The 57,671-nt window shown below is 62.0% G+C and carries 30 protein-coding genes (1 of these 30 running past the window's edge); 3 read left to right on the plus strand and 27 right to left on the minus strand.

The annotated features are described in order from the left end of the window. From H2510_RS13955 to mftE, 16 genes are all read right to left on the minus strand, one after another. A partial coding sequence (locus H2510_RS13955; protein WP_186628926.1) for a non-ribosomal peptide synthetase occupies nt 1-3,557 on the minus strand: 3,557 nt, incomplete at its 3' end. A gap of 124 nt (nt 3,558-3,681) precedes the next feature. Continuing rightward, nucleotides 3,682-24,534 carry a non-ribosomal peptide synthase/polyketide synthase gene (locus H2510_RS13960; protein WP_186628927.1) on the minus strand — a complete coding sequence of 6,951 codons (20,853 nt, stop codon included), beginning with the start codon at nt 24,532-24,534 and terminating at the stop codon, nt 3,682-3,684. A 380-nt stretch (nt 24,535-24,914) separates the two neighbouring features. Continuing rightward, complete coding sequence (locus H2510_RS13965) at nt 24,915-25,529, minus strand: TetR/AcrR family transcriptional regulator (RefSeq protein WP_186628928.1); 615 nt, start codon at nt 25,527-25,529, stop codon at nt 24,915-24,917. Continuing rightward, entirely contained in the window at nt 25,526-26,983 is a 1,458-nt protein-coding gene (locus H2510_RS13970) for an amidohydrolase family protein (protein ID WP_186628929.1), read from the minus strand. Before H2510_RS13970 ends, H2510_RS13965 begins: the two co-directional genes overlap by 4 nt. Nucleotides 26,984-27,056: 73 nt before the next feature. Continuing rightward, nucleotides 27,057-28,997: an acetoacetate--CoA ligase gene (locus tag H2510_RS13975; protein ID WP_186628930.1), complete on the minus strand. Its 1,941-nt coding sequence runs from the start codon at nt 28,995-28,997 to the stop codon at nt 27,057-27,059. Between the two features lie 41 nt (nt 28,998-29,038). After that, a complete protein-coding gene (locus H2510_RS13980; RefSeq protein WP_186628931.1) occupies nt 29,039-30,676 on the minus strand; it encodes an AMP-binding protein in 1,638 nt (545 codons plus the stop codon). Nucleotides 30,677-30,729: 53 nt separating this feature from the next. Then, nucleotides 30,730-31,497 (minus strand): ethanolamine ammonia-lyase subunit EutC, encoded by a 768-nt coding sequence (gene eutC / locus H2510_RS13985; protein ID WP_186628932.1) that lies wholly within the window; start codon nt 31,495-31,497, stop codon nt 30,730-30,732. After that, on the minus strand, nt 31,494-32,906 hold the full coding sequence (locus H2510_RS13990; protein ID WP_186628933.1) for an ethanolamine ammonia-lyase subunit EutB: 1,413 nt from the start codon (nt 32,904-32,906) through the stop codon (nt 31,494-31,496). Before H2510_RS13990 ends, eutC begins: the two co-directional genes overlap by 4 nt. Further along, nucleotides 32,903-34,342 (minus strand): ethanolamine permease, encoded by a 1,440-nt coding sequence (gene eat / locus H2510_RS13995; RefSeq protein ID WP_186628934.1) that lies wholly within the window; start codon nt 34,340-34,342, stop codon nt 32,903-32,905. Before eat ends, H2510_RS13990 begins: the two co-directional genes overlap by 4 nt. A 115-nt stretch (nt 34,343-34,457) precedes the next feature. Further along, the gene (locus tag H2510_RS14000; protein ID WP_186628935.1) at nt 34,458-35,429 is read right to left on the minus strand and encodes a cation diffusion facilitator family transporter; all 972 of its coding nucleotides are present in this window, start codon (nt 35,427-35,429) and stop codon (nt 34,458-34,460) included. Nucleotides 35,430-35,468: 39 nt separating this feature from the next. Continuing rightward, on the minus strand, nt 35,469-36,020 hold the full coding sequence (locus tag H2510_RS14005; RefSeq protein ID WP_261392948.1) for a DUF779 domain-containing protein: 552 nt from the start codon (nt 36,018-36,020) through the stop codon (nt 35,469-35,471). Next, a complete protein-coding gene (locus tag H2510_RS14010; protein ID WP_084348031.1) occupies nt 36,020-37,543 on the minus strand; it encodes an aldehyde dehydrogenase family protein in 1,524 nt (507 codons plus the stop codon). The genes H2510_RS14005 and H2510_RS14010 overlap by 1 nt, the downstream gene beginning before the upstream one ends. 118 nt (nt 37,544-37,661) lie before the next feature. Further along, the gene (locus H2510_RS14015; RefSeq protein WP_186628936.1) at nt 37,662-38,957 is read right to left on the minus strand and encodes a helix-turn-helix domain-containing protein; all 1,296 of its coding nucleotides are present in this window, start codon (nt 38,955-38,957) and stop codon (nt 37,662-37,664) included. Between the two features lie 131 nt (nt 38,958-39,088). Beyond that, entirely contained in the window at nt 39,089-40,558 is a 1,470-nt protein-coding gene (mftG, locus tag H2510_RS14020; RefSeq protein WP_315901374.1) for a mycofactocin system GMC family oxidoreductase MftG, read from the minus strand. Continuing rightward, nucleotides 40,555-41,952: a mycofactocin biosynthesis glycosyltransferase MftF gene (gene mftF, locus H2510_RS14025; protein ID WP_186629255.1), complete on the minus strand. Its 1,398-nt coding sequence runs from the start codon at nt 41,950-41,952 to the stop codon at nt 40,555-40,557. Before mftF ends, mftG begins: the two co-directional genes overlap by 4 nt. A 103-nt stretch (nt 41,953-42,055) precedes the next feature. Further along, entirely contained in the window at nt 42,056-42,760 is a 705-nt protein-coding gene (gene mftE, locus H2510_RS14030; protein ID WP_186628938.1) for a mycofactocin biosynthesis peptidyl-dipeptidase MftE, read from the minus strand. A 78-nt stretch (nt 42,761-42,838) separates the two neighbouring features. On the opposite strand from mftE, the gene H2510_RS14035 reads away from it, so the two are divergent. Next, the gene (locus tag H2510_RS14035; RefSeq protein ID WP_186628939.1) at nt 42,839-43,333 is read left to right on the plus strand and encodes a pyridoxamine 5'-phosphate oxidase family protein; all 495 of its coding nucleotides are present in this window, start codon (nt 42,839-42,841) and stop codon (nt 43,331-43,333) included. A gap of 30 nt (nt 43,334-43,363) precedes the next feature. On the opposite strand, the gene H2510_RS14040 is transcribed toward H2510_RS14035, so the two are convergent. The 6 genes from H2510_RS14040 to mftA all read right to left on the minus strand — a co-directional run bounded on the left by H2510_RS14040 (nt 43,364) and on the right by mftA (nt 50,134). Then, the gene (locus tag H2510_RS14040; RefSeq protein ID WP_186628940.1) at nt 43,364-45,313 is read right to left on the minus strand and encodes a mycofactocin system FadH/OYE family oxidoreductase 2; all 1,950 of its coding nucleotides are present in this window, start codon (nt 45,311-45,313) and stop codon (nt 43,364-43,366) included. Further along, nucleotides 45,310-47,172: a mycofactocin system FadH/OYE family oxidoreductase 1 gene (locus H2510_RS14045; RefSeq protein ID WP_186628941.1), complete on the minus strand. Its 1,863-nt coding sequence runs from the start codon at nt 47,170-47,172 to the stop codon at nt 45,310-45,312. Before H2510_RS14045 ends, H2510_RS14040 begins: the two co-directional genes overlap by 4 nt. A gap of 4 nt (nt 47,173-47,176) precedes the next feature. After that, nucleotides 47,177-48,355 (minus strand): pre-mycofactocin synthase MftD, encoded by a 1,179-nt coding sequence (mftD, locus tag H2510_RS14050; protein ID WP_186628942.1) that lies wholly within the window; start codon nt 48,353-48,355, stop codon nt 47,177-47,179. 12 nt (nt 48,356-48,367) lie between these two features. Continuing rightward, nucleotides 48,368-49,618, minus strand: a complete 1,251-nt coding sequence (gene mftC, locus H2510_RS14055; RefSeq protein WP_186628943.1) for a mycofactocin radical SAM maturase — start codon at nt 49,616-49,618, stop codon at nt 48,368-48,370. A 98-nt stretch (nt 49,619-49,716) separates the two neighbouring features. Next, nucleotides 49,717-50,019 carry a mycofactocin biosynthesis chaperone MftB gene (gene mftB, locus H2510_RS14060; RefSeq protein WP_084348020.1) on the minus strand — a complete coding sequence of 101 codons (303 nt, stop codon included), beginning with the start codon at nt 50,017-50,019 and terminating at the stop codon, nt 49,717-49,719. 1 nt (nt 50,020) lies between these two features. Further along, complete coding sequence (gene mftA / locus H2510_RS14065) at nt 50,021-50,134, minus strand: mycofactocin precursor MftA (protein WP_084348019.1); 114 nt, start codon at nt 50,132-50,134, stop codon at nt 50,021-50,023. A 111-nt stretch (nt 50,135-50,245) separates the two neighbouring features. On the opposite strand from mftA, the gene mftR reads away from it, so the two are divergent. Both mftR and mftM read left to right on the plus strand, forming a co-directional pair. Then, nucleotides 50,246-50,884, plus strand: coding sequence for a mycofactocin system transcriptional regulator (mftR, locus tag H2510_RS14070; RefSeq protein WP_186628944.1), 639 nt, complete (start codon nt 50,246-50,248; stop codon nt 50,882-50,884). Next, nucleotides 50,881-51,717, plus strand: coding sequence for a mycofactocin oligosaccharide methyltransferase MftM (gene mftM / locus H2510_RS14075; protein ID WP_186628945.1), 837 nt, complete (start codon nt 50,881-50,883; stop codon nt 51,715-51,717). The genes mftR and mftM overlap by 4 nt, the downstream gene beginning before the upstream one ends. Nucleotides 51,718-51,737: 20 nt before the next feature. Here mftM and H2510_RS14080 read toward each other — a convergent pair whose 3' ends face one another. The 5 genes from H2510_RS14080 to H2510_RS14100 all read right to left on the minus strand — a co-directional run. Then, the gene (locus H2510_RS14080) at nt 51,738-52,388 is read right to left on the minus strand and encodes a MadR family response regulator transcription factor (protein ID WP_186628946.1); all 651 of its coding nucleotides are present in this window, start codon (nt 52,386-52,388) and stop codon (nt 51,738-51,740) included. Continuing rightward, complete coding sequence (locus H2510_RS14085) at nt 52,385-53,731, minus strand: MadS family sensor histidine kinase (protein ID WP_315901375.1); 1,347 nt, start codon at nt 53,729-53,731, stop codon at nt 52,385-52,387. Before H2510_RS14085 ends, H2510_RS14080 begins: the two co-directional genes overlap by 4 nt. Beyond that, complete coding sequence (locus tag H2510_RS14090; RefSeq protein WP_186628947.1) at nt 53,728-54,945, minus strand: iron-containing alcohol dehydrogenase; 1,218 nt, start codon at nt 54,943-54,945, stop codon at nt 53,728-53,730. Before H2510_RS14090 ends, H2510_RS14085 begins: the two co-directional genes overlap by 4 nt. Before the next feature lie 148 nt (nt 54,946-55,093). Further along, on the minus strand, nt 55,094-56,611 hold the full coding sequence (locus H2510_RS14095) for a MadC family VWA domain-containing protein (RefSeq protein WP_186628948.1): 1,518 nt from the start codon (nt 56,609-56,611) through the stop codon (nt 55,094-55,096). Next, a protein-coding gene (locus H2510_RS14100) for a MadB family AAA-type ATPase (protein WP_186628949.1) crosses the window boundary here: on the minus strand, nt 56,608-57,671 show its 3' portion. It continues 7 nt past the right edge of the window; 1,064 of the gene's 1,071 nt are visible here — the last part of the coding sequence; its start codon lies off the right edge, out of view; the stop codon is at nt 56,608-56,610. Before H2510_RS14100 ends, H2510_RS14095 begins: the two co-directional genes overlap by 4 nt.

Below are 57,671 nucleotides of genomic sequence, written 5' to 3' on the forward strand. Positions count from 1 at the left end.
GAAACACCTTCCAACACACGAGAAGTCCCATTCCACCCCGACACCACAACATCACGCTCCACATCACCCAACACATCGATATCACCCACCACCACAGACGAATCCGCCACCACCGCCTCCAACACCCGAACAAACCGCTCCGCAAACAACACCATCGTCGACTCATCGAACAAATCCGTCGCATACGTCAACGTCGCCGACAACCCCGCAGCACCACCATCGGCATCGAACGACTCCGTCACCGTCACCTGCACATCGAACTTCGCAACCGCAACATCGAAATCAACCGCCGACACCGACAACCCAGGCAACTCCAGCGAAGACCGCTCCAAATTCTGGAACGACAACATCACCTGAAACAACGGATGACGCCCCTGCGACCGAGCCGGATTGAGCACCTCCACCAACCGCTCGAACGGCACATCCGCATGCCCGAACGCCCCCAAATCCCGCTCACGCACATCCCGAACCACATCAGCAAACGACCAATCCGAACCAAACACCGTCCGCAACACCAACGTATTGACAAACATCCCGATCACATCATCGAGAGCAGCCTCACCACGCCCCGCCACCGGCGTACCCACCGCCACATCATCAGACCCCGACAACCGCGACAACAACACCGCCAACGCCGAATGCACCACCATGAACAACGACGCATTCAACTCCCGCGCCACCACACTCAACCCACGATGCACACCCGCATCCACCGAAAACACAACATTCGCACCACGATTGGACGCCACAACAGGACGAACCCGATCAGCAGGCAAATCCAACTGATCCGGCAAACCCTCCAACGCCGACCGCCAAAACGACACCTGCTGCGACAACAACGAATCCGGCTCCGACTCCGACCCCAACACCGCACGCTGCCACAACGCATAATCGGCATACTGCACCGCAAGAGGAGCCCACCCCGGCTCCTCACCCGCAGCCCGCGCCACATACGCACCCATCACATCCCGCGTCAACGGCCCCATCGAAAAACCATCAGCCGCAATATGATGCACCACAAACACCACAACGAACTCCGAACCAACACCACCCGAACCCACAACCTCGAACAAACGAGCACGAAACGGCACCTCCGCCGTCACATCGAACCCAACAGAGACGAACTCGACCACACGGTCGAGCACGTCCGCCTCCGCCACCGGCTCTACCGCCAAGGTGGGAGCCACCGCATCGACCTCGAGCACCAACTGTGATCCGACGCCGTCGATTTCGGGATAGATGGTGCGCACGGATTCGTGACGCGAGAGGACATCGCGGACAGCGGACTCCAGCGCAGCGACGTCGAGCTCACCGGTCAGCCTGATCGCCACCGGAATATTGTTCACCGCAGATGCAGTATCGAACCGGTTCAAGAACCACATCCGCTGCTGCGCCAACGACAACGGAACAACATCCGGCCGCTCCTGAGGAACGAGCGGTGCTCGTCCCCCGCCGCCCTGCGCAACTGCGGCGTCGACGAGTATCGCGAGTCCCGCGACCGTCGGCGCGTCGAAGAAGTCGCGAACGTCGATACGGATGTCGAATCGAGCATTGATGCGCGAGATCACCCGGGTGGCGATCAACGAGTTACCGCCGATCGCAAAGAAATCGTCGTCGGCACCGATGGTCTCGGAACCGAGTACCTCGGCGAACACCGCTGCAAGCGCCACCTCTGTTTCGGTGGACGGCTCCCTGTATTCGCTTGCCAACGAGGAGAAGTCGGGAGCCGGGAGAGCTCGCCGGTCGAGTTTCCCGCTGGAGCCGAGGGGGAATTCGTCGACTGCGACGAACAACGCGGGGACCATGTATTCCGGCAGTCGGGACGCGACGGCCTGCGCCAGCGACTCCTGGTCGATGAGCTCGCCCTGCGCAGCAACCACGTACGCGAGAAGGACATCGCCCAGCGAGTCGTCGGTATGGACGAGGGCAACTGCTTGCGCGACCGAGGGATGCTCGAGAACGGCTGTTTCGATCTCGCCGAGTTCGATACGAAGACCACGGAGCTTCACCTGGAAGTCGGTGCGTCCTACGTATTCCAGCATGTCGATCCCACCGCGAGGCACCCACCTGACCAGGTCGCCGGTCCGGTACATCTGGCGTCCATCGTCGAACGGATCAGCCACGAACCGATCGGCTGTCAGGTCCGGTCGCGCTACGTAGCCACGTGCAAGTTGGACGCCCGCAAGATAGAGCTCACCTTCGACACCGGTCGAGACCGGTCGGAGTCCGTCGTCCAACACGTAGAGCGAGGTGTCGTGCACGGCCCGGCCGATAGGGACCGATCCCGATTCCACCTCGGCAGTCTCGTAGTACGTGACATCCACTGCGGCCTCTGTCGGCCCGTACAAGTTGTGCAGTTCTGCCGAGCTGACGGTGTGAAAGCGCGTCGTGGTCTGGGCCGGGAGCGCCTCACCGGACGCAAATACATATCGCAGCGTCTCGATCTCGCGGACCGAGGGTTCTGCCACGAACACCGCGAGCATCGACGGCACGAAGTGCGCCACAGTGACACCACGTTCGGTCATCACACGAGCAAGATACGCGGGGTCACGGTGTCCATCGTGTGTCGCGACGACGAGACGGGCACCGATCTGCAAGGGCCAGAAGAATTCCCACACCGACACATCGAATGTGAACGGCGTCTTTTGCAGCACCACATCGTCCGGTGTCAAGACGTAGTGATCTTGACGCCATTGCACATTGCTGACGATCGCGCGATGTGAAACTGCCACACCCTTGGGGCGTCCGGTGGATCCTGATGTGAAAATCACGTAAGCCAACGCGTCGTCCGACAACGTCCGAACCCGGTCACTGTCGGCGAGGGCGGTCGCGTCGAGTCCGTCCAGTTCCAACAGGTCGATCTCGATGACACCCACCTCTGCCGGCAGGTCGAGAGGTTCTGTGGACAGGCCGAGTACTGCTGCCGGCTGTGCGACGTCGAGCACGTAGGCCAGCCGCTCCGCTGGATGATCGGGATCGAGCGGAACGTACGCTGCTCCCGATTTCACGATCGCGTACATGCCGACGAGTAACTCCAGCGACCGTCTGATTCCCAGTCCGACGAGGCACTCCGGGCCGATTCCCAGTGACACGAGATGGCGAGCAAGTCGATTCGCGCGAGAATCGAATTCCGCGTAGGTCAAACTTGCGCCCTCGAACTCGACGGCGATTGCATCGGGAGTACGGGCGACCTGTTCCTCGAAGCGAGATACGAGCGTCGGCGGGCCTGCAGGCGTCAGATCCCCCAACACCTCGGACGCATCGGCGACGATCGACTCGACGATGCCGGCGAGGCCGCCGGATTCGAGTGCGCCAGGAAGAAGGTTGGACAGCACGACAGTGACGAGGGCCTCGGTTCCCAGTGCACCGCCCATGGCAGCCTCGAGCGCAGTCAGTTCAGCGTGCAACGTCGTGTAGGTCACGGTTGTCCCACCATGGGTCAACGCGATGCGATCGGGCGCAGCATCGACAACTGCAGAGATCACTCCTGGAAGCTCGTCCACGGTTACGCTGCCGGCAGCGTCCTGGCTTCGAGTGTTCGGCCGACCATTCGACATCTGAGTGTTCCTCCTACTAACCGCCGCGGGACGCGCCGAGATGCATCGCATACACGAGACACCCTACGAAACCCTGCGACACAAACCGGCTTCGACTCCAAGTTCACGATCAGGCCCAGGTAGGTCACTGCATGGAGACACCGGATCCTCCCGGATCAGCGATCAACGACTGGGCGTCACTGATCAGCGACGCAACCGTCGCTGCGAAGCCATCAGCACCCAGTGCAGGCAATATTCCTGGTAGGAGGCCTGTAAGCGCCACCGACAGAACCGCCTCGGGTTTCAGTGCTCCCCCGGTCGACTTCGAGACAGCCGACAGTTTCTCGTCGAGCTGACCGAAGGTGACGCTCGTTCCGGCGTGAGACACCGCAATGGACGACGCGGCAACTGCGGCCGCGGCCGAGACCAGTTCGGGCAGGTCGTCGATCGTCTTCGGCTTGGGTGCCGGCTCTGCACGCTCGGCCTCGGACCGCATGTCCACTGCCCGAATGACACTGCTGGGGTCTGACGTGAGGAGATCGAGCACCCGGGTGAAACGCTGCGCGAACAATTCGATCGTCTTCGACTCGAACAACGACGTGGCGTAGTTGAACACTGCGTCGATCCCGATCAGATCTCCCGACTCGTCGAAACGTTCGACTGCCGTCAGTTGCAGGTCGACCTTGGCCTGCTCCAGGCCGCTCTCCAAAGCCGACACTTCCAGGCCAGGCAAGGCGAAGGTGCCTGTGGCAAGGTTCTGGAAGGTCAACATGACCTGGAACAGAGGACTGTAGGCGGCCGAGCGCTTGTGACCCGCCACCTCGACAACCCGCTCGAATGGGACATCGGCGTTAGCGAACGCGGACAGATCGGTTTCTCGTACTTCTGTCAACAGATCGGCAAAGGTCGTGCTCGGCGAGACTTTCGTCCGGAGCACCAGCGTGTTGACGAACATGCCGACGAGGTCGTCGAGCGCTGCATCACCACGTCCCGCCACCGGGGTTCCCACGGTGATGTCCTGATCACCGCTCAGCTTCGACAGCAGCACTGCCAAAGCGCCGTGCACAACCATGAAGACCGTCGCATTGTGCTCGCGAGCAGTTTTCTGTACACGCGCTGCTATGTCGGACGGGACAGTGAACTCGGAGCGGCCACCACGCAAGGATGCTCGAGCAGGGCGCGGAAAGTCGGTCGGCAACGCGATTTGCTCGGGTGCGCCGACCAGAGCCTCGGCCCAATAGTCGATCTGCTTGGACAACACACTGTCCGGATCGTCCTCGGATCCGAGGACCTCCCGCTGCCACAACGCGTAATCGGCGTACTGCACAGGAAGTTCCGTCCACAGCGGGGCATCGCCTGCCGTCCGAGCGACGTAAGCAGTCATGACGTCCCTGATCAACGGGCGCATGGAGAAGCCGTCGGCGCTGATGTGATGGGCAACGAAGACCAGGACGAACTCCGTCTCGTTCGTCTCGCTGATCGAAAAGAGCTCGGCTCGAACGGGCACCTCAGCCGCGACATCGAACCCGGCGGTGACGACGTCTCCGACGACAGCCGGTACGTCGGCGGCCGAGATTTCACGAACCTCGAGACCTGGTAGGACTTCGGACATCGGAACTACGGATTGGACCGGCCCGTGATCGGTGTCCGGATACCGCGTACGCAGTATCTCGTGCCGACGGAACAGGTCGCCCACTGCAGCTCGCAGAGCCGTGACGTCCAACGCGCCGGAGAGCCTGATGGCTACTGGAATGTTGTAGGCATCGGACGCTCGATCCACTTGATTGAGCGTCCACATGCGCTGCTGGGCCAAGGACAGCGACACGGCCTCCGGACGAGGGCGTGCGACCAGAGGCACACGCGCTCCCTGCCCGACGTGCGACTCCACCCGCGCAGCCAAGGCACCTACAGTCGGCGCCTCGAATACCGAGCGCACCGAGATCGACGCATTCAGTGCCGCTCCGAGACGGGCCACCAGCTGGGTTGCGACCAGCGAATTGCCACCGAGAGCGAAAAAGTCGTCGTCGAGCCCCACTCGAGCAACCCCTAGAAGCTCGGAGTACACCCGCGCCACGATCTGTTCGACTGGATCGGTCGGAGCGCGGAACTCGTTCGATTCGAAAACCGGAGCCGGCAGGGCCGCGCGATCGAGTTTGCCGTTGGCGTTGAGCGGCAACGACCTCAGGACGACGAAGTGTGACGGCACCATGTACGACGGCAAGGACGTACCCAACGCTGTCCGTACCTCGTCGATGTCGATCGTTCGGGATTCGGAAGGAACCAGATACCCCACGAGTCGATCCCCGGTGAGGGCGTCGGAGTGCAAGATCACCGCCGAATCGGCGAGCGCATCCAGCGCACGCATTGCCGCCTCGATCTCGCCGAGTTCGATCCGGAAGCCTCTGATCTTGACCTGGAAATCGGAGCGGCCCGCGAAGACGAGTTCGCCGTGTGCATCCCAGAAGGCCAAGTCTCCCGAGCGATACAACCGTCCGCCACTGGGGTCGAAAGGATTGGCGACGAAGCGCTCAGCGGTCAGATCGGGACGGCCGAGATACCCCCTCGCCAGCTGCTCGCCCGCAAGATACAACTCACCGATGGTTCCTGTCGGTACAGGGTGTAGTCGAGTATCGAGCACGTACGCCTGTGTATTCCACTCTGGCCGACCGATCGGGACGCGCGCACTCTCATCGGGTCGTACGCGGTGCGAGGTCACCGATACCGCAGCCTCGGTGGGGCCGTACAGGTTGAACAAGGCACCGTCGTTGTGTTCGACGAAACGCCGAGCGGTGTCTCCCGGCAGTGCCTCACCGATCGCGAGCACGCGCTTCAGCGAAGACGGAAGGGCGCCATCTCCGTCGACCATCAGCGCGGTCAGCATCGACGGCACGAGATGGAGCGTGGTGATCGACTCTTTCCGAATGATGTCGTTGACTCGCGCGGGATCGCGGTGCTCGTCCGGTCCGGCGATGACGAGGGTAGCCCCTGACGTCGGGGCCGACCAGAACTCCCACACCGACAAGTCGAACGTTGCCGAGGTCTTCAACAGAATCGAATCCTGCGAACCGAGATCGAACTCCATTCGCTTCCACATCAGCTGATTGACGATCGCAGCGTGGGTCACGGCCACACCCTTGGGGCGTCCGGTCGATCCCGAGGTGAAGATGACATAGGCGGCGTTGCCTGCGCGCAAAGGTGCCTGCCGCTCCGAATCGGTGATCGGGGCATCCGAATACACGGACAGATCGAGGCCTTCAATATCCGCCATCGGTACGTCCAGGACCGGGTGGTCCGAGAGTGGCGAACCGTCACCGGACTTGGACAGCAACAGTATCGGCCCAGCGGTCTCGAGGATGTACTCGATCCGTTCGAGCGGCTGATCGGGATCGAGTGGCACATACGCACCACCTGTTTTCGCAACGGCGAACATCGCGACGACCAGATCGGCACTGCGCCGTATCGCCAACGCCGTCAACGTCTCCGGTCCGACCCCGCGTGCAATCAGGTACCGGGCCAATCTGTTGACCCTCGAATCGAATTCGAGGAAGGTCCAACGCTGATCACCCTCGACCACCGCAGTCGAGTCGGGACGGATCGCGACCTGCTCGTCGAACAACGAGACCAGCGTCGCTTCGCCGTCGATGGGGTGGTCGGTCGAATTCCACGATTCGAGGACGAGTTCGCGTTCGGCGATACCGAGCACGTCGATGTCCCCGATTCGCGCGTCAGGTCGATCGACCACAGCTTCGAGCAGCCGGACGAAACGTGTAGCGATCGTACTCACCGTCGCGTGGTCGAAGAGATCCTTCGCGTAGGTGAACTCTGCCGACATCCCAGCAGGCACTCCGCTCTCGGAATAGCGGTCCACCACGATCAGATGCAGATCGAACTGCGCCACGCCGGACTCGATATCCAATGCTGCGATATCGAGGCCCGGAAGCGCCACCTCGGTGATTCCTTGGTTCTGGAAGGAGAACCCGACCTGGAACAGCGGGTGCCGTGCAGTCGAACGGACAGGATTGAGGACTTCCACCAGTCGTTCGAACGGCACGTCCGCGTTGGCGAAGGCGCCGAGGTCCACTTCACGCGCGCGGTCGATGAGTTCGTTGAACGGCAGTGCGCCGTCCACCTTTGTGCGAAGCACCAGCGTGTTGACGAACATGCCGATCAGGTCGTCGAGCGCGCGATCACCGCGACCGGCGATCGGTGTACCGACAGCAATGTCACCTGTGCCGGAGAGCCTCGAGAGTAGTCCAGCGAAGGCCGCGTGCACCGCCATGAACAGGGTGCCGCCCCGCTTGCGGGCCACATCTCGCAGACGTTCGTGTAGCTCTGCATCGATGTCGAACTCGACACTTCCTCCGGCGAAAGACTGCGTTGCCGGCCGCGCGCGATCGGACGGAAGGGTCAGCTCGTCCGGGAGGTCCGCGAGTGCGTCGGTCCAGTAGCTGATCTGCTGAGCCGCAGTCGAGTTCGCGTCCTCTTCGGAGCCGAGCACATCGCTCTGCCAAAGGCTGAAATCGGCATACTGCACCGGCAACGGAGTCCAACCCGGCTCGGTACCGGTCGCCCGCGCCGCGTAAGCGGTCATCAGGTCGCGAGCCAGCGGACCGACCGATACCCCGTCGACGCTGATGTGATGCGCAACCATCGCCAGGACGTGCTCGGTGGCACTGATTCGGTAAAGCTCGATCCGCATCGGTACCGCTGTCGTCACATCGAACTGTGTGGACGCGAGTACAGCGATGTGCTCGGACACCGCGTCGGGAGCGATATCTGATATCGGCAGGTCTGGAATCGACCGAGACGGGTGCAAAATCTTCTGCACCGGACCGTTCTCGGACTCCGGGTACACGGTTCGAAGCGACTCATGACGAGAGATGAGATCGGCGACGGCCGCCCCGAGAGCTGCTACATCCAGTTCTCCGGACAAGCGCAGCGCAAACGGAACGAGGTACGCGGTCGATGTGGGGTCGAACCTGTTCAAGAACCACATACGACGCTGGGACAACGACAGTGGGATCTCGTTCGGGCGAGTGCGCGCAACGAGCGATACTCTCCCGGACTTTCCGGACCGTTCGACCTCGAGCGCGAGCCTCTCCACTGTTCGCGACTCGAACAACGCACGCACCGGGACAACCGAATCGACCGCTGCACCGATCCTCGACACCACTCGCGTCGCGATCAGCGAGTTACCGCCGAGTTCGAAGAAGTCGTCATCGACACCGACTCGGTCGACGCCGAGCAAGTCGGCGAAAATCTCCGCGACGATCTCCTCGATCGGCGTACTCGGCGCCCGGAACTCTCGAACCTCGAACACCGGCTCCGGCAAGGCGCGACGATCCAGCTTTCCGTTCACCGTCAACGGAATCTCGGACACCACGACGAAGGCCGACGGAATCATGTATTCAGGCAGCACAGCAGACACTTCGGTGCGGAGGTTCTGAACGTCGATGCTCGAACCCACAACCGGTACGACGTACGCAACCAACTGATGTGTGTCATGCCGATCGGTTCGAACCACGACGGCTACCTGGCCCACCGAATCCTGACTCGACAGCGCGGACTCGATTTCACCGAGCTCGATCCGGAAGCCACGAATCTTGACCTGATCATCAGCACGACCGACGAACTCGAGATCACCATCGATGGTCCACCGCGCCACATCACCGGTGCGGTACATCAATGAACCAGCAGCATGCGCCGTGGTTCCGGAGAACGGGTTGGCGAGGAAGCGCGTTGCCGTCAGGTCCGTTCGACCGAGGTACCCACGAGCCAGCGTTCCACCCGCAACATACATTTCACCGGCAACACCCACCGGAACCGGTGCGAGCCGCGAATCGAGAACGTAGACCCGTAGCCCTGGGATAGCCGCGCCCACCACCGATCCCGTGGCACTCGACACCAACTCGCGGTCGATCCGACGATGCGACACATGCACGGTGGTCTCGGTGATCCCGTACATGTTCACCAACTCGGGACCGTTCTCGCCGTGTCGATCGAACCAATCCGACAGTCGGCGCAGTTCGAGCGCCTCACCACCGAAGATCACGTATCTGAGCTGCAACCTCCCCTCACCGGCAGCGCCGACTCGGTCAACCTCTGCCAGCTGATAGAACGCCGACGGGGTCTGGTTCAGGACAGTGACGTTTTCACGAATCAACAGTTCACGGAACGCTTCCGGCGACCGCGAGGTGAAGTAGTCCACCACCACGAGCGTGCCGCCGTGAAGCAAGGGTCCCCACAGTTCCCACACCGAGAAGTCGAAAGCGTACGAGTGGAACAGCGTCCACACATCATTGCTGTCGAACTCGAACAACCCATCCGTATTGGCCATCAAACGCGCAACCGCGACATGTGGGACTACTACGCCCTTGGGACGCCCCGTCGATCCTGAGGTGTAGATGACATAGGCAACATCCGTGGGACGAAGCGGACGAGCACGCTCGACATCGTTCACCGCAGCGGAACCGAACACCGACAAGTCGACGGCGTCGATCTCCACGCAGTCCAACCCTGCAGGCACGGAGAAGTCGCGTCCCGACCAGGTTACCAACGCAGTCGGTGCAGCATCTGCCAAGACGTAGGCGATGCGGTCTGGAGGATTGGTCGGATCCACCGGCACATACCCACCGCCGGCTTTGATCACAGCCAACAACGTGACAACGAGCTCCACCGATCGTGGCAACGCCACAGCAACCAACGATTCCGGGCCCACTCCAACCGACATCAAATGACGCGCAAGACGATTCGAGCGATCATCGAGCTCGCGGTAGCTCAATCGCTCTTCACCGAACACCACCGCAGTCGACTGCGGAGCCCGCAGGATCTGCTGGTCGAACATCTCGGCCAATGTCGATACCGAGGGATCGATCCCGTCGACACCCGCCCAGGTCGAAGTCACCAGCACTCGTTCCTCGGCGCCGAGCAGATCGATCTCACCGATCACGATGTGCTCGTCCTCGACAACTGCATCGAGCACTCTCAGCAACCGAGCGCCGAACTCTTCCACCGTGCCTCGGTCGTAGAGATCTGTTGCGTAGGTCCAGAAGACTTGCAGACCATCCGGGGTGCCGTCGGCAGCCGCAGATTCGGTGACCGTCAATTGCAGATCCGCACGTGCGGTCGCCGCGTCGACTTCCACCGGCGCTACGGTCAGCCCAGGGAGATCGAATCCAGTGCGTCGGATGTTTTGGAACGCGAGCAATACCTGAACCAGCGGATGACGGACTTGGGAGCGCTCGGGATTGAGCACCTCCACCAGACGCTCGAACGGAATGTCGGAATGCGCGAATGCAGCCAGGTCGACCTCACGCGCTGTCGCGAGTAATTCGCTGAACGTCGTCGCTGCGTTCACGTCGGTGCGCAGGACAAGGGTGTTGACGAACATGCCGATCACATCGTCGAGGGCAGCGTCTCCTCGACCCGCGATCGGTGTGCCTATCGCGATATCGTCCGTCGCCGACATACGGGCCAACATCACAGCAACTGCACTGTGGACGACCATGAACAACGACGCGTTGTTCTCTCGCGCGAGTTCCGAAAGTCGGCGATGTACATCTGCGGTGACGTCGAAAGACACCATGGCCCCGTGTCCCGAAGCCGTCTCTCCGCGAGGACGATCGGTCGGCAACGTCACCTCGTCGGGCAGCCCGGCGAGCGCGTCGCGCCAGAATGTCTCCTGCTGAGCCAGTAGCGAGCCTGGGTCGGATTCGGACCCCAACACCTCCCGCTGCCAAATGGCGAAGTCCGCATACTGGACCTCGAGCATCGGCCAGCCTGGGTCGTGTCCTTCCGATCGGGCCACATATGCCGTCATGACATCGCGGGCCAGCGGAGACATCGAAAACCCATCGGCCGCAATGTGGTGGGCTACGAACATCAGCACGTGCTCGTGGGCACCGATCCGGAAGAGCTGCGTACGGAACGGAACATGCAGGGTCACATCGAAGCCAGTCGCAGCCAACTCGTACATACGCTTCGGCAGCTCATCTGCCGAAACGTCCACCGGCGTCAGATCGAGCGTGACTTCGCCGACGGACAGGATCTTTTGGTATCCCGATCCATCGTGGTCCGGATAGACGGTGCGCAGCGACTCGTGACGGCTCGTCAGATCGCCTACCGCCGCGGCAAGCGCCGCGACATCCAAAGCTCCGGTCAGCCTGATGGCCGCCGGAATATTGTTGACAGCCGACTCCGGATCGAATCGATTGAGGAACCACATCCGTTGCTGTGCAAGGGACAAGGGGATCAATGCCGGACGGTTCTGTGGCCCGAGTGCCTTGCGGCCACCTGTCCCGGCTTTGCGCTCGACGCTGGCGGCCAGCGCGCCGACCGTCGAATTCTCGAACAGCTCTCGTACTCCGACACTCGAGTCCAGCGCGGTCCCCAGCCTCGAAACCAATTGCATGGCCACCAGTGAGTTTCCACCGAGCTCGAAGAAGTCGTCGTCGAGACCAACCCTCGCCGTGCCCAGGACGTTCGTGAATACCTGAGCGACAATCTCCTCGATCGGTGTGACGGGTGCGCGGAACTGCGCAACCTCGGCACTGGGCACCGGTAGGGCACGTCGGTCCAACTTGCCGCTCGCGTTGAGCGGGAACGTATCCAATGTTACGAACGCCGACGGCACCATATATGACGGCAGTGACATCTTCACTGCCGCACGAAGCGACTCGGTATCGACGACGTGACCAGGCCGGGGCACGACATAGGCGATGAGTCGATCGCCTGCGCGTGAATCGGAATGAACGACCACGACCGCGTCGTCGATGTTCTCGGCGCCCACACGAACGCTCGACTCGATCTCGCCGAGTTCTACACGTTGGCCTCGAAGCTTGACCTGAAAGTCGCTCCGCCCCACATACTCGAGCTCGCCGGCGGAATTCCAACGTACGACGTCACCGGTTCGGTAGAGGCGAGAGCCGTTCTCGCCGAAGGGGTCTGCCACAAAACGCTCAGCTGTCAGGTCGGGCCGACTCGCGTATCCGCGGGCGAGCTGAACGCCGCCTATGTACAGCTCCCCCAGTACTCCGGCGGGCACCGAGTGCAACCGTTGATCCAGCACGTATGCACGCGTGTTCCACAGTGGCACACCGATGGGAACGGTCTCGGTATCGACGTCGGTGACTTCGTGGAAGGTGACGTCGACAGCCGTCTCTGCAGGCCCGTACAGGTCGTGCAACTCAGCGCCAGGAAAGACCTTTCGAACCCGAGCGACGGCCGAAGGCGTGAATGCCTCGCCGCCGACGAACAGCAGTCGAAGAGACCGGCAAGCGTCGGTGTCGACGTCGGTGACGTACACCGACAGTACGGAAGGAACGAAGTGCGCAAGTGTCACCTGTTCCCGCTCGATGATGCGGGTGATCCGGCCCGGGTCACGATGCGCATCGTGTGGAGCTATGACCAGTGACGCGCCGTTCTCCAGTCCCCAGAAGAACTCCCACACCGACACGTCGAACGTCGCCGGTGTCTTCTGAATCAAGACATCGGAATCGGTCAGCCGGTAGATCTCCTGGCGCCACAGCATCTGATTCACGATCGCGCGGTGACTGATCGAGACACCCTTCGGCAGACCTGTCGATCCCGAAGTGAAGATGAGGTAGGCCGGATTATCAGGTCGGAGTGGACGCGTTCTGTCCGTGTCGGTGATCGCAGATGTCGACACATCACTCAAATCGAGCTTGTCGAATACACAGACAGGCGCATCCGCCGTGATCGAGTTCGCAGTCTCCTCGGTGGCGAGGACCAGAACTGGCCGAGCAGTCGCCAGGATGTGCTCGTTACGCGAGGCAGGCTGATCAGGATCGAGGGGCACGTACGCTGCCCCGGATTTGATGATCGCGTACATGCCGATCAGCAACTCGAACGAACGCCGTGCCACCAGCGCCACGGTGGACTCGGGGCCGACGCCTCGGCCCACCAGATACCGAGCGAGGGCGTTCGCTCGCGCATCGAACTCCGCGTAGGTAAGGACCGGCGACGGGGCGTCGGTCTCCGATGCAAGCACCAGCGCAGTCGCATTCGGAGTACGACCGACCTGCGCGTCGAACAGGGAGGCGAGAGTCTGGGTGCTGTCGACCGCGTGCTCGGTATCGTTGACCGTGCGGACGAGCTGGTTGTACTCCTCTGGTTCCTGAAAGTCGATGTCGCCGACGATGATTGCCGGATCGACTTCGATCGCTCGCAAGATCCGCTGGAAACGAGCGGCCATCGCCTCGACGGTGGCCGCGTCGAACAGGTCGGTTGCATAGGTGAAGAGGCAGGACAAGCCGGCGTCGGTTCCGTGCTCGTCGGTCTTCTGACTCATGGTCAGCTGGAGATCGAACTTCGAACCCTTGGTTTCGAAGTCGACCATCGAGACCGATAGTCCTGGCAGCTCGAGGTTGGTCAGCTCCATGTTCTGGAACGAGAGCATCACCTGGAACAGTGGGTGCCTCGCTTGCGAACGGGCAGGGTTGAGCACCTCGACGAGTCGTTCGAACGGAACATCTGCGTTGGCGAAAGCCTGCAAGTCCGTCGTACGCGTAGCGGCCAGCACCTCATCGAACCGTGCACGCCTGTCCACCGGGGTGCGGAGAACGAGTGTGTTGACGAACATGCCGATCAGATCGTCGAGAGCGGACTCACCTCGTCCAGCAACCGGAGTTCCGACCACGATGTCCTCGGTCCCCGAGAGACGCGCGAGCAGGACAGCGAAAGCCGAATGCATCACCATGAACAGCGAAGAAGTGTGGCGATGTGCAAGATCGTTCAGGACGTCCACGGTGCCCTGATCGACGAGGAAGCTCACGCCCGCACCCTGGTTCGATGCGATCGCAGGCCTCGGATGATCGACCGGCAGATCCAACTGAGCAGGTATCCCTGCAAGCGCGGACTGCCAGTAGTTCTGTTGCTGCGCCAGCAGCGATTCCGGGTCGTCCTCGTGCCCGAGCATGTCCCGCTGCCACAAGCTGTAGTCCGCGTACTGCACCGGCAGCGGTAACCAATTCGGTTGCACGCCTTCGGACCTGGCGATATAGGCAGTCATGATGTCCCGGGTCAGTGGGCCCATCGAAAAGCCATCGGTAGAGATGTGATGGACGACCAGCACCAGAAGGTGTTCGGTCGGGCTGATTTCGAACAGACGCGCACGTAACGGAACCTCGACGGTGACGTCGAACCCGGTCGTCGCCACGTCTTCCAGAACCGAGAAAACGTCGTCTCCGGAGATCTCGATCGGCGCGAGATCTGGAATCACCTGACTAGTGGGCAATATCAACTGATGGCCGGAACCGTCGACCTCGGGGAAAATGGTGCGGAGGGACTCGTGCCGCTCCAACACGTCGGCAACGGCCACATTGAGTGCCTGTCGGTCGAGGAGACCGGACAAGCGCACTGCCACAGGAATATTGTTGACCCCGGAGGCAGTGTCGAACCTGTTGAGGAACCACATGCGCTGCTGGGCGAGCGAGAGGGGAACAAGTTCCGGGCGCACCTGCGGCACCAAAGGCTTACGGCGTCCGGCACCTGCCCGCTCGGCGAGTGCACGAGCCAAGGCGTCGACGGACGGATTCTCGAACAACGTACGGACGCCGATCTCGGCATCGAGGGCTGCGCCGAGTCGAGTCACGACACGCGTCGCGATCAACGAGTTGCCGCCCAGCTCGAAGAAATCGTCATCGAGTCCGACCTCGGTCGCGTCGAGCACCTCTGCGAAGACCCGCGCGACCGCCTGCTCAGTCGGCGAGACCGGTTCACGGTACTCGCGCTGCACGTGTACTGGATCCGGAAGTGCACGACGATCGAGCTTGCCCGTCGCACCCAGTGGGAACTCTGCCAACGGCACGAAAACGGACGGGACCATGTACTCGGCCAGTCGTGACGCCAACATCTCTCGTACCGGACGGAGGTCGGTGTCGGGAGCAGTGACCACATAGGCAACCAATTGCTCGCCTCGCACCGAGACAGCTGCCTGCTGGATCGAGGTGTTCTCCAACAGCACAGCTTCGATTTCACCGAGCTCGATGCGCAGACCCCTGAGCTTGACCTGCGAATCGCTGCGACCGATGTACTCCAGTTCACCGCCGCGATTCCACCGCACGACGTCACCGGTCCGGTACATCCGACTTCCGGACTGCGCGAACGGATCTGCGACGAAGCGGTCTGCCGTGAGGTCTGGGCGGCCGACGTAACCGCGGGCCAACTGAGCACCCGCGAGATAGAGCTCACCCGCGACACCCACCGGTACGGGCGACAGGCGTGCGTCGAGTACGAACACCGAGGTGTTCCATACGGGCATACCGATCGGCATCACTACTGTGTCTACGTCGCTGACCGGGTGGTAGGTAACGTCGACGGCAGCCTCGGTCGGACCGTACAGATTGTGCAAGGCGACACGGGGCAACGCTCGACGCAACGACTGTGCGGTTGTCGGAGCGAGCGCTTCACCAGAAGCGAACACCAGACGCAACGAGCCACCCGCGGCCCGGCGGACCTCGACCTCCGGCACGAACACCGCCAGCATCGACGGCACGAAGTGTGCGACGGACACCTGTTCGCGCTGAACGAGTTCGAGGAGATAGGCGGCATCTCGATGGCCGTCGGGCGCGGCAATGACCACCGATGCACCGTTCTGCAGAGCCCAGAAGAACTCCCACACCGAGACGTCGAACGTAGAGGGAGTCTTCTGGAGTACTACGTCGGCGGCGTCGATGGGGTATTCGTTCTGCATCCACAGCAAACGATTCACGATGGCCGAATGTGCCACTGCGACACCCTTGGGCCGACCTGTCGAACCGGAGGTGAAGATCGCGTATGCCGTGTTCGATTCCCGCAGCGGGCGGACCCGGTCATCGTCCGACACGGGCGCGTTCGAGTACCCGTCGACGTCCAGCGTGTCGATGTCGATGACGTCGATGTCCCCGAGTTCGAGATGATCCCGCGTCGTGGACAACACACAGACGGGAGACGCGGTAGCAATGATGTACTCGTTGCGCTCTGTCGGCTGCGTCGGATCGACGGGTACGTATCCGGCGCCTGCTTTGACGATGGCATACATTCCGACCAGCAGTTCCACACTGCGGCCGATCGCAAGCCCCACCAACATATCCGGGCCTACACCGATCGAGATCAAGTGCCGCGCAAGACGATTGGCTCGAGAATCGAATTCCGAGTAGGTAAGTGTCTCGTCCTCGTATACCAACGCCGATGCCTCAGGTGTGGCCTCGACCTGGCGATCGAAGAGGTTCACAAGTGTCAGACCGGGCGCGACATCGTGCCGAGTCCTGTTCCAGGTCGATACGACTCGCTCGCGTTCACCGGTATCCAGCAGATCGATGTCACCCACCGCGACCGATGAATCCGCGACGACCGTTTCGAGAATGCGAACGAATCGAGATGCGAAGCTGCGCACAGTTTCCGCATCGAAAAGATCTATGGCGTATGTGAATTCGGCAGACATGCCCTGCCCACGACCGTCATCCCCGATCGACTCGACGACGTTGAGCTGTAGATCGAACTTGGCGACCTCCGCATCGAGAGCAACGCTGTCCACAGAAAGACCGGGCAGTTCGACGTGGGTTCGAGTGAGGTTCTCGAAGGACAGCATCACCTGGAAAAGCGGATGCCGCGCCTGTGAACGTGTTGGATTGAGCACCTCTACGAGGCGCTCGAAGGGCAGGTCGGCGTGACCGAATGCGCCCAGCGCGACTTCCCGGGCGCGACCGATCTGCTCCGAGAACGATGTCGAAGCGTCGACGTCGGTGCGGAGCACCAAGGTGTTGACGAACATCCCGACCAAATCGTCGAGCGCGGCGTCACCGCGGCCGGCAACGGGGGTACCGATGGCAATGTCGTTCGTCCCGGACAGTCTCGAGAGCAAAACGGCAAGGGCGCCGTGCACGACCATGAACAGCGAAGCATTGTGGGCGTGCGCCAGAACGGACAATTCGCGATGCGTATGGGCAGGGATTTCGAAACGAACCGAGGAACCCTTGTAGGACTGACGATTCGGCCGCGGATGGTCGGTCGGCAGATCGAGCTGATCCGGTAGCCCTGCAAGCATGTCCGCCCAGTAGCGGACCTGGCTCGAGATGAGCGACGTCGAATCCTTCTCCGAACCGAGAACCGACCGCTGCCACACACTGTAATCGGCGTACTGAACGGCCAGCGGCAACCATGCTGGATGCTCCCACGCCGTCCGAGCCGCATAGGCAATCATGATGTCGCGGGCGAGGGGCCCCATCGACCAGCCGTCGGCCGATATGTGGTGCACCACCATCGCCACCACATGTTCGCGTGGCCCGATCTCGAACAGCCGGGCTTGGATGGGGACGTTCACCGTCACGTCGAACGTCGTCGAAGCCAGCGCGAAGACCTGGCGCTGGATGTCCGCTGCCGACGTCTGAATCGGCATGAGATTCGGTACGGTCTGAGCCGCGTCGAGGATGCATTGCCTCGGGCCGTCGGCGGTGTCCGGGTAGACGGTCCGCAACGACTCGTGTCGATCGATGACATCCATGATGGCAACTTGGAGTGCCGCCACGTCCAGCTCGCCGGTCAGTCTCAGTGCGAACGGAATGTTGTAAGCAGTGGAATCGGTGTCGAATCGATTGAGAAACCACATCCGTTGCTGCGCCAAGGAGAGTGGCACGTGTTCGGGACGGGTCGAGGCGACCAGCGGGATGCGACCGCCTTCGCCCGCTGCCTGCTCCACCCGTACAGCGAGAAGCGCTACCGAAGATGCCTCGAAAACCATGCGCACGGGAACACTTGCATCCAGCGCGACGCCCAGCCTGGAGACCACCTGAGTTGCCAGTAGCGAGTTGCCGCCCAGTTCGAAGAAGTCGTCGTCGAGGCCGACGACGGGGACACCGAGGACATCGCTGAACACTGTCGCAACCGTCTCCTCGATCGGAGTCGTCGGGGCGCGGAACTGACGAAAGCTGATTCCGAGTTCCGGTTCGGGAAGCGCCCGGCGATCCAGTTTGCCGATCGGTGTCAACGGAATCTCGTCGAGAACGACGATCACCGAAGGCACCATGTAGTTCGGCAGCAGACGAGCAACGTGCTCCGACAGTTCGTCCTTGTCGATACCCACCGAACCGTGAACGTACGACACGAGAGCCGTTTGACCCGAGTGCATTTCGCGTCCGAGTGTCGCTGCGAAAGTGACCGCCGGGAACGTCTCGAGGGCTGCGTCGATCTCCCCGAGTTCGATACGGAAGCCGCGAACCTTCACCTGGAAGTCCGAGCGCCCCACGTACTCGATGGCAAAGTCTTTCGTCCATCGAACGATGTCTCCGGTGCGGTACATCCGAGTCCCCGCGTTGCTGTACGGGTCGGCGACGAACCGATCCGAAGTCAATCCTGCACGCTTGTAATAGCCACGTGCGACGGCGTCGCCCGACAGATAGAGCTCACCTGCGACACCAGCGGGGACCGGCTGCAGACGCGAGTCCAGAATCAGGGCGCCGACACCAGGTACAGGCCGACCCACCGTGATCGGCTCACCGACGAACAGCTCACCGCGCGTCGATACGATCGTTGTTTCGGTAGGTCCGTACGCGTTGAAGAAGCGGCGGCCGGGCGCCCAACGCGCGATCAGATCGGCCGCGGATGCCTCACCGCCGACGGACAACAATTCCAGGTCGTCGAGGCCGACCGGGTCGACGGAGCCGAGCACGGCCGGCGTGATAATCGCATGTGTGACAGCAACATCGGCAAGGAGTCGATGAAGTTCGGGGCCACCGATGATCGACGGCGGAGCCACGACCAGGGTCGCTCCAGCCGAGGCAGTGAGTGCCCATTCGAGAACCGATGGGTCGAAGCTCGGGGAGATCACGTGCAAGAACCGCGACGCAGGCGTGACCCGATAGAGGTCGACCGACTGGTCGATCAGACCCGACAGGCCCCGATGGGTGACACTGACGCCCTTGGGCAAGCCGGTGGAGCCGGAGGTGTAGATGATGTACGCGGGGTGGTCCAGTCTCAGTGGCGCGGTCCGATCCTCGTCGGACACACCGACAGCCGGATAGCCGGCGACAGCCCCCTCGAACTCGGCGTCGTCGATTGCCCACCACTCGCACGTACCGGGTAGTTCGTCGACGCGAGCAGACGAGGTGATCCCTATGAGGGCCCCTGAGTCCGACAGCATGTGCCGTACCCGGTCGACGGGGTATTCGGGGTCGACCGGAACCCACGCGGCACCAGCTTTCGCCACTGCCCACATCGAGACGACCATCTCGAGGGAGCGCGGAAATGCCAGTGCGACAACGGACTCCGGTCCCACACCGCGATCGATCAGGTACCGAGCATATCGATCGGTCAGCTCGTCTAGTTCTCGGTACGTCACCGTCTCCACAGACGTGTGCACCGCGATGCCGTCCGGGTTGACAGACACACCGGCCGCCAAGAATTCTGGCAGAAGTCGCCGCGATTCGACGCGGCCACCGTGAATGGTCGTCAACGTCTCGGACTCGTCCGGAGCCAGAATATCGATGGCGCCCAACGGAACCGACGCATCTGCAACGATGGCCTCGAGAATGCGGAGGAACCTGTCTGCGAATCCCTCGATCGTCGACGCGTCGAATAGATCTGTGGCGTACTCGAAGGTGGCTTCGATTCGTCCCGGCTCCCCGGAATCGTCCTGATGCTCGGTGAGCCAGAGCTGAAGGTCGAATTTCGCGATCGGAACATCGAGTTCTTGTGCGGTCACTTGCAGACCGGCGAAGCTGAGCTCGCTCACACGTGCCTTCTCCAGGGAGAGCGCAACCTGGAACAGCGGGTGCCGGGCAGTCGATCGAGCGGGATTGAGGACCTCGACGAGTCGCTCGAAGGGGATGTCTGCGTGCGCGAACGCCGATAGGTTGGTGTTGCGTACCTGATCGAGTAGTTCGTCGAACGAATCGTGGGGCTCGACCCGAGCACGAAGAACGAGCGTATTGACGAACATGCCGATGATGTCGTCGAGTTGCTCGTGGGCTCTGCCTGCAATCGGAGCGCCGATCGAAATGTCGGTGGTACCGCTCAACCTCGACAGCAACACCGCATACGCGGCCTGGACGACCATGAAGAGCGAAGCTTGGTGTGCGCGTGCCACTGTGGTGAGGCCGCGATGGATGCGAGCATCGATGGTGAAGCGGCTCTTTGCTCCGCCATTGGTCGCCACCGACGGACGGGGGCGATCCGATGGCAGATCGAGCTGATCGGGAAGCTCGTCCAATTCTTGGACCCAGAATTCGATCTGTTGAGCGGACAGCGATGCGCTATCGCTCTCGAGTCCGAGGAGTCGACGTTGCCACAACGCGTAGTCCGCGTATTGGATCGGCAGCGGCGCCCACACAGGCGCCCGTCCGTTCGACCGGGCCTCGTACGCAGCCATCATGTCGCGAGCGAGTGGACCGAACGAAGACCCGTCTGCCGCGATGTGATGCAGCACCATGGCGAGCACGTACTCGGTATCGGAAATTCTGAACAGCGCGATCCGGATCGGTGCGGCGACTGCCACGTCGAATCCGCCGCGAGCGAACTCCACCAATTCCGTGGCCAACGAATTCTCGTCGACGGTTGCAGCCGAGAGGTCCGACAAGACGTCCTCGGTCCGCAGGATCAATTGTTGTGGGGCATCGTCGACCTGCGGGTAGACCGTCCTCAGCGTTTCGTGACGAGCGACCACGTCCGCAAATGCCTGGGACAACGCCACTTCGTTCACGTCGCCGGTCAGTCGCACCATGAACGGAAGATTGTAGGCAGCGGTATCCGGGTCGAACCGGTTGAGGAACCACATACGTTGCTGGGCAAGGGACAGGGGCAGAACATCCGGCCGAGGGCCGGCAGTCAGTGGTGGGCCTGCGGAACCTTGTTCGATCGCAGTCTCGGCGCGCGATGCGAGCGCACCGACCGTCGGTGCTTCGAACAATTCTCGGACACCGAGACGGATGCCGAGGGCAGTTCCGACTCGCGTGACGAGTTGCGTTGCGATCAGCGAGTTACCGCCCAGTTCGAAGAAGTCCTCGTCGAGACCGACGTGCGATGCGCCGAGGACGTCTTCGAAGACGCCTGCGACCACGTACTCGACACGTGTCTGCGGTGCTCGGTATTTCTTGGCGCTGCTGAACACCGGCTCCGGCAACGCTTTTCGATCGAGCTTGCCGCTCGTGTTCAGCGGTAAGGCGTCGAGAACGACGATCGCGGAAGGCACCATGTACGACGGAAGCGATCGGGACGCGAACTCGGTGCCCTCGGCCGCGTCGAGCGCAGCGCCTGGACCGGGCACCACGTAGGCGACGAGTTGCTCGCCGGTCGCAGTGGGAACGACGAGTGCGACGGCCTGCGAGATGGATTGGTGTGCAAGAAGAACCGTCTCGATTTCACCGAGTTCGATGCGCTGCCCACGAAATTTGACCTGGAAGTCGGTGCGCCCGATGTAGTCGATGGTGCCGTCCGCGCGCCAACGCACGAGATCGCCGGTGCGGTACATCCGCTCCCCCGCGCTCCCGAAAGGGTTGGCGACGAAACGGTCCGAGCTCAAATCTGGTCGGCCCACGTATCCGCGAGCCAACTGCACGCCCGCCAGATAGAGTTCGCCGCTTTCTCCGATCGGGCTGGGCCGGAGCAGGCCGTCGAGTACCAAAGCCCTGGTGTTCCATTCGGGAACTCCGATGGGAACAGTTCTTTCGTCTTGTACACCACTTTCGTAGTACGTCACCGAGACCGCAGCTTCGGTGGGGCCGTACAAGTTGTGCAGCCCGGCATCGGTCAGCTCACGAAATGCTGCTGCTGTTTCCACCGGCAACGCTTCACCGATGACGAACACATGCCGCAGCGACCCGCATGTTCCGATCGGTGCGTTCGCGACGAACACCGTGAGCATCGACGGCACGAAGTCGGTGACGGTCACACTGTGTTCGGCGATCTTGTCCGCGACGTAGACCGAGTCCCGATGCCCGTCGGGAGTGGCCAGCACCATGGTGGCACCGACTTGGAGGGGCAGGAAGAAGCCCCACAGTGAGACGTCGAACGTTGTCGCCGTCTTTTGCAGGTAGACGTCGGTGGAGTCGAGTTCGTACTCCGAGCGCATCCATTGGAGTTGGTTGTCGATCGCCGCGTGAGTGACTGCGACGCCCTTGGGTCGGCCGGTGGAACCCGAGGTGTAGATGACGTACGCGGTGTTGTCGAGTCGCAACGGGGAGAGAAGATCACGCTCTTGAACGCGTGCCGAATTCAGCGCTGCGTAGTCGAGTAGGTCGACCTGGACCGTGTCGGTGCCGGCCGGCAGTTCAACGCCGTCACGCGAGACGACGAGAACACAGAGTGGTTGCGCAGAGTCGAGAATGTATGCGGTGCGATCGGCGGGATGATCCGGATCGAGCGGTACCCATGCGCCTCCGGCTTCGACGATTGCATACATCGCAACGATCAGGTCGAGTGATCGACGAATGGACAACCCGACGAGTGTCTCCGGCCCTACGCCCTTGGCGATCAGCATCCGGGCAAGACCGCTCACGCGCGAACCGAGTTCGCCGTAGGTGAGCGACAAGCCTTCGTAGACGAGCGCTGTGCTCTCTGGATCGAGGTCGACGCGGGCATGGAAGTCCGACAGAAGTGTCCGTTGGACCAGCTCGTGTTCTGTCTCGTTCCAGATCTGCAGTACCGAGGCTCTCTCGTCTGCAGTGGTCAGCTCCAGGTCCCATACTCGGGCACTCGGCCCCACCGCGATGAACCGGTCGAGGAAGTCAGTGAAGCGTGCGTGATTGCGTGCCGATTCTTCGGAGTCGTACAGGTTCGGGTTCGACTCGAAATCGACGTGAGTCGTGCTGCCCGCGACGCTCTGATAGAGATTGAGCCCGAAATCCTCGATCAGGCCGGTGGACAGGATGTTGATTCCGCCGACCATCGACCCGAAACGCAACTCGCTGAAGAACAGCATGATGTTGACCCAGGGTCCGAAGAACGACGCCTGGCCGCCGGCACCACCGGCGTCACGGCGGATGTCTTCGTGGCGGTAACGCTGATGCCGAAGCGCACCGGTCACTTCGGTACCGATGCGTGCTAGAAGCTCTTCGACCGTGGTGTCTCTCGACACGTCGAGACGCAGCGGGACGACATTGGAGACCATGCCACCGGAGCGGCGAAGTACTGCCGTGGTGCGAGCGGTGACCGGCAGGCTCAGGACGACGTCCTCGCGTCCGGTCATCTGTGCGAGGTAGGCCGCGAACGCGCTGATCACGACACTTGCCAGCGTTGCACCTGTCGCAGTGGTCAACTCTTCGATCCGCGCGCCTTGGAGCGGCGACAACGCCGTGGTGTCGATCTGACTGACGGGTGCGGGAGCCGCACTGCGACCGGCCAGGCTCGTCACAGAGTCGATCCCCGCCACTCGATCCGCCCAGTACTCGCGGTCGGTCTCGAAGCGAGTCGAGTCCCGATATGCAACGTCGAGGTCGTAGACCTTGGTCAGGTCCGAGGACAGATTCTTCTTCGGCTCGGTGCCGTTCACGGCGGCGGTGTAGAGCTCCGCGACGCGATTCATGAACGTGACCGCACCGAATCCGTCGAGCACCACGTGATGGACGCGCTCGTACCAGAAAAAGAGGTCGTCTTCGAGCTGCAGCACCGTCGCGGCGATCAACCGGTCGGTGAGCATGTCTATCGGAGCGCTGTAGTCGGCGCGCATCCACGCGTGCGCTACTGCTCGCGGGTCGTCCTCACCGCGTAGGTCGAGGTATCCGAGTTCGTCGTCGAGGGTGGGATCTACGTATTGGCGCGGTTCAGCATCGACTTCGACGATACGAACGAACCCGGACTGCATCTCGAGCGCGGCTTCGGACGACACTCGCTGCAGAAGGTCGATGTCGAGAGCACCACGTAGTTCGACGTACTGCGCGATGTTTGCAGGAACGGTCGGATCGACGTGTTGTGCGAACCACATCCCGAGCTGAGCAGGAGAGAGCGGAAACGACGACTCGCGGCCCCCCTGCGCATCCTGACCTGACTCTGTCGAACCTAGCGGGTCCAATCGAAGCCTCTCTTTCCCACAATCACACGCCCCTGATCGACTTCTGAATGCAGAGGTCGATCAAGCACCGAATACAACAGTCTCATTCTTCGCTGCGCAGTCGAAAAGAACGCACACCGATCAGAGCCAAGTTACCTTGCAGTACATCTCCGAATCCGGTTGCGATCGTTACATCTGCTTACTGATCCGCTGGGCCCCCGCCGGCGACATCGTTACGGTCGGCCGAACGCTCGGCGGTATGCACGAGCCGGCGATCTGAGATCACGCCACCGTTCTTCTTCCCTGAATTCGGCACCGGTCCAATCTACAGTGCTGCCGACGATCGACTCCAACTCGGCGAGGCCTGTGCAGGCATCCGCCAGTATTGCCATCCCGCGAGACTATCGACTACCACCGACAATTCTGCGTGCGATCGTCAGATACACCGCTGCGAGTTCTGGCGCCGAGAGTGGACCTTCGGGCCGATACCATCCTGCGATTCCGACGCACAATGTCGTCACCGCCCGAGAGGCATCCTCCGGATGCTCGGTGTCGAAGTCGCCCGACTCGACGCCGTCGTGGACGATCGTGTCGAGCAAGCGCTGTTGCTCGTCGCGTTGAGCTATGTACGCACTGCGGTTGCCGGCTTCGAGGCTGCGGATCTCGGTCGATCCGATGAACGCCTGGTCCCGGCGATACATGTGGAACAAGAGCAACGAAGTGACGACGGCATCGAACCGGGCGCTGGGCGAGGTCCCAGCTTCTGCTTCCGCGATCCTCGACCGTTGGAGCAAATCGGCCATGGCGGCCTTCATCAGCCCCACCAGAAGGGCCTGCTTCGACGGAAAATGGTGATACAGCCCTGGAACGGACAGTCCGGCGCGAGCTGCGATCTCACGCACCGAAGCCCCGTGGTAACCCTGCTCGACGAACGCGGCGAGGGCCGCAGCCAGTGGCGCGGAGAGCACCGAGCCCTCGTAGATGCGCCAACCGCCTCGCTCCGCATCTCCACTCATAGTGGACCAGCCTGCTCGAATGTGACCTTTCCTGCGCGGACAGTGGCCAGAATCGGATCCGCGCGGAGGTCACGGTTTCCCAGATTCGCGGGGTGTTCGGCCAGTATCACCAGATCTGCCGCATCCCCGACGTCGACCGATCGACGGCCACCGCACGCCGCGGCCAAGGCGACGTCCAGCGGTAACGCCTCCTCGACCTGCCACGACCGGCGATCGTCGTCGGTACGCCACACGGCATCGGCGACGGCTTCGAGCGGCGACGGCGCGCTGACCGGGGCGTCGGAGCCGAACAGCAGCTCTACGCCCGCGCGATGCAGCGAGGCGTACGGGTAGGAGATCGAGGCTCGACCGCTCCACAGCTCGTCGGCGACGTCACGGTCGCTCATCGCATGCTGAGGCTGGATGGATGCTGCGACGCCTGCCGCGGCGAACCGCTGCACGTCGGCAGGCAGGACCTGTTGAGCATGCTCGATCCGCCCGCCGGTTCCGATGGCCTCGAACGCGTCCAGTGCAAGTGAGTTCGCGCGGTCACCGATAGCGTGAACGGCCGGTTGGATCCCGCCTTCGGATGCCTGTCGCATCAGTGCGCGAAGGTTTGCGGGTGTCTCGAGAAGTAGGCCGGTTCCGGAACCATCGGGATACGCGTCGTGACAGCATGCGGTTCGGGTGTTCAGTGAACCGTCGAACATCACTTTCAGCGGGCCGAGTGAAAGATTCCGCTCGTCACCGATGCGATCACCGGTCCTCGCGCCGAGGTACAACTCGTGTTCGAGCCATTCCGGCCACACCGCGATGGATATGTCGACGGATGACTGCCCGACGTCGGCGCGACGTAGCCAGACAGCTCTGTTGTCCGCGTACTCGAAATCGGTCACGGCGGTGATGCCTCGTCGGGCCAATTCGGCGGTGGCGTCGAGGACGCTGCGATCGCCGTGCTCGGTATCGGCAAGCCGGTCGAGAGCACCGAGACCTTCCATGCAGTCGTGATCGCGCAATATCCCCGTCGGATGATCGATGGACAGTTCGGCCAGAAGTGCCGGACTGAGCCACAGCGTGTGCAGATCCATGCTCGTGATTGCCACGAGGCGGTCCGGTAGGGCCCTCTGCAGCGCATCCTTGTGTGGCACGTCGGGCCACAGTGCGTCCCGAAAACCTTGGGCGCGCAGTATCCCGCGCCCGTACCGCTCCTCGGAGTGCACAAGGATGTCCACGACGGCAGCGGCAGAATCTGATTCCGAGACATCGATCCGCGTCAACGATGCGGCCCACTGCGTCAGATGCACGTGATTGTCCACGAAACTGGGCAACAGCGCCCCTCCTCGACCGTCGAGGATCCCACCCTCGACAGCGCGCGAAGCACTCCCGGACGGGGTCACCTCGGCGATCCGACCACCGACCGTCTGCACTTCGAAGGTCGGGCCGCCCGCGGCGAGAACCACGTTTCTGATCAGCACCTCCGGACTCTAGAACACTCTTGCCGTGAAAGCGTGGGCCGGCCGAGTGGGAACCTTTGACGAAGCTGAAGCATCAGCGGCTGTGGTCTCGTCCACGTTCGACGAACCAATCCACGAGATCCGGTGCATCGACGGCCGAGCGGTCGAGAATGCGTGCGGCGTCATCTCCCTGAAAGATCCGTTTGAGCGGGACCTCGAGCTTCTTCCCAGTCCTGGTGTGAGGGATTCCGGGGGCGGCGATGATTTCGTCGGGTACATGCCGAGGTGATGCGTGCTCCCTGATGACCGCTTTGATCCGTCCTCGTAGCGGTTCATCGAGTTCGGCGCCATCGGCCAGCACCACGAACAACGGCATCCAATAGCTACCGTCGCCGGATTCGATACCGAGGACGAGGGATTCGACCACCTCGGGTAGGGATTCGACTGCCTGGTAGATGTCGGCACTACCCATTCGAATACCGTTGCGGTTCAATGTCGAATCGGAACGTCCGTGAACGATGACGCTGCCATGATCGGTGACGGTAATCCAGTCTCCGTGGCGCCAGACCCCTTCGAACGTATCGAAGTATGCGTCGCGGTACCGCGATCCGTCCTCGTCGTTCCAGAACCGGGTAGGCATCGACGGCATCGGCTTGGTGACGACGAGTTCGCCTACCTCGCCGGTTACCGACCGACCCTGGTCGTCGTACGCGGCCAGCGCAACGCCGAGGTACGGGGCCGACAGTTCGCCCGGCCATACCGGCACTGTGCGCACCCCGCCCGCGAACGCCGAGACCACATCGGTCCCACCCGAGATCGAGAATACCGGGACATCACGGCTGATGTTGTCCGCCAACCAGATCGACGATGTGGCCGGTAGCGAAGACCCGGTGATCCCGATCGCCCGCAGCGCACCGAGGTCGTGATCTTCACCTGGGTGTGAACCCGCCTTGATGCAGGACAGCACGTACCCCGGGCTCGTTCCCAGGAAGGTGACCTTCTGTGCGGCAGCGATTTTCCACAGCGCATCGGCCGTCGGGAAACCCGGGCTACCGGACGAAGTCACGATGGTGGCGCCGACGAGGAGACCTGCCACCTGAAAATTCCACATCATCCAACTGGGGCTCGTGTACCAGAAGAACGTGTCGTTCGGTCCGATATCCGATTGCAGTCCAACGGACTTGAGATGTTCGAGCAGAACTCCACCATGACTGTGCACGATCCCCTTGGGCAAACCTGTGGTACCCGAGGAGAACACTATCCACAGCGGATGGTCGAACGGAACAGGAACGCTGGTCCACACGCGCTCGCCCGCAGTGGCCTCGTCCCACGTGATGGATCCTGCAGTGACATGCGTGCCGACCTGGACGACGAGATCGACCGTCGGCAAGTTCTCACGCAACGCGCTCACGTCCGCAGTCTTGTCGTGGTATTTGCCGCCGTAGGAGTACCCATCGGCGCTGATCAGCACCTTGGGATCCAGTTGTCCCAAGCGATCCGATGCGGCAGATGCGGAGTAGTCCTGTCCACACGCTGACCACACCGCGCCGATGCTTGCCACCGCAAGAAACGCGATCACCGTCTCGGGAATGTTGGGAAGGTAGCCGACGACGCGGTCTCCCTTCGCTACCCCGCGCGTCTTCAACGTCTCGGCCAGCGATGCTGCCTGCCTGGCCAACTCGTGCCAGGACAGTCGGGTGATCGTTCCGTCTTCGTGTGCGTGCAGGATCGCAGGCCGATCGGTTCGGATATGCCGCTCGACCTGGTCGACGTAGTTCAGCGTGGCACCGGTAAACCACTGTGCCCCCGGCATATCGGTCGAATCGAGAATTGAAGTGGGTCGATCGGTGGCGATGACGTCGAAGTAATCCCACACCGCGCGCCAGAAATCGGGGAGATTGTCGGTGGACCATGTCCACAGCGATCGATAGTCGGTCAGGTCGAGAGCGTGCCGCCGTTGGACGTAGCGCTGAAAGTCCGTGATACGAGCATTCTCGATGTCCTCGGTCGACGGCGTCCACTGCGTATCGGTCATATGATTCAGTATTCCCGACGGCGCCCGATCCGCGTCATGGGTCACTGCGATTCCATGTCCAGCATTCCGATGGACTTCTCACGCATCTCGACTTTCCGCACCTTTCCGGTGACCGTTGTCGGGAATTCATCGACTACGTGGACGTATCGCGGGATCTTGTAGCCCGCCAGTTTTCCCTCGCTGAATGCACGAACCGCAGCGGCGTCGAGCGGTACCGAATTGTCCCTCATCCTTATCCACACCATCAGTTCTTCGCCGTACTTCGCGTCGGGAACTCCGATTACCTGAGCGTCGAGGATGTCGGGGTGGGAGTACAGAAACTCCTCGATCTCTCGGGGGTAGATGTTCTCTCCCCCTCTGATGACCATGTCCTTGATCCGCCCCGTGATGGCGACGTAACCGTCGGCGTCCATGACTCCGATGTCACCGGTGTGCATCCACGCCTCGGCGTCGATGGCCTCGGCGGTCTTTTCCGGGTTCTGCCAATACCCGGCCATGACGGAATAGCCTCGTGTGCACAGTTCCCCCGGCTCACCGCGCGGTACGGTCTCCGCGGTCGTGGGGTCGACGATCTTCACCTCGAGATGCGGACCTACTGCACCCACCGTCGAGACTCGTTGGTCGATAGTGTCCTCGCTACGAGTTTGCAGCGAGACGGGCGAAGTCTCGGTCATGCCATAGCAAATGGACACCTCACTCATTCCCATTCTGTCGATCACCTGCTTCATGATCTCCGCAGGGCACGGCGAACCCGCCATGATGCCGGTCCGCAGACTCGACAGGTCGAACGAATCGAACTCAGGCAGCGCAAGTTCGGCGATGAACATCGTCGGAACGCCGTACAGCGACGTGCACCTCTCCTTCTCGACGGCGGCGAGCGTGGCAGCAGGCTCGAAAGCTCGTCCAGGGATCACCATGGCGCTGCCGTGGCTTGTGCAGGCAAGGTTGCCCATGACCATGCCGAAGCAGTGGTAGAACGGCACTGGGATACACACTCGATCCTCGGCCGTGTAGTGGCACAGCTCGCCGACGAAGAATCCGTTGTTCAGAATGTTGCTGTGGCTCAGCGTGGCACCCTTGGGGAATCCTGTTGTACCCGAGGTGTATTGGATATTGATCGGATCGTCGACCCGCAGTTGGTCCAGCACGTCGGCGACCATTCGTGGTCGATCGGCCAGCGCGCGATGCCCGCGATCGGTCATCAATTCCCAACCGAAGCTGCCGATGTATACGACTTCCCGCAGATCAGGAGCTTCCGAACGTGCCTCCTCGATCATGGCCGCGTAGTCCGCTCCCTTGAACTCCTGCGCCGACAACAGAACCGACACGCCTGATTGCTTCAGTACGAACCGCAACTCGTGGGTGCGGTAGGCCGGGTTGATATTGACCAGAACGGCTCCGATTTTGGCGCTCGCGTACTGCGCCAGTACCCACTCCGGGCAATTCGGAGCCCAGATGCCGACGCGATCGCCCTTCACGACGCCTTGCACCAGCAGGCCCGCGGCCAACAGTTCCACGTCCGCGAGAAACTCCGAATAGGTCCACCGCCGGTCGGACACGACATCTACCAGCGCATCATGCCCGCCGTACAGCGATGCAGTTCGATCCAGATTTGCTCCGATAGTGTCTGCGAGCAGCGGCTGAGACGACGCTCCTGACGCATAGCTGAGTGTCTCCATGACCCCCACGATAGTGAGCTGCGTCACCGAGGACCACCCCCGGACAGGGGTACTCAGTCGAGCGTGATGGTCTCCGAGGACTCGAGAACATCCGCTCGAGAAGTGTCCTTCAGTGCCACGCCCGAACGCCCCAGGCTGCGCGCACCACGCACGAGTCCGGCAACGATCTTCGCGGATTGCCGATAACCCAATCCTTCCGGTGGATGAATGTTCGAGATGCAGTTTCGGTCGGCGTCCGACCTGCCTGGCGCAGGCAGATGCGTGAGATAGATTCCCAGACTGTCCGCCACCGACAACCCGGGGCGTTCACCGATCAACACGACGACAGTGCGCACCCCCATTGCCTCTGCGATGTGATCGCCCAGTGCCACCCGAGCCTCGGTCGCGATGACCGGCGGCGCCATCGAGTACAGGTCTGCCAATTCCTCGACAAGCGCTTCCAACATCGAGGTTCCATGATCGGTCAGTGCGCGCGGCGAGAGTCCGTCGCTCAGCACGAATCCGATATCGAACTCCCCCGGCGTGATCGAGGACAGATCGTGGGGCTGTCGGCCTAGGTCCGGTCTGCGGAGATACTCCGCGCGCGAAGTCGCCTTCGATGTCACGACGGCAGGAGCACCGATCCCTACCCGCTCGACGGCGACTGTGAACGAGTCCACCTCCAGTGGCGTGTGTACGGCGTCACGGGCCGCGGCATGTGCGGACCTGAGCTCGAGAACACGTCGCGTCGGCAGTGAATCGCCGGTGCGGCCCAGCCCAATTCGAGCCTGAGTACTCAGTCTCAGGTCCGCCCAGAAGTCGGTGGGTTCGATCTCGGTCATCGCGTGCCCGTCAGTGCTCGTAACGGAGAACCCGTTGCATCGACGTCGAGTATCCGACCATGGGAGTCCACCATGCCCAGGCGATCGAGCCAGGCTGCGAATTCGGGCGCAGGCTTCAACCCCAATACCTGGCGCACGTACAGGACGTCGTGGAAACTCGAACTCTGATAGCCGAGCATGACGTCGTCCGCACCGGGAACGGCGATGACGAAGGCCACTCCGGCGGCGCCGAGCAGCGTCAACAGCGTGTCCATATCGTCCTGATCGGCCTCGGCGTGGTTGGTGTAACAGACGTCGACACCCATCGGTAGGCCGAGCAGCTTTCCACAGAAGTGGTCCTCGAGCCCGGCTCTGATGATCTGCTTACCGTCGTAGAGGTACTCGGGTCCGATGAATCCGACGACGGTGTTGACCAGCAACGGTTCGAGGTCGCGGCATACCGCATACGCCCGCGTCTCCAACGTTTGCTGGTCGACTGGTTTGCCTCCCATTCCAAGGTGCGCGCCGGCGCTCAGCGCTGAACCCTGGCCGGTCTCGAGATACATGACGTTGTTGCCGACGGTTCCCCTGTGCAGCGATCGACCTGCTTCGTTGGCTTCACGGAGGAGCGAAACATTAACGCCGAAGCCAGAATTGGCGCCCTCGGTTCCCGCCACGGACTGAAAGACCAGGTCGACGGGAACACCTTTTTCGATCAGCTCCATCGTCGTCGTGACGTGCGATAGTACGCAGGACTGCGTCGGGATCTCGAAACGCTGACGGATGTCATCGAGGAGATGCAATAGGTCCGACGTCGCATGAGGTGAATCGGTCGCCGGGTTGATTCCGATGACGGCGTCCCCCGACCCCAACAGCAACCCGTCCAACGTTGCCGCCGCGATACCGCGTGGATCGTCGGTCGGATGATTGGGTTGCAGCCTCGTGGCGAGGGTTCCCGGCAGGCCTATCGTCGTACGGAACGCTGCGGTGACCTCGACAGCACGTGCAACCGCGATCAGGTCCTGGTTCCGCATGATCTTGCTGACTGCCGCTACCATCTCCGGGGTGAGGCCAGGTGCCACTGCACGTAGCGTCGCCGCGGCCGAGGTCGAGGCTGCAGTGTCCAGAAGCCAGTCTCGGAGTCCTCCCACCGTGAGATGCGAGACTGCGCCGAACGCGACGCGGTCGTGCGAGTCGATGATGAGTCTGGTGACTTCGTCGGTTTCGTAGGGAACCAAAAGGTCCTGCAGGAATACTTCGAGGGAGACTTCCGACAGTGCCCATTGTGCCGCGGCACGCTCGGCATCGGATTGCGCTGCGCACCCGGCCAATTCGTCGCCCGAGCGCAGTGGCGTCGCTTTGGCCATCAATTCCACGAGAGAGTCGAACTGATAGGTGGTGCCCGATATCTGCTGCGTGTAGGTGGTCATTCGAGCTCAGCTTCGGCCTTCGCCAGCGCTGCGAACTCTTCGTCGGGCGAGTTCGCGACCAAGTGATGGCGGCTGTAGATACCGAAATACAGCATGAACGCAGCGAATACGCCCAGGCACCAGAGCGCGGCAGTGCTGTCGACCAGGAACGTCGCGACGACGGCCAGCGCGGCGACTACCAGGGCGAAGCCGGTAGTGGCGACTCCACCGGGAGTGCGGTACGGGCGTTCCATCTCCGGTTCCTTGCGACGCAGCACGATGTGGCTGATCATCATCAGAACGTAACTCAGCGCGGCGCCGAAGACTGCCATGTTGAGCAACATCGCACCTTGCCCCGTGAGCGAGAGCAGAAAGCCGATGATGCCGGGCACGATGAGTGCAAGGACGGGAGCTTTACGAGAGTTTGTGACAGACAGTGTCTTCGGTAGGTACCCGGCACGAGAGAGCGCGAACAACTGCCTGGAGTAGGCGTACATGATCGAGAAGAAGCTGGCAACGAGGCCTGCAAGTCCGATGTAGTTCACCACCTTGGCGGCTCCGCTGTCGCCGAGCGCCTCCACGAGTGGATTGCCCGATGACTGCATCGCCTCGGCTCCGCCTGCGCCAGTGACGAGGAAGAGCACCGAGGCACCGGTGACGAGCAGGATGCCCATCGCAGCGATGATGCCGCGCGGAACGTTCTTGGTCGGATCCTTGGCCTCCTCCGCGGCGAGCGGCACTCCCTCCACTGCGAGGAAGAACCAGATGGCGAACGGGACCGCTGACCAGATTCCGAGGTATCCGAACGGCAGGAAGCTCGACGCGCCTGCTGCATCCGTCGGGGCGATGTCGGTGAGGTTGCTCGCGTCGAACTTGCCTAGTGCAGCGAGGACGAAGATCACCAATCCGACCAACGCGATGGCGGTGATGACGAACATGATCTTCAGCGCTTCACCAGCGCCGGTGAGGTGAATGCCGATGAAGATGGCGTACACCGCCAGGTATACCCACCACCCATCGGTGATTCCGAAAAGGCCGAGGGATTCGACGTATGCCCCGATGAAGGTGGCGATCGCTGCCGGAGCTATCGCGTATTCGATGAGAATTGCCGTACCGGTGGCGAACCCACCCCACGGCCCGAGTGCACGCCTGGCAAAGGTGTAGCCGCCTCCCGCCGCAGGGAGTGCCGAGGACATTTCGGCCATCCCGAGCACCATCGCCAAATACATTCCCGCGATCAGTACGCCCGCGATGAGAAGCCCACCGAACCCACCTTGTTCGAGACCGAAGTTCCACCCCGAATAGTCCCCGGAGATAACGTAACTGACACCGAGTCCGGCGAGGAGGACCCAACCGGCCGTGCCCTTCTTCAACGTTCGTTTGGCGAGGTAGTCGCCGCCTTCGACGTGTGAATCGACACCGCCGTGATGGGATGCCGTCGGATCGCTGACAGACATGAAAATCCTCTCGTGCACATGGAGGTTCTCGCGCTTCGGTTGCGCGAGTCGGCTCAAGATAGGCCCGTTGTGTAAGCAAAATGTCATCTTTCGATGACGTGGGAATTACGGCGTCCTACGTCACTTGGTTGACGTCACCGATGTCGCCCTCGTCCGGTTCCGCGACTGTCAGCACTGCGTCCACAACAGCCTTGTTGGTCTCGAGCTCACGCTCCAGTCGCCGGAGTGTGCGCGCGATCGACGATTCGACGGCGTCACCGACGAGATCGACACTTGCCACAACATAGATCTGCTTGGGCCCAACGAATTCGATACGAACGAAGTTCACCGATGCAACACCCGGTAGCTCTTCGATCCTGTCGACTACTGCTTGCCATAGTGCTCGCGACCCGGGTTCGCCGGTGAGAAAACGGCGGTTCCGGTCGATCAGAACGAATGCGACGATTGCCAGAAGTATGCCGACGAGAATGGAACCCATCGCATCCCACGCCGCGTTGCCGGTGAGCTGGTGCAGCCCGATTCCGACTCCTGCAATGACCAGGCCGATCAACGCGGCAGTGTCCTCGGCGAAGACCGCGCGAAGCGTCGGGTCCGAAGTCTGCAATGCCTGGTCGAGAAAGTCGCGTTTGTACTCCGCTGCCTCACTACGAATTTGGCGAACGGACTGGAGAAACGACACTCCCTCCAGAACGAAGGCAATCACCAGCACGCCATAGGCCATCGCATAGTTCTCGGTGCTGGACTCGCCTGCGAACAATGACGTGATTCCGTGCCAGATCGACACGGCCGCACCTGCGACGAACAATCCGACAGCCGCAAGCGTCGACCAGAAGTAGGTCTCTCGTCCGTGCCCGAGCGGACGTTCGTCGTCCGGGCCGCGCGAGCCCCGCTTATTGGCGACGAGCAGAAATATCTCGTTGCCGGTGTCTGCCCACGAGTGCGCGGCCTCGGCAACCAGCGAAGCGGAACCGGTGATTACTGCGGCCACAGTCTTGGCGACAGCGACGCCGAAATTCGCCACGAAGGCGATGACGACGGTGCGGAAGCTGTCGCCGCCGGTGGCTGGAGCGGTCGCGGAACTCTTCATCGGTTCGGCACTCTTCATCGGTTCGAACTGGGCACGGCGTCAGCCCTGAAGCATCCCGGGTACCGGGCACGCGTCTGCAGCTTCGGCGACCACGAGGATATCGCCCGGAACTTCGGGCCTGCGCCCCTCTTCCCAGTCGAGGCCGACAAGCGGCGGATACTGGTCGAGAAGGTCGTTCTCCACTGCCGTGTACGCACGTCCACGACTGAGGAAACGTACGCCCTCGGGTGATTCCAAGGAAAAGCCTCCACCGCGCCCCGGCACGACGTCCAGTACCAGTTGAGTGTGCTTCCACGCTTGGAACTGAGAACCGGATATCCATACCGGAACGGCGTCACTGCCTTCGGGAAGGTCGTCCGGGATATCTCCCACGCCGAGACGTAAGTCCAGAAGACCCAACAACACATCCCGGTCGCCGACGATGAATTCCCCTGCTGGATAACACATCGGCGACGACCCGTCACAGCATCCGCCGGACTGATGCATCATCAGTTCGCCGTGGATACCACCGAGGCGACAGAGAAGCTCCATCGCCCCGGCGGTTGCTCGCAGACGCGCAGGCGGGGCCGGAGCCGCAGGCCTGCCGGCCATCAGAAGAAGCCCTGAGCCTTTTGGGCGTAGCTCACAAGAAGGTTCTTCGTCTGCTGGTAGTGATCGAGCATCATCTTGTGATTCTCACGTCCGATGCCCGACTGCTTGTACCCACCGAACGCGGAGTGTGCTGGGTACTGGTGGTAGGTGTTGGTCCACACTCGACCAGCCTTGATGTCGCGGCCGGCGCGGTAGGCGACTCCACCGTCTCGCGACCACACGCCGGCCCCGAGTCCGTAGAGCGTGTCGTTTGCGATGTCGATGGCCTCGTCGTAATCCTTGAACGACGTCACCGAAACGACCGGCCCGAAGATCTCCTCCTGGAAGATCCGCATGTTGTTCTTGCCGGTGAAGATCGTCGGTTGCATGTAGTAGCCACCGTTGAGATCTCCACCGAGTTGGGCGCGCTCGCCGCCGGTGACGATCTGTGCACCTTCACTCTTGCCGATTTCGATGTAGGACAGGATCTTTTCGAGCTGATCGTTACTGGCCTGTGCACCTATCATCGTCTCGGTATCCAGCGGATCACCCTGACGCACAGCCTTCGTGCGGATCGCAGCGAGAGCCAGGAACTCGTCGAAGATGTCGGCCTGGATGAGCGAACGCGACGGGCAGGTGCACACCTCACCCTGATTGAGCGCGAACATCGTGAAGCCTTCGAGCGCCTTGTCCTGGTAGTCGTCGTTGTGGGCAAGGACGTCGGAAAAGAAGACGTTGGGGCTCTTGCCACCGAGCTCGAGGGTGACCGGAATCAGGTTCTGCGACGCGTACTGCATGATCAGGCGGCCAGTGGTGGTCTCACCGGTGAAGGCGATCTTGGCGATCCGGGGGCTGGAGGCAAGTGGCTTGCCTGCTTCGACACCGAAACCGTTGACGATGTTGAGCACTCCCGGCGGCAAGAGGTCACCGATGATCGAAATCAAATGGAGGATCGAGGCCGGCGTCTGCTCGGCAGGCTTGAGCACGACCGCATTACCGGCAGCAAGTGCGGGCGCGAGCTTCCAGACGGCCATGAGGATCGGGAAGTTCCACGGAATGATCTGGCCGACCACGCCGAGTGGCTCGTGAAAGTGGTAAGCGACAGTGTCATTGTCGATCTCGGAAAGCGAACCTTCCTGTGCACGAATGCAACCCGCGAAGTAGCGAAAGTGGTCCACTGCCAGTGGGATATCGGCGTTCAGGGTTTCGCGGATCGGCTTGCCGTTGTCCCAGGACTCGGCGAGCGCGATGGACTCGAGGTTTTCGGCGATTCGGTCGGCGATCTTGTTGAGGATCACGGCGCGCTCGGCAGCGGATGTCTTACCCCATGCGGGAGCAGCGGCATGCGCGGCATCGAGAGCCAGTTCGATGTCCTCGGAGGTCGAGCGAGCAACCTCGCAAAAATTCTCTCCGGTGACTGGGGTCGGGTTCTCGAAGTACTGCCCCTTGACCGGCGGCACCCATTCCCCACCGATCCAGTTTTCGTAGCGTGGCTGGAACGACATGACTGCTTCGGCCGTACCGGGACGGGCATAGACGGACATCTAGTGACTCCTTCTGATCAACCGAACTGATGTGATTCAGAACACTAGGGTTTGCAACGTTGCAACTACGTTGCTGTGCAGCGCAGCAACTACGTTGCTGCGCTGCGCATGGATCGAATCAGACACCCAACTGACGGTCGAGTAGATCGATACGCGCGTTGACCTGGCCGTAAAGCGCAGAATCTGCGTTCAAGGTGGCGCGATACGCCTCCCAGGCAATTACGTCGGTGCGACCGTGGATCGAGGAGGTCCACTGGGCGAGCAGGACGGGGTCGCCGACACGAAGCAGGGCTGCTTGCATCCTGGATCGCAGTTCTTCGCGAATTTCGTCGATGCCGGGTGCCGACGAACCCGGAAGCACCGGCCCCGAGTAGATCCGCATCGCGGCCTCGACGTCACCGCGGTCGAGCGCGCGGCGAATATCACCTACATCCGAGGCCAGTTCACCGACCAACCGGTACGGTCGGGATGCGAGCCCGGACGCGCCGAAGGTTTTCCGTAAACGCGACATCTCGGCTCGGATCGTCACGGAGTCGAGCTCGTGTTCATCGAGTAACACAGCGAGATGATCCGAACTCAAACCTTCAGGGTGATCACCGAGCAGCAACAGTATTTCCGCATGCCGCTGCGACAGCGCCAACCGGCCGCTGCCACGCACCAACCCTGGCCGCCCGCTCCCAAGCACTTCGAGGCGAGGCGCTGTGTCCCCCAGCGACTTCGGTGAATTCATCAGATGCATCCGAAGCTCGGACTCGGCGGCAGCCACGGTCGCACGGATCAGCGAGAGCACTTCGGGCACAGCAACTCTCGGACCACCGGTGATGTCGATTGCGCCGAGAATATGTCCACTCGTCGGGTGATGCACAGGAGCCGCCGAGCAACTCCACTCGTGCACCGAACGGGAAAAATGCTCGGCCGCGAAGATCTGGACGCAATGATCGACGGCGAGCGCCGTCCCCGGCGCATTCGTCCCCTTGGACTCTTCACTCCAATCGGCACCCTCGGCGAAGTTCATGGTGAGAGCGCGATCCTTGGCGGTCGCATCCCCCTCCACCCACAACAATCTGCCCTCGGCATCGGAAATCGCGACCAGCAGACCGGTGTCTGCTGCGTCCTCGACGAGCAACTTGCGGATGACCGGCCTGATGATCGACATCGGGTGACCGTCACGATATCGCTCGAGTTCGGCGCCGGAAAGGGCGAGCGAATCGTTTCCACCGTCCGGATTCACACCCTTGGTTCGGCTGCGCAGCCACGAGTCCAGGACTACCGATCGGACGGAATCGGACGAAGGCGGTTCGTCGTCGACGAAGAGTCGGTGCGCGGTGGACATCTCGCGGGCGAGAACATCGACGTCTTCACCTGGGCGAACGGCAATCCAGGGGTTGCCCTGCCCTCGAAATCTAGCTGTCATTCCGATGCACGCCTTCCCGCATGTTCACGTCACTGTAACGCAGCTCACACAGTTCAGGGTACAGCCATGCTTCTACCGGGCCGAGCCTCTAGGGGTGGGGTCTTACAGTTCGAACCTCGAGAGGAAAGGACTTACGTGACGGACGCCGAAAGGAAGTCGGCCGCACGCTCGGCGAGCATGACTGCAGTCGCATGCGGTCCACGCGTAGGGACAACAGGAAAGGCAGATGTGTCGGCCACCATCAGACCCTCGAGCCCCTGCACCTGCAACCTATCGTCGAGAACGCCGCTGTCGTTGCCCATCGCGCAACTCCCCGAAAGGTGAAGCGAAGTACCCAGTCGACTCAGCAGAGGGTCGCCCGGGAGATCGAGCACCTCGATCGGATGGCGCCTCGATAGCCGTCCGAGCAATTCGGCAACACGATCGAGCCCCGCCTGGACTGCGCGACGATCGCCCGCCGATTCCAAGTATCGATATCTCACGAGTGGGGCAACCGTGGGGTCCGCGGACACCAACGTGATGTCGCCGCGACTGTCGGACCTCATCAGGCCGACGCCGATCATCGGGTCACCGATCGGCAGTCCGGGGATCAGTCGATCGAATGCCGCTGTGTAAGGGCGTATTTCCAGATCATCGACATGCAGTACTTCCTGCAGCGGTGACGCGGGCTCGAAGGGTAGCGGTGTTCGATAGTAGACGCCGACTTCCGGATGATCGCTGAACTCCCGACCCACGAACGGGTGGTCCAGAACGACCGGAACGCCAAGCTCGGCAAGATGATCCGCCGGACCTATACCGGAGAGCATGAGTAACTGCGGGGTGCGAACCGCCCCTGCGCAGAGGACCACCGATGGAGCAATGACCCGCGAAACACGTCCGTTACGAACTACTTCCACACCCGTCGCACGGGTTCCATCGAAAAGTACTGCAACCACTGTGGATTCAGTGAAGACATCCAGATTGGATCGGCGAAGAACCGGAAGAAGATATGCTGCAGCAGCATTCACCCTGCGACCGTCGACGACATTGAGTGGAACTGTGCCCATGCCACCGGACGTTCTCGGATCGTTCATGTCCGGATCTCTTGGATAACCGAGTGCTATCGCGGCGTCGTGGAACAGTTTCGTGATCTCGTTCTGCGCCCCGCGAGGAGTCCGCGCTACCGGCATCGGACCACCTCGGCCATGCCACTGGCCGGAGAAGTCCAGATCGGTTTCCGACTTCAGGAAGTAGGGCAACACCTCGTCGTACGACCAGGAGGCCGGCCAGGCATCGAAGTCTTGCGGCCTACCCCGCACGAAGTACCCACCGTTGACTGCTCCGGAGCCTCCGAGGACTCGACCCCGCGAGATCCAGCGGGTGATCTCCAGCGTCAGTTCCGCACGGTACGACGACGTCCAAGGGCTCGAGGGCCCGACCGGTAGGACATGGGCGTTCAGGATCTCCGGCGGATACGTCTGATCGCTCGCGAGCCCGGGCCCACTTTCGAGAAGCACTACCCGACATTCCGGATTCGCGCTCGCTCGCGATGCCACAACGGAGCCACAAGAGCCGCCACCTACGACGATCACATCGGCGTACGAAGTCTCGAGCGGGCTCACGTGTCCATGCGCGGAGTCAACGCCTTCAAGCTCCGAGACTCGGCGGCACCTCGCCATAGGCCTGTGCCGTACGCGATGTCGTCGACCCGCTTGAAGAAGGCATACCGTATCGGATCCAAGCCGCCGAGTTCGCGGTGGTTGTACCAGTCGGCCAGCGCTTCGGCGACGGCAAGTCCGAGAGCAATCTTCCTGATTCGACTCGAAAGCAACACTGCGAGAAGGGTTATCGGCCAATAGTGCCGACACATCGCCGATGCAAGTTGCCAAATCCCTGCAATGAATCCTTCGGCGGCGAGTATCGCGGCGATGCGCGTGGGCTGATCGAGACCGACGAACATCTTACGTAGTCGACCGATGGTCACTGCGAGAGTCGCCAGTGCGCCCAGCAGCCCGAGCTTGGTGAAACTGATAGCCAACAAGGTGGCGATCAGGGTCCAGGGTGACATCGAAATCGGCGGGACCATTCCGGGGTGACGCTCGGCAAGAGGGCTGGCGCCGGTGCCGTAGAACAGTTTGCGGCCGAACCACCGTCCGAACGTCACTCGATGATCGTGAGCAACGTGCGCAACGGGCTCGTATCGCAATCGCCACCCGGCTTCCTGCAACCTCCAGCACAGATCGACGTCCTCGGCGACATGCATGGATTCGTCGAACCCATTGCATTCCTCGGCTACGTGCCTGCGTATCAACATGGCTGCGCTGGGGACGTAGGACACCGAACTACCCGCCCGAACGGCCGCTTCCCGGCGACCGAGGTCGAGAGAGGAGCGAGCATGCTCATACCTGGCCAAGGCGTTGCCCTCGGGTTCGAGGGCAACGATACGAGGAGCGACGAGCGCCACCGCCGGATCCGAGAAGTGCCCCAGCATTACCTCGAGCCATCCCTTGCGGGGAACTACATCCGAGTCGAGAAAGGCGACGAAATCCGTTGTTGCACTCCGAAGTCCCGTGTTTCGAGCAGCTGCAGGCCCTCGCGAGGTCTCGTGCCGTAGGACCGTCACCCCACCGATGCTCCAGGCCATCGGCGGCGCGGTCACCGGCTCGTCGGATCCGTCGTCGACGATGATGACGTTCAAGCCGTGGAGCGCAGGAAGCAACCTGCCGAGACCGGAGGCGTTGTTCTTCATCGGAACGACGACAGTCACATCCTGCGGAGACGGAATGGACATCGGCCGCGGGTTGGCCACTCCCGAGTCCAGAAGTTTGCGAGCGACGAGCGCCGACTGCGAGTCGGTGACCTCGAGAAAACCGTCGCCGATCATGGCGGCCGCGGTAGGTGCAAGCTTCAACATTCTGGTCGGTGAACCACCGATCAACACTCGACCGTCGGAGTATTTGCGAACACGAGGATCGACTCGCACCCCGAATCCATCAGGTAACCGACCTTGACCCATCAGGTGATCGTAAGCGGACATTGCGCCGATGTGTCATCCACTGCCCTAAATTTCGAGGAACATACTCGAAGCCGGTTTTGCCGGGACGGATCGAGGACCTGAATCACGTCAACATTCCGGTATCGGATGGTGCCCACCGACTCACTGCAGCGCTGCCCCGTGCACACATCTCCTGCAGTACTACCTCGCCCTCATCCCCGCTGGACAGTCGCGGGTCACCGAGAATCCCGTTGGGTGATACCGCCCTCGTACCCCCCGCACGCAGGCGCGGAAGCAAAGAATCGATTGTGTCGGTATTTCCTACCTCTGCACGGGACATGTCGACGACGTCGGGTGAAAGGTAGAGCAGCAGTGAAGTTTCGGTGCGCCCGGCGTGCGCGTCCGCGCCGGGGACGACACAGGGCAGCCACGCTACATCGCGGCCCTCGTAACGCAGCAGTCCGACGGCGGAGATCAGCGTCGAAACGTTTCCACCGTGACCGTTGACGAATACGACACGCTCGGCCCAACGGCACGCTGAGCGTCCGTACTCGACCAGAACCGCGTGCAACGCGTCCGAACCGATGGATACGGTCCCAGGAAAGCCCTCGTGCTCCCCACTTGCTCCATATGCGATAGCCGGAGCAAGAACGGTGCCGGGCAACCGCATCGCGAGCGCCTCGGCGATGCGGGTATCGGTATCCAGCGGCAGGTGCGGTCCATGCTGCTCGAACGATCCGACGGGGACAACGACGGTCTGAGAGCCTTGCACTCGCGGCCAACCACCGATGCCTAGTCGCGACGGCTCGGAGACGGGTGGCGGCAGCATTCCGTGGATGCTATCGGATATCCGATCGACCACCTCGCATCGGCGTTTGCCGATCGAGGTCGCGGGTAAGCACCCTGCATGACATCTGCCGAAGACCGAACAGCCGGCGTCGAAAAAGTAGCCGGCCTCATGGGTGAATCGAAACTCTGCATGTTCACCACCCACGGCCGCGATGGGCATCTCCTGTCGAGGCCGATGGCGTTGCAAGAGACAGAATTCGACGGCGACCTATGGTTCTTCGCTCGCAATGACTCGCGCAAGGTCATGGATGTACGAGCGAACAGTTCGGTCAACGTTGCATTTCAGTCGGGAACCGCATGGGTCTCGTTGTCCGGTAGCGCCGAGATCGTTCGCGACGAATCGAAGAAGAAAGACCTGTGGAATCAGGCGGCTGCGGCGTGGTTCGACAACGGCCCCGAGTCCGAGGAGGTCGTTCTGATCAAGGTCGAAGCCGAAGGCGCCGAATACTGGTCGGCCCCCGGCTCGAAGGTCTCGACGCTGATTGCCTACGCAAAGTCCCGAATCACCGGAGACAAGCCAGACGTGGGAACCAACGACACCGTGGATCTGTAACGGCGCAGTCGGTTCGTCGGGGCTTGATCGTCACGTGGCTGCAATGCCCCTCGCCGCGCGCTCCCCCTCGCGTATCGCCGAATCCAGTCGGCGAGGTGCGACGGCATCGCCGATGCGTACGACCGAAAAGCCTTCGTCTTTCAGCTCTTTCCACAGTGAATCGTCCGGTTTCTGATAGAGCGAGCACACGATCCAATCGAAGCGATGGTTCGCCGCCACTCCGGTCGGGTGATGGAGCAGCGAAATATCGAGGCCGGCGCGTAGCTGGACCGGGACGACATCGGTCAGGCAGGTGATCGACTGTTCGTGTGCGCGCCGCCGCCACCCTTCCATGTCCAGAGTGAGCCCGAGATCCTGCCCGACGACCATCCCCGGCGTGCATACCGTCACCTGACAGCCGCGCTCGGCCAGAAATTCGGCCGTCGACGTCGCTTGGTGGAAACTCAGTTCGTCGACGATCAGGACGCGACCTGACAGTGCCGCCGTGCCGTCGAGGACCTCACGGACGTCGACGACATGATCGTGGGAACCTGCCCACTCCGGGCGCACCGGGTTTGCCCCGGTCGCGATCACCACCACGTTCGGCTTCTGCGTCAGGACGAGCATTCTGTCGACCTCCACGCCCGTTCGAATTTTCACTCCGCGTGCGCGGCATTCGGCTTCGAGAACATCGACGACTCCGGCGAATTCGGCGCGATGGGGAGCCCGTCCTGCGGTCCGGACCTGTCCCCCGGTCTGTGGCTGGCGTTCGTACAACGTGACGTCATGTCCTGCATGGGCAGCACTCGATGCCGCCTGCAGTCCTGCCGGTCCACCGCCGACGATCAGGACTGTCCGTCGTGATGCGGGCAACGCCGGCACGGCTAGGAATTCTCTTCCGGCGCTCGGGTTTACGACGCACCCCAATGCGGCGTTCATTCCGACGCGTCCGATGCAGTCCTGATTGCAGGACAGGCAGGTGTGGACTTCTGGCGCACGGCCTTCACGGGCCTTGTTCGCGAACTCAGGGTCTGCAATATGGCCACGAACGATTCCGACCAGATCGCAGACACCGTCGGCGAGAGCTTGCTCGGCCATCTCCGGCGTGGTGAATCGTCCGACCCCGATCACCGGCAACGACACCCGCTCTCGGATAGCGCTGGGCACGAAGTTCGCGTAACCATGGGGCGTTGCCATCGATGCCTCGATCAGGTGGAGCGTCGAGGTCGCCACGCCGATTGCGGTATTGATGTAATCGACCGAACCGGTTCGTTCGACGAGGACAGCGGTGTCCACGGCTTCGTCCAGACGGATACCCCCGTCGATGTATTCCTGCCCGCTCAGCCTCACTCCAACGATCATCTCGGGCCCCAGAGCTGCGCGGACTGCCGAGAGAACCTCCACCAGGAATCGAGCCCGACCGGCGAGGTCACCCCCGTATTCGTCGGTGCGATGGTTCGTACTGCGTGCCAGGAACATTCGGATCAACGAGGACTGTGAGCACTGCAGCTCCACGCCGTCGAATCCGCCGTCCCTGCAATGCTCGGCGACGCGCACGTATGCGTCTGTCAACTCGCCGATCTCGACCCGGTCGAGGGAATGCGGCACCTCTCGAAAGAGCGGATCAGCGATAGCGCTGGGTGCGAGGACCGCGCGCCCCGAATACATTCCTGACGACTGTCCACCATTGTGGTTGACCTGCGCCAGAACGAGCGCACCGTGCGCGTGTACGGCGTCGGTGATCGCTCGATATCCAGGTATCACCGCTGGGCGGTATCCTTGAATCATCTTCTCGTACGGCTGATCCGACGGGTGGGTGGACTGTTCCTCGACGATGATCAATCCAGCCCCGCCCGCGGCACGAGCTGCGTAATAGGCGGCGTGGCGATCCGTCGGGAGGCCGTTCTCGGCGAAGTTGGTCAGATGTGCAGAGAAGACAACTCGGTTCCGCAGCGTCGAACGACCGATGTCGAGAGGGGCGAACAGCCGCGGATAGTTCATCGGACAGACCCCATGGGCTTGTGCCCTCCGGCGTCGTACCCGTCTCGAATGGCCTCGGCAACAGAACGAGGAGCAAGGCAGTCCCCTATCGTCGTTCGCCCAGGACCGTGCAAGGAATCCTCAGCAGATCGATGTGAGCAGTCCACTACCACTGCGCATTCGATCATCCGGCGCTGACCGGTATTCACGTCTTCGATCTCGGCGCCGTCATGGCCGACCCGCAGAATTTTTGACAGTAGATGACGCCGGACGCCCGCGCGCTGCAACCGAACGTTGGCCGGAGCGAGGTCACCGGACAAGGAAAGGTGTCGGCCGATGATCTGATCGACAGTCACCACGGAAACGTCCCTACCTGCCTTTGCAAAGTGCTCTGCAAGTGCGACAGCCACGGGCCCACCGACCGGATCCCACACGACAACGGGCCCCTCGTCGAGCGCTGCACCGCCCAGAACAGCTCCGGAATCAAGGTAGCGCACTCCTGAAGCCACCTCGAACGATCGCGGACTCGGCACACTGCCGGTTGCGAGGACGACATCCGTTCCTGCCTCGAGATCGCCGGGTCCGATCTCGACACCGGTCACGATATCGACCCCGAGATGGACACATTCGGCCGCGAGCCAATCGGTCAACGCCTCCCCAGTGCTCGTGAGCGAAAACAAGCCCCCCAGCACGGGCTTACGCTCGTACAAGGTGACCGTCCGACCCCGCAAGGCCAACACCCGCGCTGCTTCGAGACCAGCGGGGCCACCACCCACCACCAGCACCTTGCCTGCACCGTCCGGCTCCGGGTCATCGCCTGCTCGTCCGATGCACGCCACGGTCGGGTTACGCGGATCCCGAACCAGGCAGGTCTGGTTGCACAGAATGCACGGCCTCGGGCTCGCACCGGCTCGCGACTTCGATACCAGATCGGGATCGGCAATCAACGCTCGTGTCATCTCGATGATGTCCGCAACACCTTCGGAGAGTGCGGCTTCGGCCATCGCCGTGTCGACGATGCTGCCTTGCAGCACAACGGGAACCATGCCGTCGACGGAGTCCGATACCGATCGGCACAGGTCGAGGTTGAAACCGGGCTCGGTGTGGAAGTCCGGGCGATAGGTGGACGTGGCCATCGCCCCACCTCGAACGACGGTAAGCAGATCGAGTTTCGGCGCGATCTCGCGAGCGATGTCGGCACCGATCGCGGGAGTGATCCCCGCCCACGGTGCCCCCTCGTCACAGCTCAGCCGCAGCGCAAGGATGCGATCCGGACCGAGCTCGGCCCGCACCGCGGCAACCACGGTCCGTACGAACAGCATTCGGTCGGTGCCGTATTCGTCTTCTCGCAGATTGGTCAGGCCGGAGAGGAACTGCCGTATCAGGCTCGATGGACCTGCATCGAGTTCGACGCCGTCGACGTCGGCAGCGGCAGCAACGCGAGCAGCGTCAGCGAACCCGTCCACCGCGGCACGGATGTGTTCCGGTTCCATCTCCATCGGCAACTCACGCGAAGCCACGTCCGCGACGTGCGACGGCCCCCACAGTGCCTCCCGCGAGTACGCAGGCGAGCCTTGGGATCCGGTGTGAGTCAGGCCTGCCAGAACGAGCGTTCCGTTCGGTCTGCACGCGTCGACCACAGCCTGCCAACCGGGCCCGCACTCCGACGCCAGCGGCGCTCGCTCGTACGGCCAGTCCGACCGATGCACCGACGCATTCTCGGTGACGATGATCCCGACACCCGCCCTACGGCGGTAGTACTCGACCAGTTCCCGCGAGAAAGCCCGGCCGTCAGCAAGATTGGTTTCGTGCGGGCCGAACATCACTCGACTGGCAGCCGACCGTCCACCGAGGACGATCGGCTCCGTCAGCAGAGTCACCTCTCTACTCTGCACCAAGCTTCCGGTCGAATCCCAACGGCATGACGACGTCCGATGCGGTCAGGTCGTGGACGGAGGAGTGTCCGAGTCCGAGAACAGCGGAGTCGACGCCGCCCCGCAGAATATCGAGAACGTTCTCCACGCCGGCCTGACCGTTCGCTGAAAGACCCCACAGGTACGCCCGGCCGATCATGACAGCACGAGCACCGAGTGCAAGTGCTTTGACGACGTCGCTTCCGCGACGGATGCCGCCGTCGAGAGTGATCTCGATCTGATCGCCCACTGCCTCGGCGATCGCAGGCAGCGCGCGGATCGGCGCGGGAGTGCCATCGAGGTTGTTGCCACCATGGTTGGACACCGAGATGGCGGTGACTCCGGCGTCGACTGCCTTCTTGGCGTCATCGACACGCATGACTCCCTTGAGCATGAACGGCCCGCCCCACTGCTCACGCAGCCAAGCGACGTCCTCCCAGGTCGGCAACGGGGTACCCATCCACTCGCCGTATGCACCGAAGAATGTGGGCGCAGTACCCCCGGGTGGGGTCAGGTTCGGCGTCGACAGGTCAGGAATTTTTCCAGTTTTCGCAAACTCCCACAACCATTTCGGACGCGTGATGCCTTCGGGAGCGAACTGCCACATCGCCTTGAGGTCCATCTTTTCCGGGATCGACGGACTGCCCCAGTCGCGCCCGTTCGAGAAAGACCAGTCCAGCGTCATGATCAATCCGACCGCGCCGGCCGCACGTGCCCGCTCCATGCGCTGAAGCAGAACCTCGCGCGAGCCGACCCAATACATCTGGAAGAACGTCTGCGGGTTCACTGCCGCGACCTCTTCGATGGATTTGCTCGCAAAGGAGGACAACCCGACCGGGATTCCGCGAGCGGCTGCGGCACGGGCCACGGCGACCTCGCCTTCCGGGTGCACGGCCTGCACACCCGTCGGCGAGATCATGACCGGAAACGAGAGTGGTTGTCCCATGACCGTTGTCGACAGATCGCGTTTGTCCGACAACCCGGCAACATGTGGCGCGAAGCCGAGCTCACCGAATGCCGCCGTGTTGTCGTCGACGGTGATGCCCCGCTCCGAGCCCGCTACCAGTGCGGCGTACACGGATTTCGGAAGGCGTTTCTTGGCACGCCGTTGCGCCTCGGCAACGGTCTCGAACCACGCACTGTTGGCCATAGCTATATGTTCCTATTCCATTCCTGCGAGAGGATTCTCGTCGCAGATCTTGGCCGGTGGCCGCATCATCAAGGTGAGCGGAACCGACGCTCTCGGTGTCTTGCGCTGCCCGGTGCGGGAGTGGTCGACGCTGGACTTGGGGATTTCTCCCGCTGCGGCCAACGCCATCTCTCCGTTGCCGATCACGCATTCGGGGTCAGGGCCGTCCATGGGGAGGCCGGTGAAAAACTTTGCTGCCATGCAGCCACCGCGGCACGAATCGAAATGTGCGCACTTGGTACACGCACCGGAGGTTTGCGGGGACCGCAGTTCCTGGAACAATTCAGATGTCTGCCAGACGGTTTGGAAACCGCCTATAGCCGCAGATGTCGCTGTCGCGGGACGCGCATCGCGGACGATGTTTCCGGCGAGGAAGTTCTCGTGGATAGCGAACGGGCAGGCATAGACGTCGCCGATCGGATCGATCAAGCACACCACTCGCCCAGCGCCGCACAGGTTCAAACCGGGTAGCGCGTCGCCGAAAGCAGAGAGGTGAAAGAACGAGTCTCCGGTCAATACACCCTCGCCGTTCGCGACGAGCCAGTCGTACAGCTCTCGCTGCTGGCCGGCCGTGGGATGCAGATCATCCCACACATCGGCGCCGCGGCCCGACGGGCGTAGGCGCGTGATCCGAAGTGTCGCACCGTATTTGTCCGCCAGCGCCTTGAACGTATCGAGCTGCGACACGTTGTGGCGGGTGACGACTACAGAGATCTTCGCGTCCTTGAACCCCGCCTCCTGCAGGTTCTCGAGGGCGCGGATCGCCATGTCGAAGGATCCGGGTCCGCGAACTGCATCGTTGACCTCTGCAGTGGCGCCGTCGATGGAAATCTGCACATCGACGTAGTCGGATGCGGCCAGGCGGGCAGCGACCTTCTTGTCGATCTTGACGCCGTTGGTGGAGAACTTCACGCCGACCTGATGGGCCGTCGCGTAGTCCACGAGTTCCCAGAAATCGCTTCGAACCGTCGGCTCACCGCCACCGATATTGACGTAGAAGACCTGCATCTTCTGCAACTCGTCGATGATCGACTTGCACTGCTCGGTCGAGAGCTCGTTGGGGTCACGCCGGCCGGATGAGGACAGGCAGTGAACGCAAGACAGGTTGCAGGCGTAGGTCAGTTCCCACGTCAGACAGATGGGTGCGTCGAGTCCGAGTTCGAACTGATCGACCAGTTTGCCGACCGCAGGCGGTGGCGCAGGCCTTTCAAGCATGGAGGTCATCGGGTTGTCCTCTTCGGTATGGGTGTGGCGAGACGATGGAAGGGGCTGCTTCCGTGGTGCCCGAGTTCTCTGCTGAGAGTTCTCTGGCGAGGGTGTGATCAGGCGTCGATGCGGACGATCATGTGCGAACCGACCAGTGTCGCGAGGGCGCGCGTGTACTGGGGTACCGCCGACTCTGCGATTCCTGCAGCCGTGATCGCGGACCGCAGGTCAGAATGATCGGGTAACGATTCGATGATCGTCACGATCGTCCGGTTCTTGAGAAACGAGAGTTTACGTGTCCCGAAGTGGTAGAGCAGCGCCCCGAACGACTCGGGACGCAGCGCCACCTGCGGGTGAAGAGCCCATCGAGCATCCAGGTCCAGTGCAGCTTCCTGGGACGACTTCACGGGTGCGGACATGTCAGTAGACGCCGCACATACCGTCGATGGAAACCTCTTCGACGAGGGATTCTTCGACGAGGTCGGTCTCGATCACTGCAGCGTTGACAACGTCGGTCTTCGAATTCTGGGACATCGCTTACCTCCAGGTGAAAATATGTGGATCCGCCACATCCGGTACTGAACGTGACTTGGTTCACTACAATAATGGCATCGAGTGCAGAATGACACCAATCGGAGAGAAAAAGTGGAAAGCCGTACGAAACTGTCCAGCCGGGTAGGTCGACGCCCATCCACAACGAGAGGTGAAATCAGCGATCTCGGCATCGAGCTCTTCGCTCGGAACGGATTCGACGAGACCAGCGTGGACGAGATCGCCGAAGCCGCCGGCATCGCGCGGCGCACGTTCTTTCGATACTTCCCATCCAAGAACGCCGTACCGTGGGGGGACTTCGACGAACAACTCGGTGCACTTCGCAGCCTTCTTGCGGCACTTCCCCGTGACATCTTGCTGGCCGACGGGATTCGCTCGGCGCTTCTACATTTCAACACTTTCCCCGAGGACGAACGCGCGGTCCATCGCCAACGCATGGAGTTGATTCTGCGAAATCCGGCACTCCAGGGTTACTCGATGCTCATGTACGAGGGCTGGCGGGGTGTCATCACCGAATACGTGGCGGCGCGAACGGATTCGAACCCAAGCGATCACTTTCCCCGAACGGTTGGCTGGCTGGTTCTCGGTGTGGCAATGTCTGCATACGAGCAGTGGCTCACCGATGAAACACTCGACCTCGCCGAGCTTCTGTCCGACGGCACCAGAACGCTGTATTCCGGCATTCCCAGCACTCCGACGGCTTCGAGCACTTACGCGAAAGAATCGACATGACCGAACTAGACGCCCTCGCGCCCAGCGTTCCAGGTTCGTGGACACATGAAAATACGACCGTCTCGTTCACCCCGCAGGCAGCACCCGGCCACATAGGCGTGGTTCGCCGCGGCGACGCAGTGGAAGTACGCCACGGACTGAGCTCGAAGCATATCGGCGAAAGACTCGTCCGGGAGATCACCGCACACGCAGTCGAGGCCGACCTGTCTCAGCGGGAGTTCGAACTGGTGATGGTCGGCCTCGTTCGATCAACAGTTGCCGATCCGGTGCAAGCATGGGCCACGTATTACCGAAACTCGCTCGACGAATTGCTATCGGGAGCTGCCGATTTCGCGTCCATTCACGAGCGCGCAGAATCCTTGGTGATCGGTTCGGTTCTGGATCTGGGTTCGTGTTTCGGATTCTTTCCACTCCGCCTGGCATTGAGCGGACATGCCGTGACCGCCACCGATCTGTCGGCCGGCACCATGCGCCTACTCGATACCGTCGCGCCCCACCTTGGCGTCACCATCGAGACGCTGACCTGCGACGCTGCCGATGTTCCACTCGCGGACAACAGCGTCGACACGGTGACGGCCTTGCACCTCCTCGAGCACGTGGACGCAAATACCGGCGCGCGAATCATCGACGAGGCCTTACGCATCGCACGGAACAGAGTTGTCATCGCTGTACCTTTCGAATTCGAGGCCACCGCCTGCCATGGCCACGTCCGCACCTTCGACGAGGCAGCCTTGATCGAACTGGGACGATCTACCGATACCGACTTCGACGTTGCCGAATTCCACGGCGGGTGGTTGGTTCTGGACAAAACATCGGTTCCGCTTCCGGCATGAGCCGATGCACCGCACCGACCTCAGATCAGCCCTTGCTTGCTGGCGGCATAGACCGCCTCGGCGCGACGGCTGACACCGAGTTTGCGCATCAGGTTGCTGACGTGAAACTTCACCGTTGTCGCCGAGATGAACAGTTTGGTGCCGATACTGTTGTTGGACAGTCCAGTTGCCAGTAGTCGCAGAACCTCGAGTTCACGATCGGTCAGCCTCTCGACGCTCGAGCCTTGCCCGTTGAGAGATCGAACAACTGCAGACGCACTCCGGGAATCGAACGCACTCTCACCTCGTGACACTGCCCGGATGGCACGAACGAGCTCGGTGGTGTCGACGTCTTTGACAACATATCCACGCGCGCCCGCGTGCACTGCCTCCACGACCAGTCGGTCGTCGAGAAATGTGGTCAGCACCAGGAGACCGATGCCGGGGTGCGCTCCCGACAGTTGCGCACACAGCGCGAGGCCCTCGTAGTCCGAACTCGCCGACAATTTCAGGTCCATCAGCACGATGTCCGGTTCGACCCGATCCACCACGGACAGGCCCTCCCCCCTCGACGACGCTTCTCCGACGATGGTCAGATCCGGTTCGCGTTCCAGTACGGACCTGAGGCCGTCGCGCAGAATGGCGTGATCGTCGACCAGCACGATACGAACTACGTCGGTGTGTACGGTCACGGGTTGCTCACTCTCTCGTACGGGATACGCGCAGATACGCGCACACCGCCGATTCTGGCCCTACGGATTTCGAGTGCACCACCGTGCTCACGCGCCCGCGCGGCCATGTTTGCCAGGCCTCGGTGTCTGCCGTCGACGTCGTTGTTCTCGGCCATCCGAAGCATCAGGCGGAGATACGCGGGGTCGCCGTGGCCGTCATCGGCAACGGACAGTTGCACGTGATCTTCACGGTAGGCCAAGCGCAGCGTCGCCCGCGTCGCACCAGCGTGGACGGCTGTGTTGAACAATGCCTCTCCCGCGATGCGCAGTAGTCCGTGCTCGCACTCGCTACTGAGTTCGAGGGGGGTACCTTCTATCCGCAACGACACCCGCAGTTCGTCCGGCATGCGCACGATCGAGAGTTGTTCGAGCATCTCCGGCAGCGAGGTGCGGTCGGCGTCCTGCGCGTGGTTGAGCGCATAGATCGCCGAACGCAGTTGTTCGACGGCCCGTCGGGTCAACTCCTTCGCCAGATCGAGTCGTTCTCTACGCTCGTCAGCTGGAATATCGTTGCGGCACAATTCGATTTGCATCCCGGCCGACAGAACCGCCTGAGTCACACTGTCATGTAGTTCTCGGGCAATACGATGACGCTCGTCATCGAGAACCTGATGGCGATGAGCTGCGCCCAGTTGGCGTTGCGTCGCTTCGAGTTCGGCGTTGCGGATCGCCAGATCGGCTGCTGTCCGATGCGCTTCGGCGTAGGCACTCTCGGCGCGCTCGAGGAGGACTCTTCGGCTCTGGTACAGCGCCGAGTTCTGCAGTGCAACAGCAGTTTGACTCGCTAGAATGCTCAATACGGCCGAGTCGGTCGCGTCGAGTACGCGGTGGTCGGGTGTCCATGCCGCAAAAGCGCCGACGACGCCACCGTCGAGGGCGATGGGAACGAAGGCGTGATGGGGCGCGATGACGGGGTCACGCCCGTCGCCGATCGTCGCGAGCCTGATCGACTCCAGGCACTCGACGACGTCCTCGGGCAGTGGTGGTCCTTCTACGTTGTCGACGAGAAATGGGGTGGCGTCAGGGCCGAGAACGAGTCGCCGCGGGCCTGCGTCGCCCAACGCTCCGTCGGCGAGTGCGAAGACAACCCATTGCGCGCTCAGATGCGCCCTGGCTGCCTCGGCGACGGCGCAGATGAGAGTCTCCGGGCCGTCGACGGTGCGCACGAGCGCGCGCGAGATCAGTTCCAATGCGTGGACCACCCGCTCCAGCCGCTCTGCCGCACCGCGATACTGCGGGTAGAACGTGTTCTTGCCTGACCTCAGGCCTGTCAGTAGCGAGAGATCGGGCTGCGAGGCCGTCACAGCGCCGCCCTGAACAGTTCTGCCATCTCATGATGGGTGGCCGGGCGAGGGTTGGTCGACATACATGCATCGCGTAGGGCGTTGGTTGCGAGCACGTCGATATCGTGCTCGCTCACCCCGATGTCGCCGAGGCCTTTGGGAACTCCGACTTGCCGCGCCAATCGCTCGACTCGAGCGGCTACAGCCAAGGCAGCCTCCTCCGCAGGACCGCGGGCCTCTTCGAGTCCGAGGCTTGTTGCGATCGCCACATACGGAAGCGGATCCGCCTCGGCGTTGAACCTGATGACGTGCGGGAGAAGGACACCGTTGATGACCCCGTGCGGGAGGTCCAGTAGCCCACCGACTTGGTGACTCATCGCATGTGTCGCTCCGAGGATGGCATTGGTGAACGCCAGTCCCGCTTCGAGACTCGCCTGTGCCATCGACGTACGGGCAACGATGTCCGACGGAACGTCCATCGTACGAGCGAGATGCGAGGTGACCATGGTGACCGCCCGCAGCGCGTGATGATCGGTGAGTTGATTGTGACCGAGCGAGACGAAAGCCTCGATTCCGTGCGTCAACGCATCCAAACCTGTTGCTGCGTTGAGCCATTCGGGCATCGTGGTCAACAGACGAGGATCGATGACGGTGATGTCCGGAACCAACCCGCGGCCGAGGATGGTGATCTTTCTCGACCGTGCGGTGTCGGTGACGATACAGAACTGCGAGACGTCGGCCCCGGTACCCGACGTCGTGGGGACCATCACGAGCGGCGGGATCGGGCGGGTAGCTCGATCCACTCCCTCGTAGTCGAGTATCGATCCACCGTTGCCCGCGAGAACTGCGATTCCTTTGGCCGCATCCATGACCGAACCACCCCCGATGGCCACCAGGACGTCACATTCGGACTCCTGATACGAGGCGTGTCCTGCTTCGATCTCGACGTCCTTGGGATTCGGCGTCAGAGCGCTCCAGATAGTCGGTTCGAGACCCTGGTCTTCGAGTGATTGGATCAGCTGGGCAACCCAGCCTGTCTCGATCAGCCCGGCGTCGGTGACCACCATCGGTCGCCTTGCACCCAAGCGCAGGGCCGAATGTGCAACTTCACCCAACGAATCCTGACCGAACACGATCTCGGGCGCATGGAATTTGAGGACTCTGGGTGTTTCCACAGAACTGCGATGTGAATGCAGATCGTGCAGCGCCTGGCCTGTCGCTGCCGCTTCGATCATCGGTTCTCGCCTCTGCAATGCCTGTCGTCGCCGTGTTCGGATCGTATGTGATGCACGTTACAACCATACGAGTCCAAGAGCATCATCCCCACGGGCGCGAGGAGGGGTCGTGACCTGCCCGATCGGGTAGGTCACGGGCTTTCGCCGGTCAGGAGAGCGCGTGCCCCAACTCTGCAGCCTGAGCCGTCAGCTGCTGACCGTCACGGGCGACGACGATGTGATCGCAAATCCGCTCGTAATCTCCCATCGAGCAGGAGGCTTGATCCCAGTAGCGTCGTGATTCCGGAGTGATCCACGCCAACCGGTGCACCTTCGAACGGATCTTCTCGAGTTCGTCGATCCCCGGTGGTCGACCGTTGCAGCGGCCGTCTCCGACGATGATGACAGCGGTGCGCTTGTTCAGAACATCGCCGTACTCGTCGAGTAGATTCGCGAAGGTCTTCCCGTAATCACTGCTCGCTTCGAGATCGAGACGCTCGTCGGCCAACACTGCTGCCAATGCACCATCGCCGGTGCTACCGAGCAGCGTGGTGGTCACATCTACCGGCGAGTCGACGAAGCCCATCACTGTGCACCGATGGGCCCTCTTGTGCATGGCCTGCGCGAGCCGCAGCGTGAACGCCGTGATCGGCCGGACCGATAGCGATACGTCCGCCAGAATCAGCAGCCGGACCTTGTCCGCTACCGGCGTTCTGGTCACCAAGTGAAACGGGATGCCATCGGTCCCCAGACTCGCTCGAACCGTCCGACGCATGTCGAGGGGCCCACGCGAATGTTCCCGCGGCCTCGGACGTGGCTTGCCTCGCATCCGGCGCAGCACCTCATGGCTTGCCCGATCGATCTCGGCGTGACGCTCGGTGGCACGATCAGCGACGTCCGACGGGTCCGGTGTGGACAAAGTCCCGGTCAGCTCGGCGAGCGCAGCTACGAATGCTTCGACAGCGTCGGTGATTCGGTCGAGTTGCGCTGCCGACAACGGTCCCGAATCGGTGCCGTCGCCGTAGACGCTGCGCGGATCGTAGGCATCGAACCACGCCAGAATGCTCGCCGGATCGTCCCAGCTGAGCGTCCCCGCCACGGCCCCGCTGGTACTCGACGCCAACTCCCCCGCGGCAGTCGATCCCGAACGTTCGAGATCGACGGTGTACGTAACACCCCTTCTGCCCATGTCGCCGTCGGTGTCGACCGAAAGGTCGTGATCCTCGGAGGACAGGCTGATGTCGTCATCGTCCTTGTGCGGATTGAAGCCCTTGTCCGCTTCCGGGGCATCGAGGAGATCACCGATTTCCACTGCTCGCTCGTTGTACTCCGCGTACTTCGCCGCTTCCTGATCCGCGCCGACGTCGAGATCACTGGGCAAGCCGCCGGCCACCTGCGCACCCAACGCTTGCCGGGCAGACTCCGTCGCGGACTCTCGGTCAACGAGGAACAGCGAATCGAACGCCCGATCGAAACCATCCTGCTCGTGCGCATACTTCGCGCACGTAGCCCGAAGAGCCGCACGAAGAACCGTGAGGTCGCGGGCGCCGATCAGACCGAGAACGCGCCGAACTTCGATCACTTCGGCCGGAGAGGAGGCGACGCCGTGGACTCGCAAGGTACGTCCGAACACCGCCGACAGCACATCCAACACGATCGACGGTGAAAAGGTCGGTGCACCAGTCATTTTCGTATCCCGATGCCGCCCTTTTCGCGGCCACCATGGCCACGAAATGCGGAGGCGGTGGTATTCATCGGCGCTCCGAGTGAGCTCTCAGCAACCGTGAGCTTGTCCGGCACAGCCCCTGCAAGCGCCAGTTTCATATCGGAGGAATATTTGACGAGCGCGGCAAGCAGGTACTTCTTGGTTTCTTCGGTATGACCGAGAACGGCTGCTATCCGAGCGGCGTCGATGACCTCCGAGATGGAGGGGCTCTTCCGCAACGGGAGTTCGCGCAGCTCGGCTGCCAATGCCACGACGTCGGCGGCAACCTTCACCGGGACTTCGGGAGCGCGGGCCGTGACGATCTCCCGCTCTCGCTGCGGCGTCGGGTAGTCGAGATGAAAGTGCAAGCAGCGACGCTTGAGGGCTGAGGAAAGTTCGCGAGTATCGTTGGAGGTCAATATGACCCACGGGTCACTACGGGCGGTGAATGTGCCCACTTCGGGAATGGTGACCTGTTTTTCGGCCAGAACCTCGAGCAGCAGTGCTTCCATGGATTCCTCGGTGCGGTCGACCTCGTCGACAAGCAGTACCACCGGTTCCTCGGACAGCACGGATTCGAGCAACGGACGAACCGCGAGGAATGCCTCGGAATACAGACCGAAGTCTCTGGCTGCCAGTAACTTCGATGCTTCGTCGATGTCGGTGATGTGTTCGGTCAACGCGCCGATATGCTCCCGTAGCATCTGCACGTGCAGGAGTTGCTTGGCATAATCCCATTCGTACAGTGCTCGGTTGTCATCGAGGCCCTCGTAGCACTGAAGCCGTACGAGCTTGCGCCCGCTGGCCGCCGCGAGCGACTTCGCCAATTCCGTCTTCCCTACGCCCGCTGGGCCTTCCAGCAGTAATGGTCGATCCAAGGCGGTCGCCAGATGAACCACGGTAGCGAGATCGTCATCGGCGATGTAGTTCTGCTCGCCCAATGCTCGTTGTAGATCCGTCGCGTCGACGAATCGGACGGTCCCCTCGTCGCTATGCACCTCGTCGTCGTTATGCCCCTCGTCGTTATGCACTGTCGACAACC

The organism is Rhodococcus sp. BP22, from assembly GCF_014281965.1.
In the GTDB taxonomy this organism is placed as follows: Bacteria; Actinomycetota; Actinomycetes; order Mycobacteriales; family Mycobacteriaceae; genus Rhodococcoides.

Excerpts from the sequence above, each read along its gene's own strand:
- H2510_RS13965 (WP_186628928.1), bottom strand. The coding sequence starts at position 25,529 with ATGAGTGGAGATGCGGAGCGAGGCGGTTGGCGCATCTACGAGGGCTCG.
- H2510_RS13975 (WP_186628930.1), bottom strand. The coding sequence starts at position 28,997 with ATGACCGATACGCAGTGGACGCCGTCGACCGAGGACATCGAGAATGCT.
- H2510_RS13980 (WP_186628931.1), bottom strand. The coding sequence starts at position 30,676 with ATGGAGACACTCAGCTATGCGTCAGGAGCGTCGTCTCAGCCGCTGCTC.
- eutC (WP_186628932.1), bottom strand. The coding sequence starts at position 31,497 with ATGACCGAGATCGAACCCACCGACTTCTGGGCGGACCTGAGACTGAGT.
- H2510_RS13990 (WP_186628933.1), bottom strand. The coding sequence starts at position 32,906 with ATGACCACCTACACGCAGCAGATATCGGGCACCACCTATCAGTTCGAC.
- eat (WP_186628934.1), bottom strand. The coding sequence starts at position 34,342 with ATGTCTGTCAGCGATCCGACGGCATCCCATCACGGCGGTGTCGATTCA.
- H2510_RS14000 (WP_186628935.1), bottom strand. The coding sequence starts at position 35,429 with ATGAAGAGTTCCGCGACCGCTCCAGCCACCGGCGGCGACAGCTTCCGC.
- H2510_RS14005 (WP_261392948.1), bottom strand. The coding sequence starts at position 36,020 with ATGGCCGGCAGGCCTGCGGCTCCGGCCCCGCCTGCGCGTCTGCGAGCA.
- H2510_RS14010 (WP_084348031.1), bottom strand. The coding sequence starts at position 37,543 with ATGTCCGTCTATGCCCGTCCCGGTACGGCCGAAGCAGTCATGTCGTTC.
- H2510_RS14015 (WP_186628936.1), bottom strand. The coding sequence starts at position 38,957 with ATGACAGCTAGATTTCGAGGGCAGGGCAACCCCTGGATTGCCGTTCGC.
- mftF (WP_186629255.1), bottom strand. The coding sequence starts at position 41,952 with ATGGGTCAAGGTCGGTTACCTGATGGATTCGGGGTGCGAGTCGATCCT.
- mftE (WP_186628938.1), bottom strand. The coding sequence starts at position 42,760 with ATGCTGCCGCCACCCGTCTCCGAGCCGTCGCGACTAGGCATCGGTGGT.
- H2510_RS14035 (WP_186628939.1), top strand. The coding sequence starts at position 42,839 with ATGACATCTGCCGAAGACCGAACAGCCGGCGTCGAAAAAGTAGCCGGC.
- H2510_RS14040 (WP_186628940.1), bottom strand. The coding sequence starts at position 45,313 with ATGAACTATCCGCGGCTGTTCGCCCCTCTCGACATCGGTCGTTCGACG.
- mftD (WP_186628942.1), bottom strand. The coding sequence starts at position 48,355 with ATGGCCAACAGTGCGTGGTTCGAGACCGTTGCCGAGGCGCAACGGCGT.
- mftC (WP_186628943.1), bottom strand. The coding sequence starts at position 49,618 with ATGACCTCCATGCTTGAAAGGCCTGCGCCACCGCCTGCGGTCGGCAAA.
- mftB (WP_084348020.1), bottom strand. The coding sequence starts at position 50,019 with ATGTCCGCACCCGTGAAGTCGTCCCAGGAAGCTGCACTGGACCTGGAT.
- mftA (WP_084348019.1), bottom strand. The coding sequence starts at position 50,134 with ATGTCCCAGAATTCGAAGACCGACGTTGTCAACGCTGCAGTGATCGAG.
- mftM (WP_186628945.1), top strand. The coding sequence starts at position 50,881 with ATGACCGAACTAGACGCCCTCGCGCCCAGCGTTCCAGGTTCGTGGACA.
- H2510_RS14090 (WP_186628947.1), bottom strand. The coding sequence starts at position 54,945 with ATGATCGAAGCGGCAGCGACAGGCCAGGCGCTGCACGATCTGCATTCA.
- H2510_RS14095 (WP_186628948.1), bottom strand. The coding sequence starts at position 56,611 with ATGACTGGTGCACCGACCTTTTCACCGTCGATCGTGTTGGATGTGCTG.